The sequence below is a fragment of the Hymenobacter siberiensis genome, from assembly GCF_018967845.1.
In the GTDB taxonomy this organism is placed as follows: domain Bacteria; phylum Bacteroidota; class Bacteroidia; order Cytophagales; family Hymenobacteraceae; genus Hymenobacter; species Hymenobacter siberiensis.
The window spans coordinates 1665956-1721597 of the sequence record NZ_JAHLZZ010000001.1 but is presented as its reverse complement, the minus strand read 5'-3'; the positions used below and the strand labels follow the sequence as shown (position 1 = coordinate 1721597).

55 protein-coding genes and 1 tRNA gene (2 of these 56 cut by a window edge) are annotated in these 55642 nt (G+C 62.2%); 19 read left to right on the top strand and 37 right to left on the bottom strand.

Translation table 11 applies throughout. From position 1 onward, the window contains the following. The 9 genes from KQ661_RS07405 to KQ661_RS07365 form a co-directional block, all read right to left on the bottom strand. On the bottom strand, window positions 1–67 hold the 5' end (the start) of the coding sequence (locus tag KQ661_RS07405) for a phosphoketolase family protein (protein ID WP_216686039.1). It extends 2336 nt beyond the left edge of the window; only the first 67 of its 2403 coding nucleotides appear in the window; its start codon is at window positions 65–67; its stop codon lies beyond the left edge, outside the window. Between the two features lie 94 nt (window positions 68–161). Next, complete coding sequence (locus tag KQ661_RS07400) at window positions 162–341, bottom strand: hypothetical protein (RefSeq protein WP_216680032.1); 180 nt, start codon at window positions 339–341, stop codon at window positions 162–164. A gap of 98 nt (window positions 342–439) precedes the next feature. After that, window positions 440–1192: an SDR family NAD(P)-dependent oxidoreductase gene (locus tag KQ661_RS07395; protein ID WP_216680031.1), complete on the bottom strand. Its 753-nt coding sequence runs from the start codon at window positions 1190–1192 to the stop codon at window positions 440–442. 128 nt (window positions 1193–1320) lie between these two features. Then, window positions 1321–1515, bottom strand: coding sequence for a hypothetical protein (locus KQ661_RS07390; RefSeq protein WP_216686038.1), 195 nt, complete (start codon window positions 1513–1515; stop codon window positions 1321–1323). Between the two features lie 61 nt (window positions 1516–1576). Beyond that, the gene (locus KQ661_RS07385) at window positions 1577–2515 is read right to left on the bottom strand and encodes a universal stress protein (protein WP_216680029.1); all 939 of its coding nucleotides are present in this window, start codon (window positions 2513–2515) and stop codon (window positions 1577–1579) included. An 81-nt stretch (window positions 2516–2596) separates the two neighbouring features. After that, the gene (locus tag KQ661_RS07380; RefSeq protein ID WP_216686037.1) at window positions 2597–3418 is read right to left on the bottom strand and encodes a universal stress protein; all 822 of its coding nucleotides are present in this window, start codon (window positions 3416–3418) and stop codon (window positions 2597–2599) included. A 27-nt stretch (window positions 3419–3445) separates the two neighbouring features. Further along, window positions 3446–3646, bottom strand: a complete 201-nt coding sequence (locus tag KQ661_RS07375) for a hypothetical protein (protein WP_216680027.1) — start codon at window positions 3644–3646, stop codon at window positions 3446–3448. Next, window positions 3630–5093 carry a BON domain-containing protein gene (locus KQ661_RS07370; RefSeq protein ID WP_216686036.1) on the bottom strand — a complete coding sequence of 488 codons (1464 nt, stop codon included), beginning with the start codon at window positions 5091–5093 and terminating at the stop codon, window positions 3630–3632. The genes KQ661_RS07375 and KQ661_RS07370 overlap by 17 nt, the downstream gene beginning before the upstream one ends. A gap of 568 nt (window positions 5094–5661) precedes the next feature. Further along, window positions 5662–5736: transfer RNA gene (locus tag KQ661_RS07365), tRNA-Val, on the bottom strand. A 188-nt stretch (window positions 5737–5924) separates the two neighbouring features. Between KQ661_RS07365 and KQ661_RS07360 the strand changes: the two genes are divergently transcribed. The 3 genes from KQ661_RS07360 (at window position 5925) to KQ661_RS07350 (ending at window position 8597) form a co-directional block, all read left to right on the top strand. Beyond that, the gene (locus tag KQ661_RS07360) at window positions 5925–6623 is read left to right on the top strand and encodes a porin family protein (protein WP_168672052.1); all 699 of its coding nucleotides are present in this window, start codon (window positions 5925–5927) and stop codon (window positions 6621–6623) included. 82 nt (window positions 6624–6705) lie between these two features. Next, window positions 6706–7218, top strand: a complete 513-nt coding sequence (locus KQ661_RS07355; RefSeq protein WP_216680025.1) for a DUF6992 family protein — start codon at window positions 6706–6708, stop codon at window positions 7216–7218. A 212-nt stretch (window positions 7219–7430) separates the two neighbouring features. Further along, on the top strand, window positions 7431–8597 hold the full coding sequence (locus tag KQ661_RS07350) for an alpha/beta hydrolase family protein (RefSeq protein ID WP_216686035.1): 1167 nt from the start codon (window positions 7431–7433) through the stop codon (window positions 8595–8597). A 182-nt stretch (window positions 8598–8779) separates the two neighbouring features. On the opposite strand, the gene KQ661_RS07345 is transcribed toward KQ661_RS07350, so the two are convergent. After that, on the bottom strand, window positions 8780–9358 hold the full coding sequence (locus KQ661_RS07345; protein WP_216686034.1) for a type 1 glutamine amidotransferase domain-containing protein: 579 nt from the start codon (window positions 9356–9358) through the stop codon (window positions 8780–8782). Between the two features lie 176 nt (window positions 9359–9534). After that, window positions 9535–10461: an NAD-dependent epimerase/dehydratase family protein gene (locus tag KQ661_RS07340; protein WP_216686033.1), complete on the bottom strand. Its 927-nt coding sequence runs from the start codon at window positions 10459–10461 to the stop codon at window positions 9535–9537. Window positions 10462–10785: 324 nt separating this feature from the next. Here KQ661_RS07340 and KQ661_RS07335 point away from each other — a divergent pair, with 324 nt between their 5' ends. Next, window positions 10786–11451, top strand: coding sequence for a hypothetical protein (locus KQ661_RS07335; RefSeq protein WP_216686032.1), 666 nt, complete (start codon window positions 10786–10788; stop codon window positions 11449–11451). 188 nt (window positions 11452–11639) lie between these two features. Here the strand turns inward: KQ661_RS07335 and KQ661_RS07330 are convergent, their stop codons facing one another. After that, a complete protein-coding gene (locus KQ661_RS07330) occupies window positions 11640–14003 on the bottom strand; it encodes a mechanosensitive ion channel family protein (RefSeq protein ID WP_216686031.1) in 2364 nt (787 codons plus the stop codon). A 123-nt stretch (window positions 14004–14126) separates the two neighbouring features. On the opposite strand from KQ661_RS07330, the gene KQ661_RS07325 reads away from it, so the two are divergent. The 3 genes from KQ661_RS07325 (at window position 14127) to KQ661_RS07315 (ending at window position 20603) form a co-directional block, all read left to right on the top strand. After that, window positions 14127–15989 (top strand): M1 family metallopeptidase, encoded by a 1863-nt coding sequence (locus KQ661_RS07325; protein ID WP_216686030.1) that lies wholly within the window; start codon window positions 14127–14129, stop codon window positions 15987–15989. A gap of 153 nt (window positions 15990–16142) precedes the next feature. Next, the gene (locus KQ661_RS07320) at window positions 16143–17255 is read left to right on the top strand and encodes an inorganic phosphate transporter (protein ID WP_216686029.1); all 1113 of its coding nucleotides are present in this window, start codon (window positions 16143–16145) and stop codon (window positions 17253–17255) included. A 180-nt stretch (window positions 17256–17435) separates the two neighbouring features. Beyond that, window positions 17436–20603 carry a TonB-dependent receptor gene (locus tag KQ661_RS07315; protein ID WP_216686028.1) on the top strand — a complete coding sequence of 1056 codons (3168 nt, stop codon included), beginning with the start codon at window positions 17436–17438 and terminating at the stop codon, window positions 20601–20603. 35 nt (window positions 20604–20638) lie between these two features. Here KQ661_RS07315 and KQ661_RS07310 read toward each other — a convergent pair whose 3' ends face one another. Next, window positions 20639–21163 carry an acyl-CoA thioesterase gene (locus KQ661_RS07310; RefSeq protein WP_216686027.1) on the bottom strand — a complete coding sequence of 175 codons (525 nt, stop codon included), beginning with the start codon at window positions 21161–21163 and terminating at the stop codon, window positions 20639–20641. A gap of 158 nt (window positions 21164–21321) precedes the next feature. Here KQ661_RS07310 and KQ661_RS07305 point away from each other — a divergent pair, with 158 nt between their 5' ends. Beyond that, window positions 21322–23328 (top strand): FAD-dependent oxidoreductase, encoded by a 2007-nt coding sequence (locus KQ661_RS07305; protein ID WP_216680017.1) that lies wholly within the window; start codon window positions 21322–21324, stop codon window positions 23326–23328. Between the two features lie 186 nt (window positions 23329–23514). Here KQ661_RS07305 and KQ661_RS07300 read toward each other — a convergent pair whose 3' ends face one another. Then, window positions 23515–23856 carry a hypothetical protein gene (locus tag KQ661_RS07300; RefSeq protein ID WP_216686026.1) on the bottom strand — a complete coding sequence of 114 codons (342 nt, stop codon included), beginning with the start codon at window positions 23854–23856 and terminating at the stop codon, window positions 23515–23517. Between the two features lie 22 nt (window positions 23857–23878). On the opposite strand from KQ661_RS07300, the gene KQ661_RS07295 reads away from it, so the two are divergent. Together KQ661_RS07295 and KQ661_RS07290 are read left to right on the top strand one after the other, a co-directional pair. Further along, complete coding sequence (locus tag KQ661_RS07295; protein WP_216686025.1) at window positions 23879–24244, top strand: hypothetical protein; 366 nt, start codon at window positions 23879–23881, stop codon at window positions 24242–24244. Between the two features lie 72 nt (window positions 24245–24316). Further along, window positions 24317–24727: a hypothetical protein gene (locus KQ661_RS07290; protein WP_216680014.1), complete on the top strand. Its 411-nt coding sequence runs from the start codon at window positions 24317–24319 to the stop codon at window positions 24725–24727. A gap of 78 nt (window positions 24728–24805) precedes the next feature. Here KQ661_RS07290 and KQ661_RS07285 read toward each other — a convergent pair whose 3' ends face one another. Further along, window positions 24806–25489, bottom strand: coding sequence for a hypothetical protein (locus KQ661_RS07285; RefSeq protein ID WP_216686024.1), 684 nt, complete (start codon window positions 25487–25489; stop codon window positions 24806–24808). Window positions 25490–25696: 207 nt separating this feature from the next. Further along, window positions 25697–27163, bottom strand: coding sequence for an aldehyde dehydrogenase family protein (locus KQ661_RS07280; RefSeq protein ID WP_216680012.1), 1467 nt, complete (start codon window positions 27161–27163; stop codon window positions 25697–25699). Between the two features lie 247 nt (window positions 27164–27410). Between KQ661_RS07280 and KQ661_RS22520 the strand changes: the two genes are divergently transcribed. Then, a complete protein-coding gene (locus KQ661_RS22520; protein ID WP_216686023.1) occupies window positions 27411–28613 on the top strand; it encodes a phosphatase PAP2 family protein in 1203 nt (400 codons plus the stop codon). A gap of 80 nt (window positions 28614–28693) precedes the next feature. Beyond that, the gene (locus KQ661_RS07270) at window positions 28694–29176 is read left to right on the top strand and encodes a DinB family protein (protein WP_216680010.1); all 483 of its coding nucleotides are present in this window, start codon (window positions 28694–28696) and stop codon (window positions 29174–29176) included. Window positions 29177–29314: 138 nt separating this feature from the next. Here KQ661_RS07270 and KQ661_RS07265 read toward each other — a convergent pair whose 3' ends face one another. From KQ661_RS07265 to KQ661_RS22755, 5 genes are all read right to left on the bottom strand, one after another. Next, entirely contained in the window at window positions 29315–29992 is a 678-nt protein-coding gene (locus KQ661_RS07265; protein ID WP_216686022.1) for a hypothetical protein, read from the bottom strand. Window positions 29993–30161: 169 nt separating this feature from the next. Then, entirely contained in the window at window positions 30162–30380 is a 219-nt protein-coding gene (locus KQ661_RS22770) for an SDR family oxidoreductase (RefSeq protein WP_317196149.1), read from the bottom strand. Further along, window positions 30371–30619, bottom strand: coding sequence for an SDR family NAD(P)-dependent oxidoreductase (locus KQ661_RS22765; RefSeq protein ID WP_317196079.1), 249 nt, complete (start codon window positions 30617–30619; stop codon window positions 30371–30373). Before KQ661_RS22765 ends, KQ661_RS22770 begins: the two co-directional genes overlap by 10 nt. Before the next feature lie 76 nt (window positions 30620–30695). Continuing rightward, window positions 30696–30851 carry a hypothetical protein gene (locus tag KQ661_RS22760; protein ID WP_317196078.1) on the bottom strand — a complete coding sequence of 52 codons (156 nt, stop codon included), beginning with the start codon at window positions 30849–30851 and terminating at the stop codon, window positions 30696–30698. A 15-nt stretch (window positions 30852–30866) separates the two neighbouring features. Further along, window positions 30867–31031 carry a hypothetical protein gene (locus tag KQ661_RS22755; protein WP_317196077.1) on the bottom strand — a complete coding sequence of 55 codons (165 nt, stop codon included), beginning with the start codon at window positions 31029–31031 and terminating at the stop codon, window positions 30867–30869. Window positions 31032–31168: 137 nt separating this feature from the next. On the opposite strand from KQ661_RS22755, the gene rluF reads away from it, so the two are divergent. From rluF to KQ661_RS07240, 4 genes are all read left to right on the top strand, one after another. After that, window positions 31169–32260 carry a 23S rRNA pseudouridine(2604) synthase RluF gene (rluF, locus tag KQ661_RS07255; RefSeq protein WP_216680008.1) on the top strand — a complete coding sequence of 364 codons (1092 nt, stop codon included), beginning with the start codon at window positions 31169–31171 and terminating at the stop codon, window positions 32258–32260. 42 nt (window positions 32261–32302) lie between these two features. Continuing rightward, entirely contained in the window at window positions 32303–33148 is an 846-nt protein-coding gene (locus KQ661_RS07250) for a hypothetical protein (RefSeq protein WP_216686021.1), read from the top strand. A 6-nt stretch (window positions 33149–33154) separates the two neighbouring features. Continuing rightward, window positions 33155–34132, top strand: coding sequence for a 23S rRNA (adenine(1618)-N(6))-methyltransferase RlmF (gene rlmF, locus KQ661_RS07245; protein WP_226915752.1), 978 nt, complete (start codon window positions 33155–33157; stop codon window positions 34130–34132). Window positions 34133–34248: 116 nt separating this feature from the next. Next, window positions 34249–34749 (top strand): cold-shock protein, encoded by a 501-nt coding sequence (locus tag KQ661_RS07240; RefSeq protein WP_216680006.1) that lies wholly within the window; start codon window positions 34249–34251, stop codon window positions 34747–34749. Between the two features lie 88 nt (window positions 34750–34837). Here KQ661_RS07240 and KQ661_RS07235 read toward each other — a convergent pair whose 3' ends face one another. The 3 genes from KQ661_RS07235 to KQ661_RS07225 all read right to left on the bottom strand — a co-directional run bounded on the left by KQ661_RS07235 (window position 34838) and on the right by KQ661_RS07225 (window position 36743). Then, complete coding sequence (locus tag KQ661_RS07235) at window positions 34838–35092, bottom strand: hypothetical protein (protein ID WP_216686020.1); 255 nt, start codon at window positions 35090–35092, stop codon at window positions 34838–34840. Between the two features lie 51 nt (window positions 35093–35143). Continuing rightward, the gene (locus tag KQ661_RS07230) at window positions 35144–35497 is read right to left on the bottom strand and encodes a hypothetical protein (RefSeq protein WP_216680004.1); all 354 of its coding nucleotides are present in this window, start codon (window positions 35495–35497) and stop codon (window positions 35144–35146) included. 103 nt (window positions 35498–35600) lie between these two features. After that, window positions 35601–36743: a putative sensor domain DACNV-containing protein gene (locus KQ661_RS07225; RefSeq protein ID WP_216686019.1), complete on the bottom strand. Its 1143-nt coding sequence runs from the start codon at window positions 36741–36743 to the stop codon at window positions 35601–35603. 307 nt (window positions 36744–37050) lie between these two features. Between KQ661_RS07225 and KQ661_RS07220 the strand changes: the two genes are divergently transcribed. Next, window positions 37051–37413, top strand: a complete 363-nt coding sequence (locus KQ661_RS07220; protein WP_216686018.1) for a DUF805 domain-containing protein — start codon at window positions 37051–37053, stop codon at window positions 37411–37413. A 93-nt stretch (window positions 37414–37506) separates the two neighbouring features. Here the strand turns inward: KQ661_RS07220 and lpdA are convergent, their stop codons facing one another. Both lpdA and KQ661_RS07210 read right to left on the bottom strand, forming a co-directional pair. After that, window positions 37507–38913: a dihydrolipoyl dehydrogenase gene (gene lpdA, locus KQ661_RS07215; RefSeq protein ID WP_216680000.1), complete on the bottom strand. Its 1407-nt coding sequence runs from the start codon at window positions 38911–38913 to the stop codon at window positions 37507–37509. 133 nt (window positions 38914–39046) lie between these two features. After that, window positions 39047–40705, bottom strand: coding sequence for a M1 family metallopeptidase (locus tag KQ661_RS07210; protein ID WP_235726938.1), 1659 nt, complete (start codon window positions 40703–40705; stop codon window positions 39047–39049). A gap of 136 nt (window positions 40706–40841) precedes the next feature. Between KQ661_RS07210 and KQ661_RS07205 the strand changes: the two genes are divergently transcribed. Continuing rightward, window positions 40842–41819, top strand: coding sequence for an EamA family transporter (locus tag KQ661_RS07205; RefSeq protein ID WP_216679999.1), 978 nt, complete (start codon window positions 40842–40844; stop codon window positions 41817–41819). 25 nt (window positions 41820–41844) lie between these two features. On the opposite strand, the gene KQ661_RS07200 is transcribed toward KQ661_RS07205, so the two are convergent. From KQ661_RS07200 to KQ661_RS07165, 8 genes are all read right to left on the bottom strand, one after another. Continuing rightward, window positions 41845–42228, bottom strand: coding sequence for a hypothetical protein (locus KQ661_RS07200; protein ID WP_216679998.1), 384 nt, complete (start codon window positions 42226–42228; stop codon window positions 41845–41847). Between the two features lie 117 nt (window positions 42229–42345). Further along, window positions 42346–43701: a TolC family protein gene (locus KQ661_RS07195; RefSeq protein WP_216686017.1), complete on the bottom strand. Its 1356-nt coding sequence runs from the start codon at window positions 43699–43701 to the stop codon at window positions 42346–42348. A gap of 15 nt (window positions 43702–43716) precedes the next feature. Next, the gene (locus tag KQ661_RS07190) at window positions 43717–44838 is read right to left on the bottom strand and encodes an ABC transporter permease (RefSeq protein ID WP_216686016.1); all 1122 of its coding nucleotides are present in this window, start codon (window positions 44836–44838) and stop codon (window positions 43717–43719) included. Between the two features lie 89 nt (window positions 44839–44927). After that, complete coding sequence (locus KQ661_RS07185; RefSeq protein ID WP_216679995.1) at window positions 44928–45866, bottom strand: efflux RND transporter periplasmic adaptor subunit; 939 nt, start codon at window positions 45864–45866, stop codon at window positions 44928–44930. A 34-nt stretch (window positions 45867–45900) separates the two neighbouring features. Beyond that, entirely contained in the window at window positions 45901–46605 is a 705-nt protein-coding gene (locus KQ661_RS07180) for an ABC transporter ATP-binding protein (RefSeq protein ID WP_216686015.1), read from the bottom strand. Window positions 46606–46794: 189 nt separating this feature from the next. After that, a complete protein-coding gene (locus KQ661_RS07175; protein WP_216686014.1) occupies window positions 46795–47322 on the bottom strand; it encodes a DUF4126 family protein in 528 nt (175 codons plus the stop codon). Between the two features lie 244 nt (window positions 47323–47566). Then, window positions 47567–49210, bottom strand: coding sequence for a 2-oxoglutarate dehydrogenase complex dihydrolipoyllysine-residue succinyltransferase (gene odhB, locus KQ661_RS07170; RefSeq protein ID WP_216686013.1), 1644 nt, complete (start codon window positions 49208–49210; stop codon window positions 47567–47569). Window positions 49211–49308: 98 nt separating this feature from the next. Further along, complete coding sequence (locus tag KQ661_RS07165) at window positions 49309–52224, bottom strand: 2-oxoglutarate dehydrogenase E1 component (RefSeq protein WP_216686012.1); 2916 nt, start codon at window positions 52222–52224, stop codon at window positions 49309–49311. A 560-nt stretch (window positions 52225–52784) separates the two neighbouring features. On the opposite strand from KQ661_RS07165, the gene KQ661_RS07160 reads away from it, so the two are divergent. Further along, the gene (locus KQ661_RS07160) at window positions 52785–53171 is read left to right on the top strand and encodes an RlpA-like double-psi beta-barrel domain-containing protein (RefSeq protein ID WP_216679990.1); all 387 of its coding nucleotides are present in this window, start codon (window positions 52785–52787) and stop codon (window positions 53169–53171) included. A gap of 93 nt (window positions 53172–53264) precedes the next feature. Here the strand turns inward: KQ661_RS07160 and KQ661_RS07155 are convergent, their stop codons facing one another. The 3 genes from KQ661_RS07155 to KQ661_RS07145 all read right to left on the bottom strand — a co-directional run. Further along, window positions 53265–54437 carry an L-dopachrome tautomerase-related protein gene (locus tag KQ661_RS07155; protein ID WP_216686011.1) on the bottom strand — a complete coding sequence of 391 codons (1173 nt, stop codon included), beginning with the start codon at window positions 54435–54437 and terminating at the stop codon, window positions 53265–53267. A 128-nt stretch (window positions 54438–54565) separates the two neighbouring features. After that, entirely contained in the window at window positions 54566–55231 is a 666-nt protein-coding gene (locus tag KQ661_RS07150) for an SHOCT domain-containing protein (RefSeq protein ID WP_216686010.1), read from the bottom strand. 25 nt (window positions 55232–55256) lie between these two features. Further along, window positions 55257–55642: the 3' portion of a hypothetical protein gene (locus KQ661_RS07145; protein ID WP_216679987.1), read on the bottom strand. Its footprint extends 343 nt past the window's final position; 386 of the gene's 729 nt are visible here — the last part of the coding sequence; its start codon lies off the right edge, out of view — the gene reads right to left on this strand; it ends in the stop codon at window positions 55257–55259.

The window sequence follows — 55642 nt, the reverse complement described above, 5'->3', positions numbered from 1 at the left end:
CTTCTTCCGTCGTGAGCGGCGTGGGAGCGGGGCGCACGGCCGGCGGGGCGAGGGTGTTGGTTTCCATAGAACTTGGAGTTAGTCGGTTTTTCTTCGCCAGCCAGCTAAAGCTGGTGGTCGAGCGGCGCAATCATGCACGCCCCACTGCTGGGGATGGCGCATTACACGGACAAGCCAAAAGCAGCCAGCCGGGCGCAGGTCGATGGCTGAGCGATGTGGCAAATGCCCTGAATGCCCGGGCCGGCCGCAATGCCGACGAACAACGGCTGGAGGCGGTAGCGGGCTTTCGGCTGCGGCCCCAGTGCCAGCAACTCAGGGCGAGGCTGCGATTGGGCAAGCATAAATCCCCAAAAGTCAGCCTCGCTAAACGACTAGGGCCGGCAGGTGTTGGCGTGGGCTTCCACAATGTTCAGGAAGAGCTTGGCAATAAAGAGTGCGCTTATTTGGCCAGATAGCCGCCATCGACGGGGTAGTAGGCGCCGGTGACGAACGAGGCCTTGTCGGAGCTGAGCCAGATGACCAGCTCGGCCACTTCCTCGGACCGGCCCAGCCGGCCGATGGGATGCAGCGCCACGAGCGCCTGCTTGGTTTCGGCCGAGAAGTCCTTGAGCAGCGGCGTATCGATATAGCCCGGGCCCACCGCGTTGATGCGAACGCCCTGCGCGGCGTATTCCTGGGCCGCCGTTTGGGTGAGGCCCACCACGGCGTGCTTGGCTGCCACGTAGCCCGCCAGCGTGGGCGTGCCCACCTGCCCCAGAATGGAGGCCATGTTGATAATCGCGCCGTGGCCCTGCTTCAACATCACTTCCAGCTCGTATTTGAGGCAGAAAAACACGCTGTTCAGGTTCACGTTGATAATCTTCTGCCAGCCTTCGAGCGAGTAGTCGGCGGTCAGGCTCAGCTCGCCGGTGATGCCGGCGTTGTTGCAGGCCACGTCGAGGGTGCCGAAGGCGGCCACGGTTTCCTGCACCAGCTGGTGGCACTGGGCGGGGTCGCCCACATCGGCCTTGTAGAAGCGGGCGTTGACCCCGGCGGCGGTTAGCTCAGCCACCACCTGCCGGCCCTGCTCCTCGTCGATATCCGACACCATGACGTTGGCCCCGTGCTGCCCGTAGAGCAGCGCCACCGCCCGGCCAATACCCGACGCCGCCCCGGTAACCAGGGCCGTTTTTCCTTGCAAATCTTTATCCATGATGTCGGTATTTTAAGCTGTCGGCGCAGCTCCCGAACCGGTCGGGGCCGGGGGTTGCGCCGGGCATAAAGGTCCAGGGCCGGGCTTAGCCGGGCCATGACAATAATTGCCTGATTATCTGATTTTTATTAGAGAGTAGTTTGCTCATCGCGCAGGTCGAACACGTTGCCGCCCTCGGCCCGGTGGTCGGGGGCGGGCTCCGGGGCCGGCTCGGTAGACGGCTCCCCGAATTCGCCGTATTCCGGCGTGCCTTCGTGGGCATCGGCAGCCAGGTCCGGCACAACCGGCGTAGTGGTGGGCGGCAGCAGTGGCTTCTTTTTCAAAGCTTTAGGGTTTTCGAGTGAGCAGAATAAGCAGAAGGCTACCGGTGAGGCCCGCCAACGGTCAGTTGGCGGGAGCTAGGCCAGCAAGCACCGAATTGGTAAGCTGGGCGGCAATCGCGAAGTGGTTCGACGCGTCCGCGGACGCGGAAGCGGACACAGGGGCGGGCGCGGGCGCTACCACCGGCAGCACCAGCACCGACACGGGGCAATGGGCCAGCAGGCGAGCCGTCACGCTTTCATGAAAAAGCTCGCCAAGGTAGCTGCGCTCGCGGGCCAGTACGATGACCATATCGGCCTGAGTGTCCTGCACGGCGGCCAGCAGGCCCTCGGCGTAGCTGTCGTGCTTGTAGCCGCGCAGCCCGGGCGTGGGCAGGCCCGTTAGCAGGCCGCTGAGCTGCACGGCGCGCAGGGCGGCACTGCACCCGGCGTCGTCTTCCACCCCGCTCGATACGTGGGCCACGGTGAGCACCGCGCCGGGCAGCGCCAGCAGCTGGCGCAGAGGTTGAGCCTGGGTGGCCAGCAGGAAGGGCTCGCGGTCGGCGGCGATGAGGATGCGGCATGGGGGCTGGTCGGCCGGGGCGGTGGGCGGCACCAGCAGCAGCGGGAAGTGGCCGGCCCGCAACAGCTCGGCACAGCCCTGGGCCACGCTGCTATCGGCCGGCTGCGCGGCGGGCTGGCTGAGCACAAACAGGGCCGGATGGTGCCGGGTGGCCAGGTCCCGGGCCACTTCGGGCAGCAGGTCGGTGGCCACCTCCACGGTGGGCTGGGTGTGCAGCTCCTCGGCCAACCGGTAGAGGGCGGCGGCGGTATCCGTCTGGCGGTTCAACTCGTCCTGGTGGTAGCTATCGGCCATCAGCGCGTAGGGGTCGAACATGGACGCCCGGTTGACGTGCAGTAGCACCAGCGGGCCGTGCAGGGCCTGCGCCAGGGTATTGGCGTAGTGCACCGTGTGGCGGGGAGTGGCATAAAAACCGGCAAAAACAATAAGCGTGAGGGCCATGGCGGAAGGGTGGGAAGGTGCGGGAAAGAGGGAAGGGAGCAACGGTCATGCTCAGCATGACGTCCTGTTTCAGCCAAAAGCCTAATCCGCCGCCGGCAGCACCAGCACCGGAATGGCGCTTTCGCGCAGCAGCTGCGCCGTCACGCTGCGGTGGAACAAGCCGCCCAGCAGGCTATGCCGACGGGCGACAACCACCAGCATATCGGCCTGCTCCCCGGCTGCCTCCTGCAGAATACCGCCCACAATGGTGTTCTGGTACACCTGGCGCAGGCTGTTTTCGGCCAGCTCGCTTACAAGGTCGTTGGTGCGCACCGTGTCGAGCACGGCGGCGGCGCTCGGGGGCGTGTCGCCGTTATCCGTCACCTGCACCAGGCTGAAGGTGCCTTGGGTGGCGTGCAGCAGCTGGTTGAGCACGTCGCGGTATTCGACCAGGCTGAAGGGTTCGCCATCCACGGCCAGCAGCAGGCGGCGGGGCGGGAAGGCGTCCCAACCGGCCAGTGGTATCACCAGCAGCGGGTAGGGCGTGTGGCGCAGCAGGTCCATGGCCGTGGCCGTTACCAGGTCTTCGGGGGTGGGCTCGGCTCCGGCCCGGCCCAGCACCACTAGCAGCGGCGGGCGCTGCCCCACCACTTCCTGCAAGGCTTCGGCCAGCGAGAAGCTCGAAATGTCGACATCCGTAGCCACGGGCTGCGCGGCCGCCAGCTTTTCCAGGGCGTAAGCGGTTTTCAGCTCGCCGTCGGTCGTGTGCCGGCTGGCAAACGCTGCCGGGGCCAGCAGCTCGTCGTGGCGGGCGTGCAGCAGCAGCAGGCTGGCCTTCAGCGGCACGGCCAGCCCGGCCGCATAGGACAACGCCCGGTTGGAAACAGCGAAAAAATCGGTCAGAACAACGATGGAGGGCGTCATGGCAATGAAGAAAAAGAGGTGCAGAAATCAGTGCGAAGGCATTGGGGGCGGGCTGGGGGCACCATTAGGCCGGGCCGCAGCCGGCACCGGCAGGCCGGGGGCGGCATACAGCCAGTCGTCGGCGGCCATGCAGGCATCGGCTTCCTGCGCGCCCTGTCGGGTGCCGGCGCTGATGGACCACACCGAATCTTCGGCGTAGTGAGGGGCGGGGCTAGGCTTCGATTCCATATTCGACGGGGGTTTGGCGGTTGATGCGCGGGTCGGTATTCAGCACGAGCAGGTGGTTGTTCACCTCGTGGGCACCGGCTTCGTGGGCCTCCTGGGCCGCCAGCTTGCGGTCGAGCCAGGTATCGACGGTGCCGGTGAGGGTGGCCCGGCCAGCGACTACCTGCACGGCCACCTCCTGGTCGTGCAGCCCCGCCGACCAGCGGTAGCGGGCCCGAATGCGGGCCGCCAGCGCCAAGTCGGGGTTGCGCGGGGCCGGGGCCGATACCCGCCCGACCGCCGCGCCCACCACGTCCAGCCGGTTGTTCACATCCACCACGCCATTCGCGCCGGCTACCACATCGCCGGCCTGTTCCAGCTCAAAATGCGTGTCGACCCGGCCCGTGAGCAGGGCCTGCCCGCCGTGCACCTGCACGCCAAATTGCAGGTGGCCCACGTAAGGGTCTCGGGCCAGGGCGGCCACAATAGTCTGGCGAATTTCTTCATCGGGCACCAGCTGGGCGGGCCGCACCTTCAGCAGGTTGTGCACGTTGTGCACGCCCACCACGTGGCGGGCGTCCTGTTCGGCCCCCTGCCGGATGCGCAGGTTGCGCACGGTGCCGGCCAGCGTCACCACCCCATCGAGCACCTGCACCAGTGTTTCGGCCGAGCGCACGCGCGGGTTGAAGTGGAGCATGGCGCGCACGGCGGCCCCAATGGCAGCATCCGTTTTAGGGGCAAATTTCTCGCGGCGGATTTCGCGCCCCATTACCCAATAGGCCACAAACAGGTCGCGGGCATCCACGCAGGTAGTGCCGGTTTGGTAGGCCATGCCCACGATGCGGTCTTTCTCGGCGGCCGTACCCACCGTGCCCGACAGGTGCACCACCTGCTCGTGGATGCTCACCACCACCAGCGCCCCGTTCACGCGAATGTCCCAGTCGAGCTGCTCCCGAATCTGGGCAACAATTTCCTCATCCGAATTCAAAATGGCGCCCCCGCGAATCATCAGCTCCCCGGCTTCTACGCCGCGCACCCCGCGCACGCCCTGCACCACGCACAGCACCAGCTGTTTCTCGGCCCACGACTGCACCAGGCCGCTTAGCGTGACCACGCAGTGGCTGGCCCGGCAATGCACCTGGTAGTCGTTGGTGGCCGGGTCGTCAGCCAGGGCGCGAGCCACGGCGTGCTGCAGCTCGGCATCGGGCACGTCGGCAGTGCGCACGACCAGGGTGCTGTGCACGCCGCCCACTCCGTGCACGGCCAGCGCAATTTCTTCGGCCCGCTGCCGCGCCAGCAGATTGGTGGTGAAGCCGCTCAGCTCGACGATGCCATCGCGGGTCTGCACGGCAATCTGGTGCACGACAAGACCTTTCTTGTTGGCCAGCAGCATTTTGATGGCCGCTGTGATGGCAGCATCGGTCACGCGCTCGGTAGCAGCGGGCGGCGTAAGCAATTGAGTGGATTGCATGGGCGGGTGGGAATTGGGGTGAGAAAAGTGCGGGCCGACCAGAAAGTCAGCCTTCCTCAAAGGTCCCTTCGCCTCCCCCCCTTTCCCATGACCAGAATTGTCGCATCGCATGACATGCGTCAAGTAGTGGCCGCCCGCCATGCAGGACCGCGCCGTAGCCCACTCCAGGCCAACGGCAGCGGCAGGCAGGAAGTCATGCAGCCGTTCGCTAGGCCCCACAGGGCTCGTACCCGCTGGGGCCAGGATAATAATTAGTTACTTAAATAGGACTTACGCACTTCAAAAGCTATGTAACCTGAAAATCAACGACTTGCATTCAAGACGTATATTTGTTATATTGCTGTTTTTCAGTTGGTTAGTGTTTCAACTGCGTAAGTCCTATTAAATGATAATGCTGTAGCATATTTCAAGCGCAACACTTCGCGTCTCCTCGCGTGGGCGTCGTTCAACGGGGATACGCGAAGTGTCGCGTCGCTACATCCCGTATACAGCTCTGGAAACAGCACTGAATCAACCGGGGGATAATCCATAAAAAAACCCTCATTGCGCACTGCAATGAGGGTTTCCGTGAGGCGTATTGGGCTCGAACCAACGACCTCCACCGTGTCAGGGTGGCGCTCTGAACCAACTGAGCTAACACCCCGGAATTGGCCATGCCCGCGGGCCGCCGCCTCAAAGGTAGTTCCGCGTTGCGGATGAGACTAACCGGGCCCACTTTTTTCTCCCGAACGAGGCCGACAGGCAACCTTATGGTCCCGGCAAAGTATAGTGGCAAACGGGAATAGTAGTCTTCCCCGGCCGCTGGCCCATTACCCTCACTTCATTTCACCCATGAAAAAGACTCTCCTACTATTGCTGCTGGCTGTTACTTCGGCTTCTTCTGCGTTTGCCCAGGCGGCTCCCGGCGGCGCTACGTCTTCCAAAGACTACACGGGCGGCAAATCGACCGAATCGGGCAATACCGGTTTTGGTGTGAAAGGCGGCTACAACTTCTCCCGTCCCTACGGCGATGGCATCACCAACGTATCGGCTTACAACGCCTTCCATGCGGGCGTTTATGGTCAGTTTGGGCTCAACAACTTTTCGTCGATTCAGGTAGAGCTGCTCTACAACCGCAAGGGCTACAACTCCGACATCAACGTGGTGAATGGCAGCAATGTGAGCCTCGTTAACAAAACCACTCGCCTCGATTATCTCGAACTGCCCATTCTCTACGTGGGCAATGTTACCGATAATTTCAGCTTCCATATTGGGCCGCAGATTTCGCTGCTCACCAAAGCCAAGCAGGGCGATGAGGACCTGGGCCTAGCGGCCAGAGGCTTCAACACGGTGGATTTCGGCGGCATCGGCGGATTGGAGTACCGCGTAGGCCCCGCACGCCTCGGCGCTCGCTATGACCTGTCTTTTGGCAAAATATTCGATACCAGCAAGCAGTATCCCAGCGCCAATGGTGGTACTTCCACGGTTACCCTGCCTTCGGTGCACAACCAGGTTGTGCAGCTGTATGTGGCCATTGGCCTGCGTCAATAAGCGCACGGCCTTGCATTTTTGTTAAGAAAGGAAGCCCCACCAGGGCTTCCTTTTTTCTTTCCCCTTCGCCCCTCCCGCTACCATGCCCGCCTCCCTTGCTGCCGTCGATATTGCCCGCCTCTTTATGACGCGCGAGCTGCTGCTGGGCCGGGGCCTGGCCGTGCTGACGGCTTGGGTACTCCTCAACTTGGTGGGCAGCGGCTACTATCTGGCCAACAGCGACCGGCGGCACGAGTCGTTCTATTTCCACGGCATGAACGTGGGCTGGGGCCTGGTGAACGCCGGGCTGGCCGCGTGGGGCATTCTGCAGCTGCACTTCGTGGCGCCGGCCGGCTTGGTGCCCGCCGAGCTGCTGCAGTCGCAGCTGTTCAACGAGAACCTGTTTTTGCTGAATGCTGGGCTCGACGTGGCCTATATTATGACCGGCTACTACCTGCGGGCGCGGGCCCTGGTGCCGGGGCAGGTGCTTCCCGTGCGGCTGCTGGGCTTCGGCCGCTCGCTGTGGGTGCAGGGCGGATTTCTGCTGGTGTTTGATGCCACGATGTGGAGCCTGCTGCACTGGCTGGGGCGCGACTGGTTTCGGCTGCTGGGATGATGGTTATTTTATCCCAGATTGGGATTATCGGCCCATTATGAGAATAGCCGGTTTCCATTCGCGCAGCAAATGGTACCATAAGACGACGAAACAGACCGGTTCAACGGGAAACCAATCCGTTGAGAATACGGGTGGTAGAGCTTTGCGTAGCTCTGTCACCACCGCCCACGCCCCGAGTATTCCGGGGAAGGCTGGTTTTCAGCCTCCCTCTTATGCGCTCTTTCCGCTCTGTTCTCGCCGCTTTTTGCCTGCTGCTGACGTTTGATGCGCCGGCCAACACCCTCGACCGGGTAGAGGCAGTGGTGCTCTCGTCGCCGGCTGGGGGCATGCGCCTCAACGGGGTGCTGCGGCTGCCCACCGGCCCCGGGCCTTTTCCGGCGGCGGTGCTGCTGGCCGAGCACAAGGCCGGCACCCTGGCCCCCACCCCGGCCGACAAGCAGCTACTAACCAACCTGGCCGACTACCTCGTGAGCAAGGGCATGGTGGTGCTGCGCCTGGAAGAGCGCGGCACCGATAACGGCCCCGCTACTCCCGGCACGCTGGCCGAACGCTCGGCCGATGCCTTGGCGGCCCTGAACTACCTGCGCACCCGGCCCCAGGTCGATGTGACGCGGCTCGGCCTTATCGGCCACGGCGAGGGTGGCAACGTGGCCCTGCTGGCCAGCGCGCAGCTGCTGGCGCCCACGTTTTTGGTAACGCTGGCAGCGGCGGGCTTGCCCGGCCGCGAACTGCTGGCCACTCAGCCCACCATGTATGGCAAGGTGCTCGGCAACGATTCGACCGATGCGCAACGCCAGCACAAGTACCGCCTCGACCAGGTGGCTGCCGAGCAGGAAGCCACCAAAATGCGCGCCCACGGCTCCAACAGCGCCCAGGTGCAAACCTACCTCGACCAGCAACGCCTGCGCCAGAAAATGGCCATACGCCACGACGAGGAAGCTCTAGTGAAGCACCAGCGCGCCATGCTGGAAATAGTGCGCCAAACGCCCGACAACGCGCAGGCCCAGGCCATTCTCAGCAATATGCTGCGCCAGCGCTACCCCAACATTGCGCCGGAGGATGTGCAGACCAGCGTGCAAACCCTAACCATGCCCGCCTACCGCAACTACCTGGCCTTCGACCCCCTGCCCACGCTGCCCAAGGTGCAGTGCCCCGTGCTGCTGCTGCAGGGCGAAGACGATGCCGAGGTGAATGCCACGGTTAATCTGGCCCTCCTCAAAAAAGGCCTCCGCAGCAATGCCCGCGTAACCGAGCTGCACGTACCCGGCCTCAACCACGCCTTGCAGCTGAGCAAAGGGGAGGCCGACGGAATATCGCCCGCGCCCATATCGCCCGATGCCCAGGCCAGTATCTACACCTGGATTATGAGCCAGAAATAGCCCTGGCCTTCTGCACCTTGCGCGTCCGCAGCAAGCAAAGAGGCCCGGCAACCTAAGTTGCCGGGCCTCTTTGCTTGACGTCACCCCTCTCCTACGCGGACGTAAAGCCAGAAGATGAAGCGAATAAATAAGATGCAGGTGACTTAGCACCAGGCATTTACTCATTGGCAGTCAGACGGGTGCTAGTTATGCCCGCCGTGCTGGGGCTCCAGCATTTCTTCCACAATCTTCTTGTTGAAGGCCGGAATGTCCTCCGGCTTGCGGCTGGTGATGAGGCCGTGGTCGGTCACCACTTCTGAGTCTTCCCAATGCGCGCCGGCGTTGCGCAGGTCGGTTTGCAGGCTGGGCCAGCTGGTCATGCGCTTGCCGCGCACCACATCGGCCTCAATCAGCGTCCAGGGGCCGTGGCAGATGGCAGCTACCACTTTGCCCGAGCCGGCAAATTCCTTCACGAAGGCTACCACGTCTTTGTTGGTACGCAGGATATCGGGGTTCATTTGGCCGCCCGGCAGCACCAGGGCGTCGTAGTCGGCCGGCTTGGCATCGGTGATTACTTTATCGACATCGACTTTGCTGCCCCAGTCCTTGTTGGGGCCGTCCCAACCCTTGATGGAACCACTTTTGAGGGAAATGACGTGGGTTTCAGCCCCCTCGCCTTCGAGGTATTTCTTGGGGTCGTCGAGTTCGGCCTGCTCGAAGCCGTCGGTGGCAATGATGGCAATTTTCTTGCCCTTGAGTTTATCGCTGCTGAAGATGCTCATAGTAGTCTGGAAAGTAAGAAGCGTAGTGCCGGAAGAATGCCCGGCTACCTGGGTTTACGCCCAAAAAAGCCGCAGGTTGGATAAAATTCGGGCTTTGGGGTAAGCGCCGACTCCCGGCGCGGAGTAAGCAGAGCCTTAGCGGCGGCCTGCCGCCCCAGGCCGGTTTGCTGTGGCGGCTACGCCTTTTTGGCCTTGGCGGGCGCCGTGGTTTTGGCCTCGCGCCAGCTGTATTCGGGCTCGTAACCCAGCTCGCGGCGGGCTTTTTCGATGGAAAGCAGCGTTTCGTGCTGGCCCAGCTTCTTACGCACTTCCACGCCAGGGAACACCTCGGCCATGAGGTCGGTCGAGGATTTCGACATCACGGTATCGGCGTTGGCGATGATGAAGGCGTGCATGCCGGTGGCCTGCCACTCCACGGCTTTGCGAATGGCCTGGGCACCGTCGCGGGCGTCGATGTAGGCCCACATGTTCCATTTGCGCTCCTGGGGGTCGTCGTTGTAGGCCGGGAATTTGGCGTAGTCGGCGGGCTCCATCACGTTACTGAAGCGCAGGCCTACGAGCTTCATGTCCGGCGTTTGGTAGCAGAACTGGCGGGCCATGTCCTCCATCAGCACCTTGGCCAAGGCGTAGGCGCTTTTGGCGCGCAGCGGGTAATCCTCGTCCACAGGCGCGTAGGGGGCCTTTTCGTCGAAGGGCTCGCCCAGCGTGGTTTCGCTGCTGGCCCAGATAACGTTGCGGATGCCCAGCCGCCGTGCCGCCTCGAACACGTTGTAGGTGCTCATGATGTTGTTCTGGAAGATGTGGGCATCGGGGGCGATGCGCGGCGTGGGGATGGCCGCCAGGTGCACCACGGCATCGAACGCCTGCGGAGCCACACCCGCATAAATGTGGTGGCCTACCGATGAGAGGGCATCCAGCGTCTGGCCGAAATCGGCGAGGTCGGCCACCATGTGGGGCACGCTTTCGCCGGCCGGCACGGTATCGACCACGAACACGTCGTAGCCATGGGCCTGCAAATCGGCTACGCAGACTTTGCCCAGCTTACCGGTGCCACCGGTAACGAGCACGCGGGGCTTGGTGGTTTTATTATTGGGGGTTTTCATTAGAATAAGGCTAGATGGTAGGCCGCTATACGGGAGTTGGGGTGGGAATGTGGGCCGGAGCCCGCGAGAAATCTGACGCCCGGCCGCCCGGCGAAGCGGCTTCGGCTTCTGGCCCCAGTTCCTCGACTGCTCCGACAGCTACTGCCCCTTGAACGTGTAGGCCGCTCACGGCTACGGGTGACCGGCGCCGAAATCACCCAGCTGCTCAAGCAATACCCATATGGCATCAACGACCGCTCCGTACAGATTGGGAAATAGACGGTGTTATGTTAAAATGAGCCATTCATTCAGTAGACCTTTGCAAGCAAAACCAGCTACTCTCAAATGAAATCCACTCGTGTATTCCTACTACCTCTGATAGTAGCTCTTTGTACCCAATGCCGACTAAATATTAGCGACGAGCGACTGGAAGCAGCTTCTAAAACGCTGGGTGATACCATTTCCGTTGACTCATTCAACTTCCAACGAGACTCTGACTCAACGTTGAAGGGTTGGACAGGCATTCAGGACAATGGAGAATTTATTCCGCTTCCGCCGGGGTGGGAAGTCCGTGTTGCTGACCGAAAATTATATCAAGAAGCAGTCGCGTCACCGCCCAATAGCGCTGATAGTATCGAGTGCGTTACGTTTGCGCGTTGGGAAAATGACGCCCCCTCATCACACAATTATGCATTTGCCCGACAATTGGCAAACAATGCTTTTTCTCCTTTCCATGTTACCAGCGACACGCTAAAGAAGCTGGTGTTTCAACATGATTTTGGCGTCGAACGGATTGCGGGTTTTCTTGCTCAAAAGAAGGCCTACAAAGGCTACTGCTTGGCCTACGTGAACGACAGTTGCACATATCGGTTTTGCATTATTTTGTCGGAAGACCGCCTTAAAAACTATCAAGGCAAGCTCGTAGCAGACATTGTTGGAAACATACAGATTAACCACAAGGATTTCTTAATGAATGACAACCCTTTGAAACAGATAATCCGTCTTCATTAGAGTTCGCCTGTTTCATTCCAGTTTTTTCCATTTGATATCTCGAAAAACTCTGCGCAGCACTTCCCGACATGAAAAAGTTTCTTCTGTCTCCGCTGCTCCTGCCGGCCCGGCTGCCCGCGCAGACTCACTAGCCCCTCAGCATCTTTACCCTTAGGCGACCACAACGGCACGTTTCCTCAGAACTGCTGCTAGCTCAGCAGCAGTCCCTGCGCGGTAAACCGCCGGTAAATCCCCGCCAGAATCTCGCTTTTCGTGAGCTGCTCCTGCCGGATGTTGGTGACCCAGAACAGGACTTTCAGCTCGTAGACCTGCCCGTTGATGCTGCTGAGCAGGATTTCGGGCGGCAGGCTGTGCATGGTGTAGGGGCTGGTTTTGATTTCCTCCTGGATAAGCTCGCGGGCGGTTTGCAGGTCGGTTTGCAGGTCGGTGCCGGGGGCCAGACGCAGCACCAAATCCACCCGAACGTGGTCGTTGGTGCGCGTCCAGTTGATGACGTGGTTGGAGAGCAAATCGCCGTTGGGCACGATGATTTCGGAGCCCGTCACCGACAGCAGCTTGCTGGAGCGGATGCCGATGTCCTGCACCCGGCCCGATTTACCAGCCACCTCAATGAAGTCGCCGACGTGAAAGGGCCGCTCAAAAATCAGGATAATGCCCGACACCAGGTTATTCACAATGCTTTGCAGGCCCAGCCCGATGCCCACGCTGAGCGCCCCAAACACGATGGCAATTTTGCTGAGCGGCAGGCCCGTGGCGGCCGTGGCCAGCGCGAAGCCCACCACCACCAGCAGCAGCCGCAGCGCCACCAGCCACGAGCCCCGGTGCCGGGCCTCGGCGCTGTCGTCCTCGCCCACATCGCCAAAAAAGTAGCCGATGTACTGCTGCAATTGCGCCGAAACGAACAGGATGAAGAAAAACAACAGAATATTGCCCAGCGTGAATACCGTGCTGCCCAGCGTGTGCGGAGCCGTGAGTACCTGCTCGAGCCCGGCGTAGAGACTAGTGTACACGTTGAGGTTGGAGGTGAACACCAGCAGCCATAGCAGCGCCGCCACGCCGGTCAGCAAGCGCAGCAGGTGCTTCTCAATCTGGTCGAAATCGAAGCTGGCGGCGCGCCCCTCGCCCGAGCGGCTGCCCAGTATCTGCAGGTGAAAGGCCTCGGTGAAGAGCTCGACGAACACCGCCAGCCCAATGCCCTGCGTGAGCCCGAAAATGGCCGCCGTGCTGAACAGCTTGGCCAAACTCAGCCGCCCAAACACGTTGCCGACTACCGCCAGCAGGTTCAACCCGATAAACAGCCACGTTACGGGAATGAGGAAGCGCAGCAGGGCCATGGTTTCGCGCAGCCGCCACAGCAGCAGCACGCCCAGCCCGGCGGCCAGCACGTTCAGCACCAGCAGTCCCCAGCGCGCGCCCAGCCCGGTAGCCGCGTTGGCATTCGTAATAGTCAGGACCACCACAAACGCCACCAGCACCAGCCAGTACCGAAACAGGGGCCGCGCCCAGCTGCGGGCAAATACTGCGGTGAGGGCCACCAGCAGCAGCGCCTGCAGCAGCGCCAGGTATACGGGCGGCGGATGCAGCTCCAGGGCCGGAGCCAGGCTGAACACCACCACCCCGGTGGCCGCCAGCGGCCCCGGCCGCAGGTAGCGAAAATCCTCTTCCAGCTCCAGCGTGCGGACTTTCACGCGCCGATAGTTGTAGCCCACCCAGCCGTAGAACACCAGCCCGATGAGCAGCATGAACGCCCAGTTGTCCCAGTTGTTGGCGAAGTAGAAGTTGATGATTTCGCGGCGGTCGGCGGCGGCGTGGTCGGCATCGGCATCGGCGGCCACCGGCACGGCCCGCGCTGCCCACAGCGGCGGGTAGGCCGCCCGCATGGTGGTACGGCCGAAGCGGCGCATCTGGTCGCCCACCTCGTCCTGCAGCTCCAGGGTCTGAATGTAGCTGGCAGCCACCTGCGTCTGCAGCTGCCGGGTGCGGCCGAACCGCTTGGCCAGCAGCCCGCCAATGCGCTGCTGCCGCGTTTGCAGAGCCGAGTCGGCGTGGGCCAGCGCCCGGGCGGCGGCATCGGTCGCCGCTTCCCGGATGGGCGGGCGCGCCAGCCCGGCCAGCCGCCCCTGCATGCCTTCGAGGGCCTCGTGGGCCCCGCCCAGGGCCGTGCGCCACTCCGCCAGCTGCTCCTGAATATTAACGAGCATGAGCTGGCACATTTGCAGCTGCTTGATGTCGACTACCTGCCCAGTTTCCTCCACGCTGTGCCGGATGGCGTGCAGGTTTTCGTCGATATCGGGCAATTCCTCGGCCACCTCGCGCGAGTCGAACACGTTGCGCACCTGACCCGAAATGCTGCTCAGCGTGGTATAGGCCACTTCGAGGCGGTGGGCGTCGTCGTGGGTCACGGTATCGGGCGCGGCGGAATGGGCGTGGGCCGGGGCGGGCTGGGCCGATGCGCTGGCGGCCGCCAAACTGGCCAGCAGTAGCAGGGCCAGCCGGCGGAGCGAGCCGGCCAGGCCAGAACAGCTAGCTGATGGGTGATTCTGAATGGGCATGAGGAAACATTAGTCCGGAAAAGTACGCGCAAACCCAGCAGCCGCCTTGCATTGCATGTCGTCCCCGCAGCGTTCACGCTACATCTTTGCAACGTGCCTCTGCTCACCCCGTCTGTCTCCACAATGAAATTGACCCGACTACTGCCCCTGCTGCTGCTCGCCGGCCTCGCCCGGCCCGCCGCCGCACAAACGACGCCGCTGTACCAACCCCGCGACATCAAAGCCGCCTTCGCCAAAGGCACCCGCAGCCCCGACGGCCGCCCCGGCCCCAACTACTGGCAGAACCGTGCCCGCTACGACATCACGGTGCAGGCCGCGCCCCCGGCCCGCGACATTCGCGGCCGCGAAACCATCACCTACTTCAACAACAGCCCCGATACGCTGAAGCAAGTACTGCTGCGCCTCATCCAGAACATTCACCGTCCCGGTGTGTCGCGCGATGGCGATGCCTCGCCCGACTACCTCACCTCCGGGCTCGTGATTGACACGTTCCGGGTGGCCGGCCAAACGCAGCCCGTTCAGGGCACCGGCACTATTACGGGCGTGCGCCTGCCCAAGGCCCTGGCCCCGCACGATTCAGTGAAATTTGCCGTGGCCTGGCATTTCCCCATTTCGGTGGAAAGCGGCCGCGAGGGCATGATTGACCCTACCACGTTCTTCCTGGCCTACTTCTACCCCCGCGTAGCCGTGTATGACGACTACGCCGGCTGGGACCGCCTGCCCTTCGTCGACAGCAAGGAGTTCTACAACGATTTCAACGACTACACCCTGCGCGTACAAGCCCCGGCAAACTACATTGTGTGGGCCACCGGCACCCTGCAAAACCCCAAACAGGTGCTCCAACCGGCGGCGGCCAAACTCCTGGCGAAGTCGATGACCAGCGACGCGGTGCTGCACATTGCCACCGCCGCCGATTTGGCCAAGAAAAGCATCACCGCCCAGCAGCCGATGAATACCTGGGTCTGGACCGCCAAAGACATTTCGGACGTCACCTTCGGCCTGAGCGACCATTATGTGTGGGATGCCGCCAGCGTAATCGTGGATGCCAAGGCTAAGCGCCGCGCCAGCGTACAGGCCGCCTACGCCGACTCGACGGTCGATTTCCGGCAGTCGGTGAAGAATGCGCAGTACGCGCTGGGCTGGTTCTCGAACCCCGCCAACTGGCCCGGCGTGGCCTACCCCTTCCCCAAGATGACGGCTTTCCAGGGCTTTGCCGACATGGAATACCCGATGATGGTGAACGACAGCCCGCAGAAGGACCCCAAATTCGCGCAGTTCGTGCAGGACCACGAAATCGCGCACACCTACTTCCCCTTCTACATGGGCATCAACGAGAGCCGCTACGCTTTCATGGACGAAGGATGGGCCACTACGTTCGAGCTGCTCATCGGCCGCACCGAAAACGGCGTGGAAGCCGCCGACAAGCTCTACAAGCAGTTCCGCGTGAACCGCTGGATTCACGACGCCGCCACGGCCGAAGACCTGCCCATCATCACGCCCAGCAGCGAGCTGCGCGCCGGCTACGGCAACAATGCCTACGGCAAACCCTCGCTCAGCTATTTCGCCCTGAAAGACATGTTGGGCGATGCGCTGTTCAAGAAAGCCCTGCACGAGTACATGGACCGCTGGCACGGCAAGCACCCCATTCCGTGGGACTATTTCAACTCGATGAGCAGCGCCAGCGGCCAGGATTTGAGCTGGTTTTTCAACAACTGGTTTTTCACGAATAACTACATCGACCTGGCCGTAGCGGCCAGCGGCAGCACCATCACCGTGCAGAATATCGGCGGCTTCGCCGTGCCTTTCGATGTGAATGTGGAATACACCGACGGCACCCGGGAAACCCTGCACCAGTCGCCCGCTGTGTGGCAGGCCAACCAGAAACAAGCCACCATCACTGTGAAGAAGCCGGTGAAAGCGGTGAAGCTGGACGGTGGCATTTTCATGGATGCGAATGAGAAGGATAATAACTGGGCTCAGCAGTAGCCGCGAGCTATGGGCTCGCAAGCTGCCCGCTAGTGGCACATAACAATTTATTAACATTGTAAAACCAACAGCGAAATAATCATCGTAAGTTGTGAGGCAAAGCCCCGCGCTGATAGTCAGCGCGGGGCTTTTCATTTATTCAAACGGTAGCCTGTGCTTCTAATTTTTCTCTTTCTGGCCGTTTTGCTGCTCACGTACTCCAACGGGGCCAACGACAATTTCAAGGGCGTGGCCACGCTCTGGGGCAGTGGCACGCTGGCCTACCGGCCGGCGCTGGTGCTGGCCACGGTGGCCACATTCGCCGGCTCGGTGTGCTCGTATTTCTTTGCCGAGGAACTGATTAAGAACTTTTCGGGCAAGGGGCTGGTGCCCGATGAGATTATCGGGTCGGTAGCGTTTATCCTGGCCGTCGCCCTGGCGGCGGGCGTCACGGTGCTACTGGCCACGCGCTACGGCTTCCCGGTGTCGACCACCCACGGGCTGGTGGGCGCGCTGGTGGGCGCGGGGCTAGTAGCAGTAGGGCCAGCGGTGAATTTTGCCAAGCTGGGCAGCACGTTTTTCCTGCCGCTGGTGGCCGGGCCGGTGCTGGCCGTGGGGCTGGGCAGCCTGGTGTACGTGCTGTTTCGGCAGGGCCGGCGGGCGGCGGGCATTACGGAGGAAAGCTGCGTGTGCGTGGGCGAAACCTGGGTGCCGGTAGCCAGCGCGCCCACGGCGGCCTTCACGGCGCTGCCCATCTTGCAGGGCAGCGTAGCCACCGCCGCCGAGTGCCAGAACCTCTACCAGGGCCGGTTCCTGGGCTTCGATTTCCAGCCCCTCATCAACGGCCTGCACTACGCCAGCGCGGCGGCCATGAGCTTCGCCCGCGGCCTCAACGACACGCCCAAGCTGCTGGGCCTGCTGCTGGTGTGCAAGTTCTTCCAGATGCCGGTGAACGTGCTCATCCTGGCCGGGGCCATGGCTATCGGCGGCTGGCTGAACGCCCGCAAAGTGGCCGATACCATGAGCAAGAAAATATCGCGCCTCAACCACGGCCAGGGCTTTACCGCCAACCTGGTAACGAGTGCACTGGTGATTTTCGCCAGCAAGCTGGGCCTGCCGGTGTCTACCACCCACGTGTCGGTGGGCAGCATCTACGGCATCGGGCTGGTGAACGGCACGGCTAACTCGAAGGAAATCGCCAAAATCGGTCTGTCGTGGTTGCTCACGCTGCCCGTGGCGGCGCTGCTGAGCGCGGGGGCTTATGCAGGGATTAGGGCGTTTGGCTGATAATGAATATCGGGCTGGCTGGCTGGCGCGCGTCTGCGACGCGTGCCGACTGGGTTCGAGCCTGTGGCTCGGGCACTGAATAATGGTTGAACGACAATTATCCTCATACTTCAATCCCGAGCCACAGGCTCGAACCCAGTCGGCACGCGTCGCAGACGCGCGCCAGCTATTATCTCAATCGTGAAACACCTCTTCCTTTTCCTCCTCCTCCTTTCCTTCCCGCTCCTCACCCGCGCCCAGGTCACGACCAGCGTATTTGAGGGCACTGTTACCACCGCCAAAGGCGAGGGTATTCCCGGGGCCACGGTGGTCCTCACGCACGAGCCCACGGGCACCCGCAGCGGCACGCAGTCGGAGCCAGACGGCAAGTTTTTGCTAAATAACTTGAAGCCCGGCGGGCCTTATACCGTGCAGGTAACCTACGTGGGCTACACCGGCCAAAGCCGCGAGGGCCTGAACCTGCCCCTGGGCAAGGTGACGCGCCAAACGTTTGCGCTGGTGGAAGCGGCTACGGTGCTGGGCGAAGTAGCCGTGACCGGCCACCGGGGCGACTCCTTCGCGGCCGACAAAAACGGCCAGAGCTACCACCTCAGCCGCGAGGCCATTCAGGGCGTGCCCACGGTGAACCGCAGCCTGAGCGACCTGACCAAGCTGATGCCGCAGGGCAACAAGAACTCGTTTGGCGGCACCAACTACCGCTTCAATAACCTGAGCATCGACGGTATGGCCACCAACGACGTGCTGGGCTTTCAGGAGCCGGCCAGTGGGGCGGGCGGCACGGTGGCCTCAGGCACGCCGGGGGCGCTGGCGGGTACCCAGCCCATTTCCATCGATGCCATTGATGAGATGCAAGTGGTGATTTCGCCCTTCAACGTGACGCTGGGCAACTTCACGGGCGCCAACATCAACGCCGTGACCAAGAGCGGCACCAACCGCCTGACCGGCACGGTGTACAGCTTCGCCCGCAACCAGCTCATTACCGGCCGCAGCGTGGATGCCGAGCACAAGCCGATTGAGAATTACTACGACATTCAGTCGGGCGCGAGCCTGGGCGGGGCCATCATCAAAAACCGCCTGTTTTACTTCGCCAACTACGAAAACCAGCGCCGCGAAGAGCCCGTGCTCTTTGCCCCCGGCGAGGCTGGGGCCATTGTGCCCATTGAGGTGGCCCGGCAAATCAGCGACAAGCTGAAAAGCCAGTACGGCTACGACCCCGGCACCTACGGCGCGGCTAACGTGCAGCGCAACAGCGACAAGTTCCTGCTGCGCCTCGACTACAACATCTCCGACAAGCATCGCCTCAGCCTGCGCGACAACTTCGTGGTGGGCCACGCCGACAACCTCGAACGCTCAGCCAACATCCTCAATTTCGGCAACCAGGGTTTCCGGCACAACAGCCGCACCAACAGCCTGGTGGCCGAGCTGAAAAGCACCTTCAACAACCACGTCTCGAACCAGCTGATTGCGGGCCTGAACACGGTGACGGAGAGCCGCACCTACGACGGCCGCATCTTCCCGCACCTCGAAATCAACTACAACACCTCGACCTCGATTTTTGCCGGCACCTACCGCGAGGCGGCCGTGTACGGCTCGGGCCTGAGCACCACCCAAATCACCGATAACCTCACCATTTTCCGCAACCGCCACACCATCACGCTGGGCACCAGCAACGAGCTGAACAGCATTCAGTACCGCTTCCTGACGGCCTTCAACGGCCGCTGGCAGTACTCGTCGGTCGATGCCTTTTTGCAAGACAAGCCCAACCGGGTGCGCGGCGTGTACAACATCCAGAACAACGACCCGGACTACAACCGCAGCATCCCGTCAGCCGATTTCCGCGCCTTTCTGCTCAGCGCCTACGCCCAGGATGACTACCAGGCAACCAACCGCCTGAGCGTGCAGCTAGGCCTGCGCATCGACATGCAGCTGCACCCCGACAAGGTGCCCACCAACCCCGAAGTGGCCCGCAACGCGGCCTTCAACCAATACCAGAACAAGTTTGGCGGCGTGCCGCAATTCAACCCGCGCGCCGCGTTCAACTACACCCTGAACGAGGCCAACACCGTGCAGCTGCGCGGCGGCACGGGCCTGTTCACGGGCCGCATCCCGTTTGTGTGGTACGCCTACGCGCACTACGTGTCGGGCGACCCCTACCACAACATCGACTACAAGCCGGCCAGCGGCGCGGTACTGCCCATTGCTGAGAACCTGGCCAACCTGCAATCGCTGCAGCCCGGCCTGGCCGAAGTGAACCTGATTGACAACAACTTCAAGCTGCCGCGCGACTGGAAATCGTCGCTGGCCGTGGATGTGAAGCTGCCCTGGGAGATGAGCTTCACGGCCGAGGGGCTGCTGTCGAAAGTGGTGTCGGGCGTGCTGTTTCAGTCCATCAATTTCAAGGATAACAAGGCCACTTTCGCGGGGGCTGATAACCGGCCGTACTTCGCCACCACGGGCAACGCGGCCAAGATTGACCCGAATTTCACCAACGTGTTTGTGATGACCAACACGAGCAAAGGCTACAACTACAACGCCACCTTCACGCTGGCCAAACGCATTCCCAACCGCCTCGATGCCTCGCTGGGCTACAGCTACGGCGTGAGCCGCGACGTGGTGAACGGCGTGCGCGTGTCGCCGGCCGCCAACTACGAGTGGAACCAGTCGCTGGTGGCCAACGACCCCGCCCTGGCCTACTCCAACTTCGATTTGCGCCACAAGTTCATCGGCAACCTGGCCTACACCGTGCCGGTGAAGGACAAGTTCAGCCTGAGCGCCAACCTGATTTACATTGCCCGCTCGGGCAGCCCCTTCTCCTTCGTGTATGAGGGCGACGTGAACCGCGACGGCTCGGCCAAAAACGACCTCGTATTTGTGCCCGCTGACGCTTCGCAAATTCAGCTGGCCGACATCACCAACGCCCAGGGCACGGTGCTGGTATCGGCCGCGCAGCAGTACGCGCAGCTCGACCAATACATCGCCAACGACGCCTACCTGGCCACCCGCCGCGGCACCTACGCCGAGCGCAACGCCGCCCGCACCCCCTGGACCCAGCAGCTCGACCTGCGCCTCATCGCCAAAGTACCCCTCACCAAAACCGGCTCGCAGCGCCTCGAAGTCTCCTTCGATTTCATCAACCTCGGCAATCTGCTCAACCGCGAGTGGGGCCTGCAATACTTCGTGCCCAACCTCAACAACTCCGGCTACGCCCTGATGGATTTCGTGCGCATCGACCCGGTGAAAAACCAGGCGGTGTTCCAGTTCCGCAACCCCACCAGCACGCCCTGGCAAACGGACCCCATCAACTCGCGCTGGCAGGGGCAGGTGGGGGTTCGGTATGTGTTTAACTAGGCGGCGCGAGTGGCTCACCTCACCCCCTGACCGTCCTACTCCCCCACCCCCGCCTGCCGCCGCTGCTTCTTCAGCTCCTGGCGCACCTCTTTCACGCGCTCATCAAACCCGTCGGGGTCGTAGCTCACGCCGTCCACGTCGAGCTGTTCGAGCAGGTCCATCAGGTCGTTGGCGTGGTCAGCACGGGTGCCGGCGGGCATGTTCACGAAGGTCATCTCCGACCACAGCAGGGCCAGCAGACGAGTGCCGTCCTCGTTGCGCATCTGCATTTCGAGCACCAGGTTGGAGTTGTCGAAATGGATGAGCTGGCTCAGAATGCGCACCGTGGTGCCCTGGTTGGCCGGCTTGAGATAGCTGATATGGTGCTTGGTGATGACCCAGGCAGCATTCTGCTCGCGGGCCAGCTCGCCCATGTTCAGGGAATAATGCGCGGTGGTGTGGTCTTCGCGGGCGTTGAGGAAGTAGTCGAAGTAGCGGGAGTTATTGAGGTGGCCCAGCATGTCGCAGTCCTGGAAGTAGATGCGGTGAGTGGTTTCGGGCGTCTGGACGAGCTTGGACATGAGCAGCGGGGTATTTGGGCCGACAAAGGTCGGTATTCAGAACGTCATGCCGAGCGGAGCCGAGGCATGACGTTCTACCATCCTACCCCAATAATTACTCGGCACGCCTAACATATCACGAAAAACCCTTACCTTTTACCACCTCAAATTCCCACCATATGTTCTCGCTCACCCCCGCTCGCTCCGCCGTCCTTCTGGCCCTGGCCGACACCTTTATTCCGCCGCTGCCCGATGGCAGTCCCTCCGGCTCGGCCGGCGTGAGCCTGGAGAAGCTGGAGGCCGCCATTCGGGAGCAGCCGGAAGGGGCGCAGGCCGAATTTGGCCAGCTGCTCGATTTGCTGGAAAAGCCGGTGCTCGGCCTCACTTGGTTCGGGCCGCTGAAACCGTTTCGCAAGCTCGATACCGGGCAGCGCGAGCACCTGCTGCAAAGCTGGGCGGGCAGCAAGCTACCGCAGCTACGCAAGGGCTTCAACGCCTTGCGCAAGCTGTGCGTGCTGCTATACTACGGCGGCAGCATGGCCGAAGTACCGGCCGCCTGGGGCTTCGTGGGATACCCCGGCCCCGATGAGCAGCCCGTGGACTCGCCCAAGCCCATCCACACCCTGCACCCCACCGAAGACACTGTTTACGAGTGCGATGTGCTGGTAATTGGCAGCGGCGCGGGCGGCGGCGTGGTGGCCGGCGAGCTGGCCGAGGCCGGCTTCGATGTGCTGGTCATCGAAAAAGGCCCTTACTGCCACGGCTGCGACTTCACCCAGCGCGAAGCCGACATGCTGGGCACGCTCTACGACGCCAAAGGCACCCTCAGCACCCAGGACGGCAGCATCGGCATTCTGGCCGGCTCCTGCCTGGGGGGCGGCACCACCGTGAACTGGGCTGGGGCCTTCCGCACCCCCGATTACGTGCTGCAGGAGTGGGCCCGCGAACACGACGCGCCCCACTTCACCACCCTCGAATTCAAGGAAAGCATCAACGCCGTGGCCCGCACCATTGGCGTGAATACCAACTACGCCCGCCACAACGGCCAGAACCAGGCCCTGTGGGACGGCTCGACCAAGCTGGGCCAGGAAGTGAAGCTGATTCCGCGCAACGAAAAGGGCCTCACCGATTCCGACGCGCACTTCCGCAGCTTGGGCTACACCTCGCTGGGCGATGCCCACGGCATCAAGCAGGGCACGCTGAACACCTATTTGCTCACCGCTTTCGAGCACGGAGCTCGTATTCTGGCCGACACCAAAGTAGACCGCGTGACCATCAGCCAGGGCTGCGCTACCGGCGCGGTGGCCGTGCACACTACCGCCGACGGCCGTCAAATACACATCAATGTGAAAGCCAGGCGCGTGGTAGTGGCCGGCGGGGCCATCCAGACGCCCGCGCTGCTACTGCGCTCCGGCCTGAAGCACCCGCACCTGGGCCGCCACCTGCACCTGCACCCCACCGTAGTGGTAGGGGCCCGCTACCCCCACCCCATGAACTCCTGGCACGGCCCCAGCATGAGCGTGGTGAACGACACCTACACCATGCTGCACGGCACCAACTTCGGCGCCAAGCTCGAAACGCCCCCCACCCACCCCGGCCTGCTGAGCATGGTGCTACCCTGGCTTTCGGGCCGCCAACACCACGAGCTGCTGCGCGATGCCGACCAGCTCGGCTCGTTCATCGTGCTCACCCGCGACCGCGACGGCGGCCGGGTAAGCATCGACAAAAACGGCGCGGCGCTGATTGACTACACGCTGTCGGATTTTGACCGGGCCAATATGCTGGAAGGCGTGCGCGCCGCCGCCCAAATCCACGTCGCGGCCGGGGCCGAAAAAGTATATCTGCCCCACGGCACCCTGCCCACGCTGCTCACCAAAGACAGCGTGCTCCAAAACCCCGAAGTGCTCGACGAGCTCCCGCACCTGAGCTGGAAATCCAACCAGTTCGGCCTCTACAGCGCCCACCAGATGAGCACCTGCCGCATGGGCGGCGACGCCGCCACCCACCCCCTCAAGCTCAACGGCGAAACCGTGGAGGTGCAGGGCCTGTTCGTGGCCGACGGCTCGGCCTTCCCGGCGTGCAGCGGCGTGAATCCCATGCTCACCATCATGGCGCTGGCCCACTTCACGGCCCAGGGCCTGAAAGCCAGCCGGCCGGTGGAGGCACAGGCGGCGGCCATGGCCTGATGCACCCCGCCGGGCTTTACCTTTGGAGCCGATTTTAGGCACTTCATGGGTAAGCTTGACGATACCAAACGGCGGATTGCGACCGGCCTGTTTTTCGGGATTCTGCTGCTGCTAGGGCCGCTGCTGGTACGCGACTACGGCATGGGCTGGGACGAGCGCGCCGACCGTATGGTGGGCTACATGAGCCTACGCTACGTGGCCCAACTGGTAGCCCCACAGGTGCTGGCCGCCGGCCACTTCGCAGGCATCCACGAGCTGGCTACCCACGGCGATGCCGACCACGGCCCGGTGTTCCAGATGCTGCTGGCGGGGCTCGAAATCGCCTTTTTCCGCCACGACCCACGCGGGGCCGGCTGGATGCGGCACCTGCTCACCTTCGGCGTATTCGTGGCCGGGGTATGGGCCGTGTACCGGCTGGGGCTGGCTGGCGGGCGGGCTGCTGGCGGGCGGGCTGCTGGCGGGCGGGCTGCTGGCGGGCGGGCTGCTGGCGGGCGGGCTGCTGGCGGGCGGGCTGCTGGCGGTGGGCATGGCGCACACGATTTTTCGGCAGATGCACGACCATCCGTACCAATACGGCTACTTCAGCTTTATGCCCGGGCCGGTGGCCGGCAGCCTGTTCGAGCGCGACTACTGGGGCGCGGCGGGCCGCGACGGGCTGGCCTGGGTACTGGCCCACGACCCCGGTGCCACCGTAGCCGTCAGCGATACACTGCCCCAGAAAATTATCCTGTACAATAATTCGCTGCTGCTCCCGGCTGCCCAGCGCGCCCGGTTGCGCTTCGTGCCCCACGCGCAGGCCCGGTACTTTCTGGGCATCTACCGCTGGCATCCCTGGCCGTATGAGCCGCAGTTTGGCACGCCGGTGCACGATATCCGGGTTGATGGCATGACGATTCTGACGGTGTTCCAACGCTGAGTTTTTTGGGGCTGAATGGACCTTACGGCCCTTTCTTCCGTACTGGTTGGAATATTGCTATTCCCGCTTCTTATGCGTCCAGTTCGTTTTGCCGTGGTGCTGTCGTTGAGTTTGACCGCCGCCAGCTGCTCCATCTTCCATCACCGCGACAAGCCCGCGCCCGTCGTCGAAACCGTGCGGACCGCCGACTCGCCCACGCCCCCCACCGCCGCCCGCGACCTCGCCGACGTGATGGCCACCGACCTCCAGCTCACCCCCGAGCAAACCGGCCGGGTCCGCAGCATCCTCAGCAACACCGTGACGCAGGCCAACGCCGCCAAGGAAAAATTCCCACCCAAATCCCCGCAATTGCTGGCCGAGCAGAAGCGAATCAATGCCACTTCCCAGCGCGAGCTGCAGCAGACCCTGGGCCCTACCAAGTTCAAACAGTTCATCGCCAACCAGCGCAAAATGGCCGCTGAGATGCAACAGCGCCAGAAGTAGCAAGCAGCGAGGCCACGTCAGTATCGTCGTACATATCGGCCAGCGGCAGGCGTCGCGGCTCTTCCATTGGGCCTCCCGTCAGTGCCGGCGCTGATACTGTTCCACCGTTTCCCATAGCCCGGCGTAGCGACCTACGCGGCGCATTTGCGCACCCGGCTCGGGCGTGAGCTTAAAAGAAGTCAGGGCACCGTGCTGGCGCTGGTAGTGCACGGTGGCGGGCTCCAGCGCCAGCAGGCGCAGGGTATCCTTACCAAAGGTTTGCCACCTGACGCACCAGCCATCAATCTCCAACCGTTCGACTCGCCATTTATTGCCGGAGTCGGTGGGTTGGTTCAGGTAATAGCGGCCCTGAAAGCGGCGCAGCTTGCCCGCGTCCGGGCCGGTAAGCGTGAAAATGGTATCGGTCCAGAGCCAGCTGTCGCGCACCGAATCCCGGCCCATCAGGCGCAGGGAGTGCAGATGTCCGTCCTGCTCATAAGTAGAATCGGCCCGAAGGCGGTGCTTTGCCAATTCCAGTTCATGCCGACTGAGCAGTTGGGTTTGCAGCTCCTGCCGCCACACGGCCGTGCGGCCAATGCACAGCGACTTGCTCGAATCCTGAGCCGTGTACACGGCCCGGTCCCGAGCCGGAAAAACTGCCATATCGGCTGCCTGGGCCGGAAATGGCTGCGCAAAACGCACCTCCAGCCCCTCATCACAAGCCGTCAGAAGCAGGCCGGCCCCAACCAGCCAGCTACCATATAAAAATCGGGAAACCATCATGCCCATTCATCCCTGACCACCGAAAAAGCAACCTGCTGCTTCTGAACCGTTTCCCCGCTCTTTCGGAGTTGCACTCCGAAAGCCCCCGGCCGCGGAGTTGCACTCCGCCCCCGCACGGCAGCAGTTACCCAACGTTGGGGGCTACAAGCCCCCCGGCAGAGTAGGCTTTCGGAGTACAACCCCGAAAGAGCAAAGCAGGCACTTTTTTTACAAGTATTTCACCAGCAGCGCCACCAGCTTCTTCACACGGCTCGTGTAAGGCGGGTACATGGCCTTGATGCCGGTGAAGCCCACGCGCTGCCGCATCACCCCCTTCTCGTTGCTGAACGCCAGGAAGCCGGCGTAGCCGTGCGCCTTGCCGAGGCCGGAGTTGCCCACGCCGCCGGTGGGCAGCTCGGGGTGAGCGAAGTGCAGCACGGTTTCGTTCACACCCGCGCCACCGGCCGAAATGTTGTCGAGCAGGTAGCGGCGGTTTTCGGCGCTGGTAGTGAACACGTACTGCGCCAACGGCTTAAGGCGGGCATTAACGTAAGCGGCCGTTTCGCTCAGGTTTTTGAAAGTGAGCACGGGCAGCAGCGGGCCAAAAATCTCCTCTTCCAGCACGCGGGCCGTGGCCGGCACGTTGGTCAGAATGGTGGGCTCGATGTAGTTCTGGCCCTGGTCCAGGGTGCCACCCGTGACCACGGTAGCGCCCTGGACCAGGGCATCTTCGAGCAGGCCGGCGAGGCGGGCGAAGTGCTGCCCGTTCACGATGCGGGCCAGCGAATCGGACTGCTCGATGCCGGCCCCGGCCGGGTTGTAGGCCCGCTGAATGGCGGCCGTGAGCTCCGTGAGCAGCGCGGGCTGCACGCTTTCCTGCACTAGCAGGTAGTCGGGGGCCACGCAGGTCTGGCCGTTGTTGAGGAACTTGCCCCACACGATTTTCTCGGCCGCGTCGCGCAGGTCGGCGGTGGCGTCCACCACGGCGGGGTTTTTGCCGCCCAGCTCCAGCGTCAGGCCCGAAAGGTGCTCGGCCGCGGCGCGCATCACAATCTTGCCCACCGCCGGGCTGCCGGTGAAGAAGATATGGTCCCAGGGCAGCTTCAGCAGCTCGGTGGCGGTTTCCTTGCCGCCTTCCAGCAACAGCACTTCATCGGGCCGGAACAGGTCTTTGCACAGCTGGCGCAGCAGCGCGGAGGTAGCGGGCGTCTGCTCGGCGGGCTTGATGACCACGGCGTTGCCGGCCGCGATGGCCGATATCAGCGGCCCCACGGCCAAGTAAAACGGGTAGTTCCAGGGTGCGATGATGAGCACCACGCCCTTGGGCTCCACCTGCACCCAGGAGCGGGTGCCCAGCAGGGCCATGCTCGCGCCCACTTTGCGCGGGGCCATCCACTTTTTGAGGTGGCTGCTGGTGTGCTTGAGCTCGACCAGCGAGGTCCAGATTTCCGTTAAGTCAGTTTCGGCCGTGGGCTTGCGAAAATCGGTGAGAAGCGCCTGCTGAATGTCGGTGCGGTGCGCGTGCAGCCAGCTGCTGAGCTTTTGCAGGCGGGCGCGGCGGGCCGCCACGTCCTCGGCGCGCAGGGCGGGCGTGCGCAGGCGCAGGGCATCAAACTGCGCCTGAAACTCGTTGGCCGGCTTTGCGGCAGCGCCGGGCACTTCGGCAGCATTATTCACTAAAACAGCAGGTTGCATGATAATCGCCATTAGTTGCACCAGCCTTCGTGGCCAGTCCCGCAGAAAGATACGCGGCTTGCACAACATTTCGGGTAGCCATGCGTCTGTGCAGTCGGTTTTGGGCTGCCGGTATATCCAACGTTAAGTAGGTATTACCTTTGCGGCTTACTATTTGGGCTCCGGTCCGCGTTTTTTCATTCTATACCACCCGCCTCGCCGGCGCTAAATCCGGCCCGGCCCGCTGATATTACTGGTACTTTTTTTCGTGATTTCTCTTTATCCCCGCCGCACTTCGCGGCTGTTTTTTGCGCTGCTCGTTCCCCTGCTGGCCCATTCGGCCGGCCCTGCGCAGGCCCGGGAGCTGGCAGCGCCAGCTGCGGATTCGGCCATTGCCACTGCCCTGCCAGCCGACACGCTGGCCGCCGAAGCCCAGAAGCCGAAGCCGACCCGCCTGACGCCCCTGCCGATGGACTCGCTGCCGCACATCCACCCGCGCGACGCCAAGGGCCGCATCACCGACTACACCGTGGCCCCGGGCGTGACCTGGCACTACGACAAGCCCAAACCCTTCGAGTGGGCCTACCACATTCCGCGCGATTTGGGGCAGTTTCCCGGCTTCGCGTTCCGCAAGGAGAACAAGGAAACACTTATTGAGCTGGCGGCCGGCTCGGTGGCGCTGTGGGTGGCCGACCAGTACCTCGTCGACTGGAGCCAGGATGTGGGCAAGCGCATTGGCCTGAAAGCGGCCAGCACCCAGAAAACGTTGATTTATATTCCCTTCAGCGTGGGCTCGGCCAATTTACCCTTCGAGTTCAACGTGCCCGACAACCTCAACAGCACGTTTTACTTCCTCGGCGATGGCTGGACGCACCTCACCGTGGCCAGCAGCTTCTGGATTTACGGCGGCATTAAAAAGGACAACCGGGCCCTACGTACCTCCAGCCAGCTGGGCGAGGCCATTTTCAGCACCGGCCTGGTGGTGCAAACCATGAAGCGCCTCACCGGCCGTCAAAGCCCCTACGTGGCCACTAAGGAACGGGGCGAGTGGCACCTGTTTCCGTCGTACAACACCTACCAGAACTTCGTCCCGAACTACGACGCCTTCCCCACCGGCCACCTGGCCACGGCCATGGCCACGGTCACGGTTATCGCCGAAAACTACCCCGAATACCACTTCATCCGGCCCGTGGGCTACGGCCTGATGGGCCTGCTGGGCTACTCCATGCTCAACAACGGCGTGCACTGGGCCTCCGACTACCCGGTGGGCATCGCACTGGGCTACGCATTTGCCAAAATTGCGGTGCGCAACGGCCGCACCCGCGTCGAGCAGCCCGAGGCCACCGACCCAACCGTACACGGCACTGGCTTCCGGCTGCTGTCGCACCCCAAGCCGTGGTATCGCCGGGGCTTGTTTTCGCCCTACGCCTACGGGCCGTTCACGGGGGCCAGCTGGTCGCTGCGCCTCTGAGCCCCGCAATCCCAATCGACGGCTTTTATCGTTGATTATTGACCCGGCGCTGGCCTGCGTTCTTTTTAATCCGCTATTCTATGCCTGATTTTCTTTCCAGTTTTCCCAACCCGGACCTGACTACCTGCCAGGCCGAGCTTACCCGGCAGCTGGCCCTGCTGGGCCGCCACTGGCCCACCTTTGCCGAGGCTGAGCTGGTGGAGCTACCCGGCCCCGGCCGCTGGAGCCGCAAGGAAATCCTGGGTCACCTCATCGACTCAGCCACGCATAACTACCAGCGCTTTGTGACGGCGCAGCTCGCCCCGCCCCCGCTCCGCCTCGAACCCTACGACCAGGAAGCCTGGGTGCGCATCGGGGCCTACCAGCACCGCCCGGCCATCGAGCTGCTCGCGCTCTGGACCAGCCTCAACCATCAGATTCTGCACCTGCTGGCCCGCCTGCCCGAGGCCCTGCTCGACCACGAGTGCCTCTCGCTCAACGCCAACCCCGTCACCCTGCACTGGCTCATTGCCGACTACGTGCTGCACCTGGAGCACCATATCCGGCAGATTATCAATCATTGAGTAGCCCACAAAAAAATCCCACTCCTGATTTGGAGCGGATTTTTTTTGTGGGCCTGTCATTCCGACGCGGGAGGAATCTGGTTTACACAGTTGGACGAATTTACCAGATTCCTCCCGCATCGGAATGACAATTCCGGCCTACTTGAACAAGCCTTTTTTCACGGTGCGGTTACCGTTTTCGTCGATTTTAATCTTCGTGCCGTCGGCGCGCTTGATTTTCACCGAGCCATCGTCACTGCGCTTGATTTTAGCGCCGTTTTCGTACTTCACTTTGTGGTCGCCGTCGTTCTGGTTTTCCAGCTTCTTCACGCCCGAGCCCTGGCCCACGCTGCTGCCGGTGCGGCCGGCAGTGGTTGTGGTGGTGATTACCGTGCCGGGGGTCAGCGAGTAGGGGCCGTCGCCGTAGTTGGCGCGGTTCGAGGAGTAGGTGTTATAGTAGTCCGGGCTGTTCAGGTCGGTGCGGATGGTGTTATCCGCCTCGTCGTTTACCTGGCGGATGGCGGCGTAGCGGCCGGTGGTATCCGTAGCGTACTGGGTCTGCAGGGCGTTCAGCTTGCGGCCCCGGGTGTAGTAGGTTTTCTCGATGCGCGTGACCACCACAGTGTCGGTCAGCTTGAGGTCTTCGGCCACGCGGGCGGCCATGCGGCGGGCGTCGTCGTAAGCGGCCATCGTGTCGACGGTGGTGGTGGTGGTGGTGGTGGTGGTTACCGTAGCGTCCGGCGTGGTCGTGGTGGTGGTTTCGACTTTTTTGTCCTGCGTGCAGGAAGCGGTAGCCAGTGCGGCGGCGGCCATCAGACCGAGCAATTTGAAGTTCATGGAATGCACAGATTCAAGAATTAAAAACGGCCATAGAGCCATTTTTAGGGGCTGATACGGTGGCGCTTGCCCACGGGTTATGCGGCCGCGAAACAGGAGTTGAGAGTTATGAGACAAAATCTAGAATATTTCAACTCACAACTTTCAACCCATAACTCTCTTAACTCCTCTAGGCGTTCACCACCGAGCCGCCGTTGGGATGCCGCGTCTGGCTCGAGAAGTACGAAGCGTCTTCCGCAGCCAGGAAGACGTAGGACGGGGCCACTTCTGAGGGCTGGCCGGCGCGGCCCATGGGCACGTCGTGCCCGAACAGCGGCAGCTTCAGCAGGCCAATGCCCGTGATAAAGGGCGTCCAGATAGGGCCCGGAGCTACCGAATTCACCCGAATGCCTTTCTTGATGAGCTGCAGCGACAGCGACAGCGTAAACGCCGTGATGCCCCCTTGGTGGAGGTGTAGTCCAGCAGCATCTCGTTGCCTTTGAAGCCGTTCACCGAAGCCGTATTGATGATGAAATCGCCTTCCTTAAGGTGCTTCACGGCGGCCCGCGAGATGCGGAACATGGCAATAATATTCAGGTTGAAGATGCTATCCAGCTCCTCAATCCTTGATTTCTTCGAGCGAATCATGCCAGTTCTGCTCGGCCGCGTTATTCACCAGAATGTTTAGTCCGCCGAGCTCGGCCACGGTGCGGTCCACAATTTCCTAGCAGAAGGCGGGGTGCTTCAGGTCGCCGGGTAGCAGCAGGCAGCAGCGGCCGTGGACCTGCACTATTTCCCGCACCTTCTCGGCGTCCTGCTGCTCGGCGGGGAAGTAGCAAATGGCCACGTCGGCCCCTTCTACCGCGAAATGCACGGCCATGACCCGGCCAATGCCCTAGTCGCCGCCCGTGATGAGGGCCACCTTGCCCTTCAGCTTTTCGCTCCCCTTGTAGCCTTCGCGAATGTATTCGGGCTCGGGGGTCATCTTGTATTCGAGGCCGGGCTTGCCGGCACCCGCGGCCTGGCTTTGGGGCGGGAAAATGGGGGGCTTGTCAGACATGTATAGGATATTGAGAGAAAATGGATGGTTTCGTTAACGGCCGGCCCTGGCCGGGGTTAAGGCGCGGCCCGTTTCTGCACGGCGTACCTTTGTCGGGGCGCTCGTGCGCCGCGTTTATTCTTTTTGATTTTTTGCCCATGCCTCCTGCCTCGCTCACCCGCCTCAATAAATTCATCAGCGAAAGCGGAATGTGCTCGCGCCGCGAGGCCGACCGCTACATCGCGCAAGGCGCGGTACTGCTCAACGGCAAGCCCGCCCAGATTGGCGACCAGGTAGGCCCGCGCGACCGGGTGAGCGTGAACGGCCATAAGCTGGAGCCCAAGCAGGCCGAAGACGCCGTGTACCTGGCCTTCAACAAGCCGGTGGGCGTGACGAGCACCTCGGAGCCGGGCGTGCGCGGCAACATCGTGGACTACGTAAACCACGCCGCCCGCGTGTTCCCCATCGGCCGGCTCGACAAGGATTCGTCGGGCCTGATTTTCCTGACCAGCGACGGCGACATCGTGAACAAGATTCTGCGGGCCGGCAATCAGCACGAAAAGGAATATGTGGTAACCGTGGACCGCATTCTCACCGACCGCATGCTGGACGAAATGGCCCACGGCATCCCCATGCTGGGCGTGGTCACGAAGCGCTGTGTTATCGTGAAGGAAACGCCCTACATCTTCCGCATCACGCTGGTGCAAGGGCTCAACCGCCAGATTCGGCGCATGGTGGAGCATTTCGGCTACGAAGTGATGAAGCTGGAGCGCGTCCGCATCATGAACGTGAGCCTGAAAGGCCTGCCCGTGGGCGACTGGCGCGAGCTGACCCCGGAAGAAGTGGCCGGCATTATGAAAATGGTGTCCAAATCGAGCGGCACCGAGGAAGCTTCCGGTGGCCGCAGCCCCAAAAAGACCAAAGCCACGCCGCAGGACACGCTCACGAGCGACGGCCGGCCCACCCCGCGCCCCCGCAAGCCCGGCCCGCCCACCATGTACAACCCCTCGGGCACCGGCTGGTGGGGCCCGCGCCCCGAAAAGCCCGGCGCATCCGGCACCAAGCCCGGCCTGGGCGGCACCAAGCGCCCACCCAAAGCCGGCCCCGGCGGCGGCGGCGGTTCGCGCCCCAAAAGCGGCGGCGCAGGCGGCCCCGCCCGGCCCAAAACCGGCACCCTGGGCACCCGCCCAGCCGCCAGCGGCAAGGGCAAATCCGGGGCCGGCCGCAAGGGCCCGGCCCGCCCCCGCTAGGCCGGCGGAATTATCACTGTCCGGTTTGCCGTTTTCCTTCGCATGAAGCACTTTTACCTGCTGCTTTGCCTCTGGCTGCCCAATGTGGCCGCATGGGCCGCGCCCGCGCCCCTGCTCCCGCCACTCGTCATCGCCGAGCAGTTTGTGGCGCCCGCCGGGTGGGCCACCATGAAAAGCTACCTCTGCTGCGAAGTGGCCAACCAGGCCAAACGCCAGACCCTGGGCCAGCAGATTCCGCCCCGCGTGCAGCGCGCCTGCCAGCTGGTGCGCCAGGACTCGGCCACCGCCGTAGTGGCCGTGGAACTGCGCGACTCCCTGAGCCGCCGCGACTTCTACCTGCACTTCCACCGCGAAGCCGACGGCTGGAAGCTGTCGGCCATCCGCAACCTGGCCATGACGCACCTGGGGCCGCCCATGGTGGCGCTGCTGGCCGCCATGCCCCCGGCCGAAGTGGCCGACTACAACCGCAAGCACCCCGATGCCAGCCACGCCTTTACCATCGGCAATCTGCGCCTCTGGACCAGCGCCGACGCCGACATTGCCGCCCACTTCTACCAGCACCGGGCGGCTTTTCAGGAAGTGTTGAGCCGGGTGGAGAAGGGCCGGTTTTTCGACCCCGCCATTGCGGCCGACGAAGCCACCGACGAGCAGGCCGCCAACGCCGACCCCGCCGTGCACGCCCTGCTGCGGCAGCTGTACCTGGGCCGCGTCACGCGGCGCGCCACTAGTTGCGGCAGTTGCCTGGCGTTTGTCATCGGCGGCAAAATCGACAGCACGGTGGGCCTGCTCTACCAGTCCGAGCCGGCCCTGCTGCCCGCCATGCAGCCCGATGGCCTCATCGTGCTCCGGCCGCTGGGCGACGGCTGGTACCTCTACAAAACGACTTAATTACCCATGATGAAACCCGACGCTACCCCTCCCCTGGCCGAAAAAGACCAGCTGCACCCGCGCAACCCGCACCGCGCCCCTTACGATTTCCCGCTGCTGAGCAAGACCAGCCCGGAGCTGGCAGCCTTCGCACGCCCCAATCCCCACGGCAGCCTGTCGATTGATTTCGCCAACCCCACCGCCGTAAAAGCCCTTAACCGAGCCCTGCTCAAGCATTTCTACGGCATCGAGCACTGGGATATTCCCAAAGGCTACCTGTGCCCACCCATTCCCGGCCGCGCCGACTATGTGCACTACCTGGCCGACTTGCTGGCCGAAAGCAACGGCGGCGTGCTCCCGCCCGGCGAAGAAATAACAGTACTGGACGTGGGCGTGGGCGCCAACTGCATTTACCCCATCATCGGCCGGCGCGAATACGGCTGGCACTTCGTGGGTTCCGACATCGACGGCGTGGCCGTACGCGCCGCCCAGCAGATTGAAGCCGCCAACCCCAGCCTGGCCGGGTCCATCGAAGCACGCCTGCAACCGTCCCGCACCCGCATTTTCGACGGCCTCATCCAGGCCGGCGAAGTATTCGACCTCACGATGTGCAACCCGCCGTTCCACGCCTCGGCAGCGGCGGCGGCGGCAGGCTCGCAGCGCAAAACGACTGGCCTGGGCACCGGGCGCGGCCCCCGGCCGGTCCTGAACTTCGGCGGTCAGAACAACGAATTGTGGTGCGAGGGCGGCGAGGCCGGCTTCATCCGGCGTATGGTGCAGGAAAGCGGCCGGCGGCCCCGCGCCAGCTATTGGTTCACGTCGCTCGTTTCCAAAAAAGAAACCCTGCCCGGCCTGTACCGTGCCCTGCAAACGGCCGGCGCCACCACCGTTCGGACCATCGAAATGGCCCAAGGCCAGAAAAAAAGCCGCCTCGTAGCCTGGACATTTCTCTCGCTCGCGCAGCAGGAAGCCTGGCGAAAAACCCGGTGGGCGGCGGCGCAATAGTGCTATCTCACTGCGGCCTTTGTATATTGCGTATCTTCGTAACAATACACCCGTCTGCGCACTTCTACTACTCCAATTAGAAGGGCCGGACACAACAGATTTAGCAGCAAAAAACTATGGGTAGGTCTCAAGAGACATTTGGTAAGAAAGACAACGAGAAGAAGCGCGCGAAGAAGAAAACCGAGAAGGAAGAGCGCAAAGCGGAGCGTCAGGCCAACGCCAAAAGCGGTGCGCCGCTAGAGGAGATGTTTGCCTACGTGGACGAAAACGGCAACATTACCGCCACCCCGCCCGACCCCACCAAGAAGCGTATCATCAAGGACGAGGACATTCGCATCAGCATTGCCAAGCAAGAAGACCGCGAGCCGGAGGACACCGTCCGCACCGGTTCGGTTACTTTCTTCAACGATTCGAAGGGCTACGGCTTCATCAAGGATTCGGTGACCCAGGAAAGCATTTTCGTGCACGCCAACGGCCTGGCCGGTGGCCCCATCTCGGAAGGCGACAAAGTAAATTTTGAAGTGGAAATGGGTGCCAAAGGCCCCAACGCTGTGCGCGTGAAAAAGGCCAGCGCTACGCCGCCCCCGGCCGCCCCTGCCCCCGCTCCCGCCGAGTAGTAGCCCACCGACTGACGTTACGTGAAAGCCCCGCTTCCGAAGCTGCAACAGCTTCGGAAGCGGGGCTTTCACGTGGAGCTGGCCCGGCTTAGGCGTTGGCGTCCATCGCGGCCAGGTTGTCCTCAGCGGCGGCGGTGTCGGAGCTTATCTCAGCGCCATTTTTACCGTTGCGCTTTGCCAGCATGCTCAGGCCCACGGCGGCGAGGGCAGCGCCGGCCAATACCTTCTGGGTTGTGGTGAGCTTGCTTTTGCGCAGCTTCTTGAGGGATTTGGCCGCCCCGCCGAGCAGGCTTTGCTTCTTGGCTGATTTATTTTTCGCGGCTTTGTCTTTGGTCTTTTTCATGGTGCGGGTTGATTGAAGATGATAGGATATCGGGCGGGCGCTTGCCACCGGCTATTCTTCGGAAAAATGCTTGGGTGCTTTGCGGTGGCGCTTGGGAGCGGCCGGTGCGTCAGCTTCCCCGGCTTCTGGCTGGGCCTCGGGGGCAGCAGCAGCAGCATCGTCGGTTTTGCGGGCGGCCAGGTAGGCCAGGCCGGCGGCAGCCAGGGCCAGACCGCCCACCAGCTTCTGGCCGGTACTGAGCTTGGAAATTTGCCTGGTCACCTTGCGGAACTTCTTGAGCGACTGGGCCGCGACCTCCAGCATATCATCCGAGGCCTTATCCTTTTTCGAGTGCTTCTTTTTGTCTTTGCCCATGAGAAGTTGTGGTAAAACGGTTTCCAGCAGGAATTGAAAAGGAAAAGCCATAATAATGAACAGCATACGCGGCGCCAGAGAAGTCGGCAGTGCAGCAGCCTTAGGGTATTCGCAAGCGGCCGCCGGAAGGTTGCCGTTTTGTTGCACCGCGTCGTTACAGCAGCAGCACGTCAATCTTGTGCGCGTGCACCTGCTGCAATGATGCCGACCACGCGAAAACCGTAAAAAAACCATCGACCGAGGCCACCAGGGCAATAGCGTTGTGCTGGTCGTGCACAAACTGGGCGGCGGCCAGGTGGCGGGTGCCGCCGTTCTGGGCCGGGTGCAGGTGGCGGGGCTCGCTGCCCACCACCGGCTCGGTGAGCACCATCGCCTCGACGGGCGTGCTGGCATGGGCCCGCGCCACCTTCGCCCCGAAGGCCAGCAGCGTGTACTCGCGGGTAATGACGGTGGCCCCATCCACGGCCGTGAAGCCGCCCACAATGCCGATGTTGCGCCGCAATGCCGCCTGCCACTTACGTTTCGACTGCCCCGGCCGCTGCACCGCCCGGATGCCGGTGTAGGCCGGGGCCACGGAATAGCTCAGGGGCTGCACGATGGAGGCTTGCCACTGGCCGGAGCCGGGCGGCACCACCAGCACCAGGCCGCCCCGGCCGTGGGCCCGCATGGCGGCGGCCAGCTCCAGCAGCACATTGTCGGCTTCGCCGGTATCGGGCGCGGGCAGGCTGCGGCCGGGCAGGAAGGCGCGCAGGGCCGGGCAATCGTCGAGGAAGCCGTGCCCTTCGTCGACGAGTTGGAGGTAGTCGCCGCGCAGCACGGCCACGTTCACAAACTTGCCGAAACCGCCGGCGCGGCGGTGCTTCACCACCAGCAGGCCGGGCTCTACTACTTCGAGCACGAAGCACAGCGGCGGCACCCGCGTGGCCGTGCCCCACACGTAGAGGCCGTCGGCATCGTGCCACACGCCCAGGTGCAGGCCGGGCTGCTCCACGGCGGGCGCCAGCTTGAGTAGGTTGGCGGGCGTGAGGCGGCGGCGCTGGCCAAACACCAGCGGCTGCCGGGCCTGCTCCTGCGGCAGCAGCGCCAGCGAGATGCGCGGCGAGTAGCCCTCCTCCCGGCCCAGGCTGGCCCAGAAGGCCACGTCAATCACGGCCTCTATCCACTGCGTTTCGGGCGGGGCGGCCAGCCGGGCGGCATTTTCAGTGCTGGCCGCCCGGTGCCGCGCAAAGTGGACTTCACAACCATGGGGGCCGCCATGCGCGCCGTGAGGTAGGTGGGTTCCGAAAGCATGAGGCAAAGGTGGGGACGCGCGGCGAGCCCACCAGGCAAACAGCGCATCATCAGCCCCTAAAGCAGCGACCAGGGCTTCGGAGGGAGGGGTGTCGGCTTCGGTAGTAGGGCGCGGGGTCGTACCCGGAGGGCTCGCCCCCGCACCCTGCCGCATTTTCGCGATTCGTGCAGATTACTACTAATATTCGTGCTTTCCTCAAGCATTCAACTTGTATCCATACCTTGCTGCCTAAAGTGGAGCCCAGAACCCACTCTAAAAAACGGGGCGTCACCGAAAAGCCTTATGATTAGGAAATTCTACCCCATTCTACCCAATGGAATACTTTTTACATGTTTTAAGAAACTACGCCGTATTCAATGGCCGCGCCCGCCGAAAAGAGTACTGGATGTTTGTGTTGTTTAACATCCTGTTTTCCATCGCCGCAGGAATAGCCGACTACTCGTTGTTTGGCTCCGGCTCTGGCGCAATTTCTGGCTTATACTCGCTCGCGGTGCTCATTCCCAGCCTGGCCGTAGGCGTTAGAAGACTTCACGACGTGGGAAAAAGCGGCTGGTTTACGCTTATCGTTTTTGTGCCATTAGTAGGGGCTATCTGGCTGCTGGTGCTCTACTGCACCGAAGGCACCGACGGTAGCAATGAATATGGCCTAAACCCCAAAGCAGAATTTGCCTACTAAGCAGTAAAGCTTGTGCGGATTACTTGTCATAAAAAGAAACCGCCGTAGCGACCAAGGTAGCTACGGCGGTTTCTTTTAAAATGAACGCAGGCACTACATGTGAATGGCCCGGTTCTCGGTAGCCGCCAAACAGGCTTCTTTCATGGCCTCGGCGTAGGTGGGGTGCGAGTGGCTCATGCGGGCCACATCCTCGGCGGAGGCGCGGAACTCCATGGCGGTCACGGCTTCGGCGATGAGGTCGGCGATGCGCGGGCCAATCATGTGCACGCCCAGGATTTCGTCGGTGGTTTTGTCGGCCAGCACCTTCACGAAGCCGTCGGTGTCGCCGCTGGCGCGGGCGCGGCCGCTGGCTTTGAAGGGGAAGCTGCCGATTTTGTAGGCCTTGCCCTGCTCCTTAAGCTGCTCTTCGGTGTAGCCCACACCGGCCACTTCGGGCCAGGTGTACACCACGCCGGGGATGAGCAGGTAGTTGATGTGCGGCTTCTGGCCCACGATGGTTTCGGCCACGAACACGCCTTCTTCCTCGGCCTTGTGGGCCAGCATAGCCCCGCGCACCACGTCGCCGATGGCGTAGATGCCGGGCACGTTGGTTTGCAGGTGGGCATCGACCTTGATGCGGCCACGCTCTTCCATCTCGATGCCGGCGGCTTCGAGGTTGAGGCCGGCGGTGTAGGGCGCGCGGCCCACGGCCACCAGGCAGTAGTCGCCCTCAAAGGTCACCTCCTCCCCTTTCGGGTTGAGGGCGGTCACGGTCACGCTGTCGCCCTCGCGGGTGGCACCGGTCACTTTGTGGCTCAGAAAAAACTCGATGCCGATTTTGCCCAGCACGCGCTTCAACTCCTTGCCCAGACCGCGGTCCATGGTTGGGATGAGCGAATCGAGGAACTCCACCACCGATACTTTCGCGCCGAGGCGGGCGTAGATGGAGGCCATTTCGAGGCCAATTACGCCGCCGCCAATTACGACCATGTGCCGAGGCACTTCGCGGATGTTCAGGGCCTCGGTGCTGGTGATAATGCGCTCCTTGTCCTGGGCGATGAACGGCAGCACCGTGGGCTTGGAGCCGGTGGCGATGATGACATTTTTGGTTTCGATGGTCTGAGGCTCGCCGCCCGCGATGGGCGCGATGCTGATGTGGGTTTTATCCACGAACGAGCCGAGACCTTGCAGCACGTCGATTTTGTTCTTCTTCATCAGGTAGCCGATGCCTTCCACGTTGGCCTTCACCACGCCGGCCTTGCGGTCAATCATGCGGTTCATGTCCACCGTCAGGTTGTCGAGGCCGATGCCGTGCTCGGCAAACACCGAATGAGCATTATGGTAGTGCTCGGACGAATCGAGCAGGGCTTTGCTGGGGATGCAGCCCACGTTGAGGCAGGTGCCGCCCAGGGTGGGGTATTTCTCGATGAGGGCCGTTTTGAGGCCCAGCTGGGCGCAGCGGATGGCGGCTACATAGCCGCCCGGACCGGAGCCGATGACGGTGACGTCGTATTGATTCATGAGGGGATATTCTATGATTGTACGCTCGTGCGAAGGTACGGCGCGAAGCATGTACCGTGGACTCTGCAAGTCCGCGCGGGTGAACGTTACCCGAAAAGCACCCGCCACGCGCGGACTCGCAGAGTCCACGGTACTACTCCACCAGCACGCCGATGTAGTAGTTGAACGTGTCCACTTCCAGCGTTTCCCTGGTTGCCCCCGCCAACTCTTTCATCTCCGCAAACTTGGTCGTAGGCGTGATAAACTGATACTCGCCGCCTTTCAGGCACACCCGCACCGGCATATCGAACTTGTCAACGTCGGCCACCCAACGAGCTAGGGTCTTGCCATCTTCGAAGCGGATTTCCAGCACCGGCAGGCTGCGGTGGCGCAGGTATTGGTCGAAGATTTTGGTGAAGTCCCGGCCACTTTCCCGATTGAAGTAGTCGACAATTTGCTGACCGGTCACGGTCTGGTGGTAGAATTTGGCCGAGAGGCCGCGCAGCAGCTGCCGCCACTTCGCATCGTCGTTGAGAACGGTGCGGATAGTGTTCAGCATCATGCTGCCCTTGTCGTACATATCACCGGAGCCTTCCTTGTTCACGCCGAAGGGGCCGATGATGGGGCCATCGTTTGAGATGTTGCGACGCTGGCCGTGGATGTATTCCTGGCCGGCCTGCTTGCCGAACTGGCTTTCCACAAACAGGGCTTCGGAGTAGGTGGTGAAGCTTTCGTGCACCCACATATCGGCAATATCCTGGCTGGTGATGTTGTTGCCGAACCACTCGTGGCCACTTTCGTGGATGATAATGAAGTCCCACTTCAAGCCCCAGCCGGTGTTGCTGCGGTCTTTGCCCAGATAGCCGTTTTGGTACTTGTTGCCGTAGGCCACGGCGCTCTGGTGCTCCATGCCAAGGTGGGGAGCATCGATGAGCTTGTAGCCGTCGCGGTAAAAAGGGTAAGGGCCGAACCAGTGCTCCATGCTTTTGAGCATAGGTTTCACGTTGGCTTCGAACTGGGTTTTGGCTTTAGCCAGGTTTTCGGGCAGCACCCAGTAGTCGAGCGTGAGGGGGCCTTTTTCGCCCTGGTACACGTCGGAAAAGTGCTTGAAGCTGCCCACGTTCAGAGCCACATCGTAGTTGTTGATGGGGTTGGTGACGGCCCAATCGAAGCGGGTGTAGCCATTTTTGAGTTTGGTGGTGCGGCGCAGGCGGCCGTTCGACACATCGCGCAGGCCGGTGGGCACGCTGATGCTGATGAGCATGGAATCAACCTCATCGGCCTGCTGGTCTTTGGTGGGCCACCAGATGCTGGCCCCCGTACCCTGGCAGGCGGTGGCAATCCAAGGCCGGCCAGCGGCATCCTGGGCGAAGACCATCCCGCCATCCCAGGGAGCTTTTTTGGCCACCGTAGGGTTGCCGGAGTAGTACACCGTGAACTCGTCGCGGCTGCCTTTGGCAATGGCCTGGGGAAAGGTGACGAACACGGCATTGGCCTCGCGGGTGAAGGGTAATTCCCGACCCCGGTACAGCACTTTTTCCACCTTCAGGTTGGCAAACAGGTCGAACTGCAGCCGCGTGAAATCCCGCGTGGCGGTGAATCGGAACAGGTTGGAGCCGCTGATAAACCGCTGGGCCGGGTCCAGCTGCACATCGAGGTGGTAGTAATTGAGGTCGTAGCAGGTGCGGAGCGGGGTTTGGCCGCCGCGCAGGGAATCGGCGCGGGTGAAGGCTTCGGGCTGGGCCTGCAGGAGCTGGGCGACGGCGGGTTGCAGGGTCGCTAGCAATAACAGCAGCGGAAGGAGCAGCTTCATTGGGTTCATCATGCAAAACAACAACAGCAATCTGCAAGGCCGGCGTTTCGGGAGCGCAAACTTTGTGGCAGACGGGGCGGTATGGCTTGGGACAGCGGGACGGCGGCGTAATTTTGCGGCACTATTACTTCTATTTATGTCTGATTCTGGTTCGGCTGCGCCTTCGCGGGCCGCGTTATTCACGGCCTTTGCGCTGGTTTATCTTATTTGGGGCTCCACTTATCTGGTTATGAAGTTTGCCGTGGCCAGCATGCCGCCGCTGCTCATGGCCGGCACGCGCTACGGCATTGCGGGAGGGCTACTCTACGGGTTTATGCGCTGGCGCGGCGAGCCGGCCCCTACCCTCCAGGGCTGGGGCTACGCGGCCATAATCGGCGTTTGCCTGCTGGGCTTCGGCAATGGCGGTACCACGTTTGGCGTACTGTATTTGCCCAGCGGCATCACGGCGCTGCTGGTGGCCACGGTGCCCATGTTTCTGGCGGTACTGGGCTGGCTGAGCGGCATTGCGCCCCGGCCCACCAAGTGGGTAGCCCTGGGGCTGGGCGCGGGCATGGCCGGCATGTACCTGCTGGCCGCCCACCCCGCCGCCACCCCCGTGAAACAGCCCGGCCACACGGGCCTGGGCATGAGCATTGTGCTGGTGGCCGCGCTGGTGTGGTCCATCGGCTCGCTCTATGCCAAAAACCACCGGCCTACCCCGTCGCCCTTCGCCTCGGGCGGCATGCAAATGCTGTGCGGCGGCATTGCCATGCTGCTGCTGGGCCTGGGCCGGGGCGAAGCCTCGGGTTTCGAGCTGGCCCAGGTGACGACCAAGTCGTGGTTGGCGTATGCCTACCTGGTCACGTTTGGCTCCATTGTGGCCTTTTCGGCTTATATCTGGCTGTTGCGCGTGGTCGAGCCCGCCCTGGCCGGCACCTACGCCTTTGTGAACCCGGTGGTGGCCGTGCTGCTGGGCTGGGCCTTCGCCGGCGAAATCCTCAACCCCCAAATGCTTATCGGCGCGGGCCTGATTGTGCTGGCCGTGGTGCTGGTGCTGCTGGGTGGTCGCCGTAAAGTGGCGGTAACAGCTCCAGTAGCCCTAGCTCCGGCACCCGAAACATCCGTGGCTTCCTGACATCCTTCCTGCTGACAATCAGCCATCATCGGATACGGCCGGGGCGGCGGGGCGAGGGCCGAACGGCTGGTGCCCGGCGCGGCCCATGCGGCAGCGGCGGTAGGTACATGCGCCGGTGCCGGTCAATCAGGAGCCAGGGTTGCGGCCCCCGGTAGCCCACCACTATCCCGTGGAAATGGCCGGGCCAGTACACCACCTGAAATTCGGGAATGCAAACCCAGGTATTACCCCGAAACACAAAAAAGCAGCGGTTGGCCAAATCGTAGTAAGCCTGCGCCTCGGGAATGTAGTAGTACTGCGTGCCCACCGGGGTGGGCGGCCCCCAAAGTGGCGGCCCTACCTGCACCACCACCTGCCCCCGGGCGGCCAGCGCCCACCACAAAGCTGCGCCTATCAGAAAGTATCTCATTGCCGGACGAGGTAGAGTGTTGCCTGAATTTCGGCCGGTTTGGCGGCTATTCCGATGAGCCGGCTCAGGCCAACCGATGACTGATATCAGTGGGCGCGCGCGGCCGCCGGTAGTGCCTTAATCGGTTAGCGTACCGGTAACGCGCTGGTATTCAAGACGAGCAACAAGGAAATCGTACACGGCCTGCAGATACTCCCGTTGCGCCTGCTGGCGCGTTGCTTCGGCGGCGAGCACTTCGCGGCCCAGGGCGCGCCCCGCTTGTTGGCGCAGCGCTGTCAGCTCGGCACTACGGGCCGTCACGGCTATATTTTCTTCCTTCACCTGCACAGTTTGCCAGGCTAGCTGCAGCTGCGTGCGGGCATTCGCCACTTCGTAGCCAATGGTTTGCTGCAGGTCAGCCTGGCGGTTACGGGCCTGCTGCTGGCGCAGGCGCTGGGTTTCGAGGCGAGTGGCACGAGCCGACCCGTCGAGTAGTGGCACGCTGGCCTGCACGGCCGCGTAGGCATTGCCAAACCAGCGGCCCAGGTGCAGGGTTTGCAGGAAATTATCGTTGAAGCCATTGGCGCCCAGGTAGCCCGTCAGGCCCACGGTGGGCCGATAGCCGCGGCGCTCGGCGCTCAAATTGGCCGCAGCGAGGTCGGCATTCAGCTGCTCCTGCCGGAATTCGGGCCGCCGCTGTAGAGCTGGCGGGGTCTCCTGCCAGGCGGTGGTATCGGCATAGCGGCGCAATAGCTGGGGCAGCGAATCGGTGAGCTGGAGGTTGGCGACGTAGTTGGGTGGCAGGCCCAGCGTGGCCAGCAAGTGCTGCTTGCTCAGGCCAATGTACTGCTGGGCAACGGCCTGTGCCAGAGACGCGTTGCGCTGGGCCAGATGGGCCTGGTCTACCTCGTTGGCCAGGGCGCGGCCGACCTGCTGGCGGGCAGCCAGGTCGCGGTAGGCGGCCTGGGCTCGCACCGCATCTGCTCGGGCAAAGGCCAGCTGGGTTTCGCGCAGCAACGCTTCGTAGTAGGCCTGACTCACGGCTACCACCAAAGCTACCCGCCCCTGCCAACTCGCATTGGCGGCCAGCTGCTGCGTGAGGGCGGCTACCGGCCTCTGGGCCAGGGCATTGGCATCGTAGAGAGGTTGGTTGAAGGTGAGGCCGGCGCTGGCCTGATACACCGTACCAAAACTAACCGGCACCCGCTCGCCCGATGTGGGGTTGGCGAAGTTGGGGATAATGCTGGTAGGCAAAATAATGTTGTAGCGCAGGTCGGTAGCTGCGCCGAGCTTAGGAGCGTACAGGCCCCGCACGGCCCGGGCGGCCTGGGCGGCTACCTGCTCCTCCAGCTGCAGGTTCTGGTAGCTACCCCGGCTTACCTGGGCCAGCGCCAGTGCTCGCGGCAGGCTCAGGCGCAGTGGCCCGGCCGGCTGCGCCTGCCCCCAACCAGGGGAGGTGCCGAAGAATACAACCAAGAGCCAAAGTCGCCGCATAGTCAGAGAAAGGAATTAGCCGCGAAAAACACTGGCGGGCTCCACCCCGCTGATGCGCCGAATGGCAAATACTGCCCCGCCCATGCTAATGAGCAGCGTGATGCCCAAAAATGCCCCCCGCAGCACCCAGGAGTAGCTAAATAACACCCCCGATTTACCAATCCCGAAACGGAAGCCTTCAATCAGGGCATAGCCCAGGCCGAAGCCTACCACCGCAAAAATCAGCGCCTGGAGCAATATAAGCCGTGCCACGTAGCCATTGGAAGCCCCGATGGCCTTGAGCGTGCCATAGTCCTTGAGGCGGTCGATAGCAGCCGAATAAAGCGTCAGCCCGATGATAAAAAAACCGGATATCACTGCAAAGGCAATCAGCGAGCCGAAGCTGACGGCAATACCGGAGGTACCGAGCACCGTTTTTTTGGTCGCCAGGGCAAAGTCGCGGGGCCGCCAGGCCCGCACGCCATAGAGGCTGCGATTGATGCGGTCGCGCACCACAATGGGGTCGGCCCCCGGCTGCACATCCACCAGCACGGCACTGAGCTGGGTGGTGGGCACATTACCCAGGTAACGCGCCCGCTCCAAAGTGGTGAACAGGTACACCGCCCCGAAACCGCGCAGGCCCTTGCTCATGGTAGCCAGGTACACGCGCTTGCCCCCAATCTCAAATACCGAGCCCACGCTGCTTCCGCCCAGGGTTTTGCGGTCGAACTGGTCGAAGCTCATCGCTCCGTCCGGTATCAGGTCGGCAAAAGCGCCCTGCACCAGTTCCTTCGGCCCAGCCCGAAACAATGGGGCCTCGGAACCAATAATTTGTACGCCGGCGCTGGTGCCGTTGGGAAAACTGGCCGCGCCCCCAGCCACCACCAACGCATAGGCCCGGCGCACGCCCGGCAAACTACCCACTTCGCGCAGCAGACGAATATCTAGCTTGGCCAGGGCATTTACATTGGTCGTGCGGTTATCGACCACCCACAGGTCGGTCGCGGTATTATCGACCAGACTCGACATGGCATTGGTCAGGAACACGAACACGCCGCTTTGCTGCCCCACCAAAAACAGGCTGATGATAATGCCCAGCAGCGTACCAATACTCTTGGCCTTATCGTAGCGAATAAATTGCAGGGCAATGTGCAGCATTAGGCGGAATATTAATTTGATTTACAATGCCTTACTTCTTTAAAAAAACCTTTTTAGCAGCCGAAACGCTGGGCTAATGATGCGCTTTTTTAGGGTAGTTGAATCACGCATTCGACCCGGCTATTAAGCAGTAGCGAGTCGCCACCCTGCGTTAGCAGCACGCGCACTTCGCGCACCCGTCGGTCTTCGGCCTCCCCGGCCGTCCCGGCAAACAGCGACTTCTGCTTCAGGTATGGCGCGGCAAACAGCACCGTGCCACGGGCCAGCCGCCTGGTACCGCCCAGGGGGCGCACGTAGGCCGACTCGCCGGGCCGCACCCGGTCGGCAAACAGCTCATCGACTTCGCAGAGCACGGTGATGCGGCCAGCCGGAGCAAAATCGCCCAGAACGGTGCCAGTGCCCACGCTACTGCCCACGGTCACATCCCATTTCAGCAAGCGACCGGTCGCCGGAGCCAATACTCGCCGCTGGGCCAGCCGGGCGGTGGCCACCGCCACGTCAGCCTGCAGCGCTTCGAACTGCCGGCGAGCGCTGTGCAGCAGGGCCTGCAAGCGGGCTACTTCCTGTTGTTGCGTGGTCAACTCGGTTTGGGCATCGTCGCGACTTTGTAGCGTTTCAGCTCCCTGGCGGGCCAGCTCACGCACGCGGGCCGCGGTACGGCTCAGGTTGGTGGCCTGCGCTTCGGCGCTGCGCAGGGTCGCCGCATCGGCGGCAATCTGGGCTTGCTGGGTGGCGAGGCGGCTGCGGGCCTGCGTCACCTGGGCCTGCTCCACGGCCTCGTTCAGCGTAAGTAGCAGCTGCGCTTTTTCCACGCGCTGCCCCTCGGCCGCATGCAGGGCCGCCACCACCCCACTTACCTCGGCCGCCAGGCCAATGAGCTTATTTTCGGGCTCTACCCGGCCCAGCGCCACTACTTCGCGCACCAGGGCGGGTTGCTGCGCCAAGCCTTCCCGGCCGGGGTTGGCCGCGTCGTTCCCGGCCTTTCCACAGGCTGCCAGCAGTAGCATCAGAAACAGCAGCAGGCGCATAGCTCAGGTCGATTATAGGTTATTAAAAAGGGGGCTACACCAGCGCATCGGGCTGGGGCACGTCGGTCACGCGGCCTTCGTCCATGTACACAATCCGGTCGGCGAAGCTTCGCAGGCGCAGGTCGTGCGTTACCACGGCCAGGGCTTTACCCTGCTGCACCAGCGTTTTCAGCTCGCGCATTACTACTTCCACCGACCTGGCATCGAGCGAAGCCGTGGGCTCATCGCAGAGAATGAGCGTGGGCTCGGTTACCAGGGCCCGCGCAATGGCCACGCGCTGCTGCTGCCCCCCCGAAAGCTCTTTGGGCAGCTGCCGGGCCCGGTCAGTCATGGCAACCAGGGCCAGGGCCGCGGCCGCGCGGGCGCGGGCCGCAGGCAAAGGCACCTGCTGCAAACGCAGCGGCAACAACACGTTTTCTTCGGCCGTCAGGGGTTGAATCAGGTTGAAGCTCTGGAAAACGAAGCCGATGGTATGAAGCCGAAGCTCTGCCAATTCGCTTTCGGTGAGCTGACTGATATCGTGCCCATTCACCAGCACCTGCCCCTTGGTGGGGTACATCACGCAACCCAACAGGGAGAGCAGTGTGGTTTTGCCCGAGCCCGAAGGCCCGACGATAAGCAACATCTCACCCGCCCGCAGGTCGAGGTCGCTCGGGGCCAGCGCCGTAATGGTGGTATCGCCGGTTTGGTAGACTTTGCTGGCCTGCCGAAGCTGGGCTACGTACTCGCTGGTTGCCATTGCTTTGCACGCACGTTTTGATTTTTGAGACTGCTTTGATTATCATAGCATTTATAATGAATATATGCTATAAAATATTATTATTCCCAAATTCTTACACGCGCCGTTGCTTTTCCAATACTGAAACGAGAATCTACCCGCTTGTCCCGGCAAATTTTATGAATGCTATCAAGCCCTTATTACGCTCAATCACAATGGTCGCCACTCGCCGTGGGGTGGCTGCTGGCCGTGCAGCAGGGCGGCACCACCCGCTATTACCAACACATCTTCGCCCGCCCCTACCAGGGCGCTGGGCACCCCGGCCTGCTCGCTGATGCCAGTACGCAGTGCATAGCTCACAAATGAGGATGCCACGGCCACCAGCCCGCCCAGCATACCACCGTGCAGGGCGCTGCCCTGGCGCGACCGGTACCAGGCTGCCCCCACCAGCGCCCCCGACAATAGCCGGCCCAACAGGGGCGGCGGGGCAATGCGGTCGGGCGTGCCCGGCAGCTTATCCACCACCACTTCACCAGCGGCCAGCAATTTCAGCAAATCGGCGGTCATGGGCTTTTGCAAAAAACGTAGCCGCGAATCTTCGAGGCCCGCGTGTGGCTGCCGCGAAAAGTAGTGGCTCAGGAAAGCCGGGGCGCTCATGCTGCGCATGCCGGCAAGCGTGGCAAAGCCCAGCACGGGCCAAAACTTTGCGGGACGATGGGTCTTTCTGGAGTTTTTCATAACGACTTAATAATAGGACTTACGCACTTCAAAAGCTATGTAACCTGAAAATCAACGACTTGCATTAAAGACATATATTTATTATATTGCTGTTTTTCAGCTAGTTAGTGCTTCAACTGCGTAAGTCCTAAATAAGAATGTTATTAAACGCCGGGCAAGATTTTTGGGCTATCCTGAAACCAAAAAAAGCGGCCGGCAATAACTGCCGGCCGCTTTCGGGGTACTTCAACCTAACAACGCGTGCCTACACGCCCAGCAGCAGACGCGAGGGGTCTTCGAGCAGCTCCTTCACCCGTACCAGGAACGACACCGACTCGCGGCCGTCGATAATACGGTGGTCGTAGCTCAGGGCCAAGTACATCATGGGGCGAATCACAACCTGGCCGTTTTCGGCGATGGGGCGCTGGATGATGTTGTGCATGCCCAGAATGGCCGACTGCGGCGCATTGATGATGGGCGTGCTGAGCATGGAGCCGAATACGCCGCCGTTGGTGAGCGTAAACGTGCCGCCGGTCATCTGCTCAATGGTGAGCTTGTTGTCGCGGGCCAGGCCGGCCAGGCGCACCACTTCCTTCTCAATGCCCTCGAAGCTCAGCTGCTCGGCGTTGCGAATCACGGGCACCACCAGGCCTTTCGGGGCCGATACGGCGATGCTGATGTCGCAGAAATCGTTGAATACGATGTCCGTGCCGTCAATCTGGGCATTCACCGAAGGCCACTCCTTCAGGGCTACGCACACGGCCTTCGTGAAGAAGGACATGAAGCCCAGGCCCACACCATTCTTGGCCTTGAACTGGTCTTTGAACTTGTTGCGCAGGTCCATGATGGGCTGCATGTTCACCTCGTTGAAGGTGGTGAGCATGGCCGTTTCGTTTTTCACCGTTACCAGGCGGCGGGCCACTGTTTTGCGCAGATTGCTCATGCGCTCGCGGCGCACTTCGCGGCTGCCACCGGCTGCCTGGCTGCTGGTGGCTGGTACCTGGGCTGTTGCCGGAGCGGCTTGGAGGGCGGGCGCAGCAGCAGGCTTGGCCTGGGCATTCTGGGCATCTTCTTTCGTGATGCGGCCATCGCGGCCGGTCCCGGCTACGTCGGTGGCGGCAATGCCTTTCTCATCGAGAATCTTCCCGGCGGCCGGCGAGGGCACGCCGGTAGCATAAGTAGCCGCGCCGCCCGCGACCGGGGCCGAGGCCAGCGCCGCCACGGGAGCCGCCGTAGCAGCAGCCGGAGCCGGAGCCGCCGGAGCCGCACCGCTACCACCCTCGATGCGCGCAATCACGGCCCCAATGCTGATGGTTTCGCCTTCCTTCACGGCGTGGCGCAGGATGCCGGCTGCCTCGGCGGGCAGCTCAAACGTGGCCTTGTCCGATTCGAGCTCGGCAATCACTTCGTCGCGGCTCACCTGGGCACCGTCCTCTTTCAGCCACTTAGCCACCGTTACTTCCGCGATGGATTCGCCCACGTTAGGGATTTTCATCTCTACCGAGCCCCCACCAGCAGCGGGAGCTGCCGGAGCCGCAGCGGCCGCGCCGCCGTAGCCGGCCTGGTCGCTGGCGGCGGGGTTTTCTTCGCCTTTGTTGATGGGGTCGGCAGCCGGGGCGCTGGCAGCGGCCGGGGCGGGCGCAGTGGCGGCCGGAGCCGGCGCGGCACCAGTTACGGCACCATCCAGGTCCGCAATCACGGTGCCGATACCGATGGTTTCACCCTCGGCCACGCGGATTTTCAGGATGCCATCCGCCTCGGCGGGCAGCTCAAACGTGGCCTTGTCCGATTCGAGTTCGGCAATCACCTCGTCGCGCTTCACGGCCTCGCCGTCTTTCTTGAGCCACTTGGCAATGGTGACTTCGGTGATGGATTCGCCAACGGCGGGAATTTTGATTTCGAGGGCCATAAACTAGGGTGGCGTGGGAAAGTGGAGTTTCTTCTGATGTTGATTGAAATGAGCCGCGTACGGGGCTGGTGCGGTAAGCTAAAGCTTACCGCACCAGCTTAATCCAGCTTCTTGGCGGCTTCGGCAGAGGCTTTGATGTTGCCATCGGCCACGGCCTCCTTGGGCTTGTCGAAGGCGCGGGCCACGAGCTCCTTTTGCTCCTTTACATGGATTTTGTTGTAGCCGGTGGCCGGCGAGGCCGAGGGCTTGCGCGAAATCACGTCTTCCAGCTCGCGGCGCATGTAGCGGAGCATGAAGTTCCAGTAGCCCATGTTCTCGGGCTCTTCCTGCACCCAGTAGGTTTTGGCTTTGCCGTACTTGGCCAGCTCGGCATCAAGCTGCTTTTTGGGGAAGGGATGCAGCTGCTCGAGGCGCACAATGGCCACGTCTTTGCGGTCAGAAGTGCGCTGCTCGTCGAGCAAGTCGTAGTACACCTTACCCGAGCACAGCAGCACGCGCTTCACCTTTTTGGCTTCGGCAAAATCATCGCCCAGCACCTCACGGAAATGCCCGCCGGTGAACTCCTCCAGCGGCGATACGCACAACGGGTGACGCAGCATCGACTTGGGCGACATCACCACCAGCGGCTTGCGGAAGCTCCACGTCAGCTGGCGGCGCAGGGCGTGGAAGAAGTTGGCCGGCGTGGTGATGTTGGCTACCACGATGTTGTTCTCGGCCGCCAGCTGCAGAAACCGCTCGGGGCGGGCGTTAGAGTGCTCGGGGCCCTGGCCTTCGTAGCCGTGGGGCAGCAGCATCACCAGGCCGTTCATGCGCTGCCACTTGCTCTCAGAGCTCACCACAAACTGGTCAATCATGGTTTGGGCACCGTTGGCGAAGTCGCCGAACTGCGCTTCCCACACCACCAGAGCCGTGGGGTTGGCCATGCCGTAGCCGAATTCGAAGCCCAGCACCGCATATTCGCTCAGCAGCGAATTATAAATGCTCAGCTTCTGGTTCTCGCCTTCAATGTTGTTCAGCGAGTTGTATGGAGCCGAGGTTTCAGCATCGTGCAGCACCGCGTGGCGGTGCGAGAACGTGCCACGCTGCACGTCCTGGCCACTCACGCGCACAATGTGCTTTTCCGTCAGCAGCGAGCCGTAAGCCAGCAGTTCGCCGGCGGCCCAGTTCAGCACGCGGGTTTCGTAGAACATTTTGCGGCGCTCCTTCAGCAGGTTATCAATCTGCTTGATGGGCTTGAAGCCGTCGGGAATCGTAGTCAGGGCCTTGGCCACTTTCTCCACGCTTTCGGCCGAAATGCCGGTTTCGGGCGACTGCTCAAAATCCTCGGGCGTGCTGCGGCGCAGGCTGCGCCACTCATTTTCCAGGGCCTGGTACTTGTAGGGCAGTGGGGCCTGCTTCACCAAATCGAGGCGGGCCTGCAGGGTTTCGCGGAATTCCTTGTCCATCTGGGCAGCCAGCTCGGCATCCACATCACCGCGCTGCACCAGCATGGTATTGTAGACCTCGCGTGGGTTCTGGTGCTTCGAGATGAGGTTGTAGAGCGTGGGCTGGGTGAACTTGGGCTCGTCCGACTCGTTGTGGCCGTGACGGCGGTAGCACACCATATCAATAAAGATATCGGCGTGGAACTGCTGGCGGTACTCCGTCGCCAGCTGCACGGCAAACACCACCGCCTCGGGGTCATCACCGTTCACGTGCAGCACGGGTGCATCGATGATTTTAGCCAAATCCGTTGAGTAAATCGACGAGCGGGCATCCTCAAAATCGGTGGTAAAACCAACCTGGTTGTTAATCACGAAGTGGATGGTACCACCCGTTTTGTAGCCTTCCAGCTGCGACATCTGCGTCAGCTCGTAGCCGATGCCCTGGCCAGCCAAAGCCGCGTCGCCGTGGATGAGGATGGGCAGAATCTGGTGGTAGTCGCCGCCGTACTGGTGCTCAATTTTAGCCCGCACGAAACCTTCCACCACCGGATTCACCGCCTCCAGGTGCGAAGGGTTGGGGGCCAGCTTCAGGTTGACTTTCAGGCCGGTGCTGGTTTCCACTTCCGAGCTGTAGCCCATGTGGTACTTCACGTCGCCGTCGCCCATGGTCAGGTCGGGCACGGCGGTGCCTTCAAACTCCGAGAAAATCTGCTCGTACGTCTTGCCCATGATGTTGGCCAGCACGTTCAAGCGGCCGCGGTGGGCCATGCCAATCATCACTTCCTTCACGCCCAGCTCCGCGCCCTTGCCGATGATGGCATCCAGCGCGGGAATGGTGGTTTCGCCGCCTTCGAGCGAGAAGCGCTTCTGCCCCAAAAACTTGGTATGCAGGAAGTTTTCGAACACCACGGCCTCGTTCAGCTTCTTCAGAATGCGCTTTTTGTATTCCGCGCCGGGGTTGAAGGCCAGCGAGTCGCGCTCCACTTTCTCGCGAAACCAGTCCAGCACCTGCGGGTCGCGGATGGACATGTACTCGAAGCCGATGGGGCCGGTATAAATCTTCTCCAGCGCGGCCACGATGTCGCGCAGCTTGGCTTGCCCGCCCAGGCCCAGCACTTCGCCGTTGCGAAAGGCCGTGTCGAGGTCAGCCTCGCTCAAGCCGAAATCGGCGAGGTCGAGGCGGGGCTTGCGGTCCTTGCGCTCGCGCACCGGGTTGGTTTTGGCGCGCAGGTGGCCCCGGCTGCGGAAAGCATGGATGAGGTTGCGCACGGCCGTTTCCTTATCGGAGGCAGGTGCACCGCTGGCCAGGCCGGGCGCGTTGTTGGTCGAGGCCAACGTATTGAGCACCCCGTAGTCGTCGGGCTGCGGGCGCGGGCCGGGGGCAGGCGAAGCCGTCGTGGTCAGCGCGCTGCCATTGACGGCCGCGCCGGGCACCAGGGGGGCACCTTCGGGAAACTGCTGCGAGAAGTCAAACCCTTCAAAAAACTTGCGCCAGCCGAAATCCACCGACTCCGGGTTCTGCTGGTACGCCTGATACAGGGTTTCGATGGCCACCGCGTCGGCGTTGGCTAGATAAGAATAAGAGTCCATTGGGAATTCAGCTTAGGTAAGGCCCTGTAAAAGTAAGGTGCTTATGATACAGGCAAAAACCTGTATGCGACTATACAAATTTTTTTAATAGTCAGCAACATACGCTCACTCTCATTAGCCTGCACGGTGACTTGGCTTGTCAATTTATCGAAAAATGCCAGGATGACGGGTTTTAATTTCTAAGTAGGTCCTCCTGTATCAGGTGTGCTCAGCCCAAAAGCCAGGGTCCAACGGGCAACAAAAGCACCCCTGATTTATATTAATTTTTTTCTATATAATACCCTCACGTGCCGTCAGGCTGCTTTCGAATTGCGCATTCAGATTCACCTGAACTTATCTGCTAATCAAACCGTTAATCACTTTCTGCCCGTGTTTTTAGCCCGGGCAGGGCCTATACCGCCGGGCATTTTGGCGGGCGTACGAATACCATTTTAATGAATAATGTTAAGCTATTAGCCGACCTACTTATTGCTGCTGCGGCCCTGACTACGCCGCTTTTCCCTAGCACACCCACTGCCGAAGCCAAAGGGCTTGAGGAGTTTCTGATACCGCACCGAACCATGCTTAAACACGCCGTTAAGGCGAAAAAGCTGGTCACCCACGCCCTTACTTATACGGTAACGGCTACCGCCTACCAAGCCGTGCCCGGCCAAACGGACAGTGAGCCGTTCATCACGGCTGACAATTCCCGCATCAAACCACACTATGGGAGCAAAAAGCGCTGGATGGCCCTGTCGCGCGACTTGCTGAAACCGTGGGGCGGCCCTTTCAAATTTGGCGATAAGGTGCGCGTACGCGGCCTCTCGCCCAAACTCGACGGCGTGTACACCATTCATGACACCATGAACCGCCGCCACCACCACTGCATGGACGTGCTGACCCACCCCAGCGAGAAATACGATATTTTTCAGAAGGGCGTGAAGATTCAGCCCCTTGCAGTGCTGTAAAAACACTTATTGCTATTCTATAAAAGGCACGAAAAAGGCCGTACCCTTGTCAGGTGCGGCCTTTTTCACGTTTTGAATAATTCGCCGATTGCCCTATTTCGGCATTGCCATTTTGAAAATGCGGAAGGGCTGGCGGGGCTGGCCCACGCCCTTGTTCCAGGTGGCCGTTTTGTGGATGGCGGAGTTGGCCACGTACAGGTTGCCGTCGGCGGCGAAGCTGTAGGTATCGGGCCATTGCAGGCGCGAATCCTTGGCTACGGTTTCGATTTTGCCGGCGGGCGTGCGGCGCAACAGGGCACTTTGCTCAAAGGAAGTGAGGTAAACGTTGTTGGCGGCGTCGATTTCGAGGCCATCGGAGGCGGGGATTTCGCCCACGGTTTCAACTGCCTGGGCCAGTTGGGCTTCGCTTAGGGCGGCATCGCGCAGGACGGCGGTTTTAATGCGGTAGAGGGTGTGACCGGTGAGCGGGCAGTAGTAGAGGCAGGTATTGTCGGTGCTCAGGGCAATGCCGTCGACATTGAACTGGGCGGGCTTGCCCTGGGGGTCGAGCATCGGGTGGCCTTCAGCTTTGATGACCAGGCCTTTCACGGCTTTGGTGGAAGGATGGCTGGCCAGCAGACGGCGCGATTTCAGGGTTTTCAAATCGGTGACAACCAGTGCGCCGGTGCCCGATTCAGTGAGGTAGGCGTAGTTGTTCTGCAGGTCGATGCGCACGTCGTTGAGATAGGACTTGCGCGGGGCCACATCGGCCGGGAAAGAAATGGTGAGCAGAACCTGGCCGGTTTTAGGGTCGGTTTTCACCAGTTTGGGGCCGCCGGGCACGGTAAACTTCAGGCCGGGCGCGGCGGGGTCTAGAATCCAGACCATGCCCGATTTATCAGCAAACACGGTTTGGGGGCAAATCCAGTGCTTGAGCGGTTCCGATTTCACGGAGTCGTTCCACATGCACCAGCTGGCGTTGGGATACGGCGAGAGGGTGTTGTTGGGGCCCACTTTGGCAATGGGGTACACGGGGTTGTAGTCCCAACGCGGAAAGCAGGCGAATATTTCGCCGCCAGGGGCCACGGCCACGCCCACCATCTGCGGGTCGGTAAACTCGGCCACCACTTGCAGGGGCGAATTGGTGGCGGCCGTATCGGCACTGGTGCCGGTGGCATCGGGGGCCGAGCCGGTAGCGGCCGTGTCGGCTTTGCCGGAAGGGGCTGAGCAGCCGGCCAGCAGCAGGCCGGCGGCCACGTTGAGCAAGAGCAGCTTGGAAAAAGACATGTTTCGTGGTGTTTAGGAGAGCAGGAAACGCAAAAAAACCAGCCGGGATGGGCAGAAGTTTCTCATACGGCCGGCTGGCGCGCACGTTGGAGCAGACAAGAGTAAGCTCGCCCGTGACAGGCGCTGACTTATTGGTGCGCAGCCGAATCCAGGGCGGTAGTTCGCGGGGCAACAGCTGCAGAATCCGAGCGCGGGCGCGGGGGGCGGAGCATGACAACCGGTGCAGGATGGGCGGGTGCCACACGCACGGTTTCGGGAACGGCCACGGTGGTAGGCAACGGCTCGGCCTGCGGGCCGGTTTCGATGGGCGCGGCCAGGGCCAGCGAATCGGCAGCGGTTTGGCTGGTGCTGGAAATGTGCTCCGATGGCGGCCGGTTCATGTTCAGGTACAGCACCACCGCCAGAAATGCCAGTACGCCCCCAATGGAGAGAATCAGGGCCAGCGAGTTGCGGGCCGGCTCTTCAGCCATGGGCGGAAACTCGTCGCGGGTTCGCCAGGCGGGCTCGGGCAGGGGTTCGGGGCCGGCGGGGAAGTGCGCGGGGGTGGGCAGCTCTTCGGCCAGCGGCGCATTGGGCGCAACCGCTACGGGCGAGGGCTCGAACACGGGGAGCGGAGGCGGCACCACCGGCCCGGGAGCGATAAATTCGGGAGCGGCCAGGGGGGCCGGCGTAGCAGGCGTGGCGAACACCAGCCGCTGCTTCAAAGCTTCGAACTCGGCGGGCGTAATGGCCCCGGAATCCAGCATTTCCTTGAGCTGGCGGAGGGTGTCGAGGGGTGAATTGGGGTTGTCCATGACCAGAATACGGCCGGCGGTGGGCCTAGTTTTTGCGGTCGAGGGCCGAAAGGCGGTCGCGGCGGCGTTGCAGGCGCAGGCGGCTTTCGTCGAGCAGCAGGTTGTTTTTGGTTTGCGAAGCCGAATCGGTGCGCGATTGCAGCAGGTTTTCGGCGTTCTTTTTCTTCAGCTCCTCAATGCGGGCCAGGTTGGCTTCGGTGTTGCTTCTCAGTGCGGCCTGCTCCTTTTCGAGTCGCTCTTTTTCCTTTTCGGTGGCTTTGAGCTTCTTCTCGGCTTCGGCAATCATGTCGCGGTAGGCCTTGAGGCGGGCAGCCCCGGCAAAGTTCTGGGCAATGGCGCGCAGGGCATCGTACTCGGTTTTGGTGCTGCTGGGGTCGAAGAAGGTATTATCATCGAACCCACCGAAAATGG

Coding starts and splice junctions, on each gene's coding strand:
- KQ661_RS07270 (WP_216680010.1), top strand. CDS start 28,694: ATGCCTGATTTTCTTTCCAGTTTTCCCAACCCGGACCTGACTACCTGC.
- KQ661_RS07240 (WP_216680006.1), top strand. CDS start 34,249: ATGGGTAGGTCTCAAGAGACATTTGGTAAGAAAGACAACGAGAAGAAG.
- KQ661_RS07205 (WP_216679999.1), top strand. CDS start 40,842: ATGTCTGATTCTGGTTCGGCTGCGCCTTCGCGGGCCGCGTTATTCACG.
- KQ661_RS07370 (WP_216686036.1), bottom strand. CDS start 5,093: ATGCAATCCACTCAATTGCTTACGCCGCCCGCTGCTACCGAGCGCGTG.
- KQ661_RS07185 (WP_216679995.1), bottom strand. CDS start 45,866: ATGCGCCTGCTGCTGTTTCTGATGCTACTGCTGGCAGCCTGTGGAAAG.
- KQ661_RS07190 (WP_216686016.1), bottom strand. CDS start 44,838: ATGCTGCACATTGCCCTGCAATTTATTCGCTACGATAAGGCCAAGAGT.
- lpdA (WP_216680000.1), bottom strand. CDS start 38,913: ATGAATCAATACGACGTCACCGTCATCGGCTCCGGTCCGGGCGGCTAT.
- KQ661_RS22760 (WP_317196078.1), bottom strand. CDS start 30,851: ATGGCCGTGCATTTCGCGGTAGAAGGGGCCGACGTGGCCATTTGCTAC.
- KQ661_RS07400 (WP_216680032.1), bottom strand. CDS start 341: ATGCTTGCCCAATCGCAGCCTCGCCCTGAGTTGCTGGCACTGGGGCCG.
- KQ661_RS07195 (WP_216686017.1), bottom strand. CDS start 43,701: ATGCGGCGACTTTGGCTCTTGGTTGTATTCTTCGGCACCTCCCCTGGT.
- KQ661_RS07295 (WP_216686025.1), top strand. CDS start 23,879: ATGCACGACCATCCGTACCAATACGGCTACTTCAGCTTTATGCCCGGG.
- KQ661_RS07265 (WP_216686022.1), bottom strand. CDS start 29,992: ATGAACTTCAAATTGCTCGGTCTGATGGCCGCCGCCGCACTGGCTACC.
- KQ661_RS07340 (WP_216686033.1), bottom strand. CDS start 10,461: ATGAAAACCCCCAATAATAAAACCACCAAGCCCCGCGTGCTCGTTACC.
- KQ661_RS07310 (WP_216686027.1), bottom strand. CDS start 21,163: ATGTCCAAGCTCGTCCAGACGCCCGAAACCACTCACCGCATCTACTTC.
- KQ661_RS22765 (WP_317196079.1), bottom strand. CDS start 30,619: ATGATTCGCTCGAAGAAATCAAGGATTGAGGAGCTGGATAGCATCTTC.
- KQ661_RS07350 (WP_216686035.1), top strand. CDS start 7,431: ATGCGCTCTTTCCGCTCTGTTCTCGCCGCTTTTTGCCTGCTGCTGACG.
- KQ661_RS07155 (WP_216686011.1), bottom strand. CDS start 54,437: ATGTCTTTTTCCAAGCTGCTCTTGCTCAACGTGGCCGCCGGCCTGCTG.
- KQ661_RS07330 (WP_216686031.1), bottom strand. CDS start 14,003: ATGCCCATTCAGAATCACCCATCAGCTAGCTGTTCTGGCCTGGCCGGC.
- KQ661_RS07160 (WP_216679990.1), top strand. CDS start 52,785: ATGCTTAAACACGCCGTTAAGGCGAAAAAGCTGGTCACCCACGCCCTT.
- KQ661_RS07180 (WP_216686015.1), bottom strand. CDS start 46,605: ATGGCAACCAGCGAGTACGTAGCCCAGCTTCGGCAGGCCAGCAAAGTC.
- KQ661_RS07355 (WP_216680025.1), top strand. CDS start 6,706: ATGCCCGCCTCCCTTGCTGCCGTCGATATTGCCCGCCTCTTTATGACG.
- KQ661_RS22755 (WP_317196077.1), bottom strand. CDS start 31,031: ATGTCTGACAAGCCCCCCATTTTCCCGCCCCAAAGCCAGGCCGCGGGT.
- KQ661_RS07375 (WP_216680027.1), bottom strand. CDS start 3,646: ATGGAATCGAAGCCTAGCCCCGCCCCTCACTACGCCGAAGATTCGGTG.
- KQ661_RS07200 (WP_216679998.1), bottom strand. CDS start 42,228: ATGAGATACTTTCTGATAGGCGCAGCTTTGTGGTGGGCGCTGGCCGCC.
- rluF (WP_216680008.1), top strand. CDS start 31,169: ATGCCTCCTGCCTCGCTCACCCGCCTCAATAAATTCATCAGCGAAAGC.
- KQ661_RS07230 (WP_216680004.1), bottom strand. CDS start 35,497: ATGGCTTTTCCTTTTCAATTCCTGCTGGAAACCGTTTTACCACAACTT.
- KQ661_RS07250 (WP_216686021.1), top strand. CDS start 32,303: ATGAAGCACTTTTACCTGCTGCTTTGCCTCTGGCTGCCCAATGTGGCC.
- KQ661_RS07305 (WP_216680017.1), top strand. CDS start 21,322: ATGTTCTCGCTCACCCCCGCTCGCTCCGCCGTCCTTCTGGCCCTGGCC.
- rlmF (WP_226915752.1), top strand. CDS start 33,155: ATGATGAAACCCGACGCTACCCCTCCCCTGGCCGAAAAAGACCAGCTG.
- KQ661_RS07360 (WP_168672052.1), top strand. CDS start 5,925: ATGAAAAAGACTCTCCTACTATTGCTGCTGGCTGTTACTTCGGCTTCT.
- KQ661_RS07175 (WP_216686014.1), bottom strand. CDS start 47,322: ATGAAAAACTCCAGAAAGACCCATCGTCCCGCAAAGTTTTGGCCCGTG.
- KQ661_RS07285 (WP_216686024.1), bottom strand. CDS start 25,489: ATGATGGTTTCCCGATTTTTATATGGTAGCTGGCTGGTTGGGGCCGGC.
- KQ661_RS07220 (WP_216686018.1), top strand. CDS start 37,051: ATGGAATACTTTTTACATGTTTTAAGAAACTACGCCGTATTCAATGGC.
- KQ661_RS07165 (WP_216686012.1), bottom strand. CDS start 52,224: ATGGACTCTTATTCTTATCTAGCCAACGCCGACGCGGTGGCCATCGAA.
- KQ661_RS07235 (WP_216686020.1), bottom strand. CDS start 35,092: ATGAAAAAGACCAAAGACAAAGCCGCGAAAAATAAATCAGCCAAGAAG.
- KQ661_RS07300 (WP_216686026.1), bottom strand. CDS start 23,856: ATGCCCACCGCCAGCAGCCCGCCCGCCAGCAGCCCGCCCGCCAGCAGC.
- KQ661_RS07395 (WP_216680031.1), bottom strand. CDS start 1,192: ATGGATAAAGATTTGCAAGGAAAAACGGCCCTGGTTACCGGGGCGGCG.
- KQ661_RS07210 (WP_235726938.1), bottom strand. CDS start 40,705: ATGAAGCTGCTCCTTCCGCTGCTGTTATTGCTAGCGACCCTGCAACCC.
- KQ661_RS07385 (WP_216680029.1), bottom strand. CDS start 2,515: ATGGCCCTCACGCTTATTGTTTTTGCCGGTTTTTATGCCACTCCCCGC.
- KQ661_RS07280 (WP_216680012.1), bottom strand. CDS start 27,163: ATGCAACCTGCTGTTTTAGTGAATAATGCTGCCGAAGTGCCCGGCGCT.
- KQ661_RS07290 (WP_216680014.1), top strand. CDS start 24,317: ATGCGTCCAGTTCGTTTTGCCGTGGTGCTGTCGTTGAGTTTGACCGCC.
- KQ661_RS07150 (WP_216686010.1), bottom strand. CDS start 55,231: ATGGACAACCCCAATTCACCCCTCGACACCCTCCGCCAGCTCAAGGAA.
- KQ661_RS07380 (WP_216686037.1), bottom strand. CDS start 3,418: ATGACGCCCTCCATCGTTGTTCTGACCGATTTTTTCGCTGTTTCCAAC.
- KQ661_RS07345 (WP_216686034.1), bottom strand. CDS start 9,358: ATGAGCATCTTCAGCAGCGATAAACTCAAGGGCAAGAAAATTGCCATC.
- KQ661_RS07335 (WP_216686032.1), top strand. CDS start 10,786: ATGAAATCCACTCGTGTATTCCTACTACCTCTGATAGTAGCTCTTTGT.
- odhB (WP_216686013.1), bottom strand. CDS start 49,210: ATGGCCCTCGAAATCAAAATTCCCGCCGTTGGCGAATCCATCACCGAA.
- KQ661_RS07325 (WP_216686030.1), top strand. CDS start 14,127: ATGAAATTGACCCGACTACTGCCCCTGCTGCTGCTCGCCGGCCTCGCC.